Origin of the sequence: Leifsonia sp., assembly GCF_051955155.1 — a bacterium.
Taxonomy (GTDB): Bacteria; Actinomycetota; Actinomycetes; order Actinomycetales; family Microbacteriaceae; genus Leifsonia.
In genome coordinates this window covers 1-46,961 of sequence record NZ_JBQCGZ010000156.1, presented here as the reverse complement: position 1 = coordinate 46,961, position 46,961 = coordinate 1, and the positions used below count along the sequence as shown (strand labels likewise).

General features: G+C 68.6%; 48 protein-coding genes, 3 tRNA genes and 2 pseudogenes. 30 read left to right on the top strand and 23 right to left on the bottom strand.

Features of this window, described 5'->3' with window-relative positions:
• From ACTHMF_RS16990 to ACTHMF_RS16950, 9 genes and pseudogenes are all read left to right on the top strand, one after another.
• Positions 1 to 267, top strand: a pseudogene (locus ACTHMF_RS16990) (DNA polymerase III subunit beta); the annotation flags it as partial.
• 39 nt (positions 268 to 306) lie between these two features.
• Positions 307 to 1,194: a phosphogluconate dehydrogenase (NAD(+)-dependent, decarboxylating) gene (gene gnd / locus ACTHMF_RS16985; RefSeq protein WP_440319223.1), complete on the top strand. Its 888-nt coding sequence runs from the start codon at positions 307 to 309 to the stop codon at positions 1,192 to 1,194.
• Between the two features lie 6 nt (positions 1,195 to 1,200).
• Entirely contained in the window at positions 1,201 to 2,358 is a 1,158-nt protein-coding gene (gene recF, locus ACTHMF_RS16980) for a DNA replication/repair protein RecF (RefSeq protein WP_440319221.1), read from the top strand.
• Positions 2,355 to 2,831, top strand: a complete 477-nt coding sequence (locus tag ACTHMF_RS16975) for a DUF721 domain-containing protein (RefSeq protein ID WP_314146169.1) — start codon at positions 2,355 to 2,357, stop codon at positions 2,829 to 2,831. Before recF ends, ACTHMF_RS16975 begins: the two co-directional genes overlap by 4 nt.
• Before the next feature lie 123 nt (positions 2,832 to 2,954).
• Positions 2,955 to 4,964 carry a DNA topoisomerase (ATP-hydrolyzing) subunit B gene (gene gyrB, locus ACTHMF_RS16970; RefSeq protein ID WP_440319218.1) on the top strand — a complete coding sequence of 670 codons (2,010 nt, stop codon included), beginning with the start codon at positions 2,955 to 2,957 and terminating at the stop codon, positions 4,962 to 4,964.
• A gap of 31 nt (positions 4,965 to 4,995) precedes the next feature.
• Complete coding sequence (gene gyrA / locus ACTHMF_RS16965; protein WP_440319217.1) at positions 4,996 to 7,554, top strand: DNA gyrase subunit A; 2,559 nt, start codon at positions 4,996 to 4,998, stop codon at positions 7,552 to 7,554.
• Positions 7,544 to 7,957 (top strand): DUF3566 domain-containing protein, encoded by a 414-nt coding sequence (locus ACTHMF_RS16960; protein WP_314146173.1) that lies wholly within the window; start codon positions 7,544 to 7,546, stop codon positions 7,955 to 7,957. The genes gyrA and ACTHMF_RS16960 overlap by 11 nt, the downstream gene beginning before the upstream one ends.
• Positions 7,958 to 8,012: 55 nt before the next feature.
• Positions 8,013 to 8,089: transfer RNA gene (locus ACTHMF_RS16955), tRNA-Ile, on the top strand.
• Positions 8,090 to 8,100: 11 nt separating this feature from the next.
• Positions 8,101 to 8,173, top strand: a tRNA-Ala gene (locus tag ACTHMF_RS16950).
• A 90-nt stretch (positions 8,174 to 8,263) separates the two neighbouring features.
• Here ACTHMF_RS16950 and ACTHMF_RS16945 read toward each other — a convergent pair.
• Together ACTHMF_RS16945 and ACTHMF_RS16940 are read right to left on the bottom strand one after the other, a co-directional pair.
• Entirely contained in the window at positions 8,264 to 8,992 is a 729-nt protein-coding gene (locus ACTHMF_RS16945) for a DUF3800 domain-containing protein (protein ID WP_440319215.1), read from the bottom strand.
• A 36-nt stretch (positions 8,993 to 9,028) separates the two neighbouring features.
• Positions 9,029 to 9,490 carry an Lrp/AsnC family transcriptional regulator gene (locus ACTHMF_RS16940; protein WP_440319213.1) on the bottom strand — a complete coding sequence of 154 codons (462 nt, stop codon included), beginning with the start codon at positions 9,488 to 9,490 and terminating at the stop codon, positions 9,029 to 9,031.
• Positions 9,491 to 9,583: 93 nt separating this feature from the next.
• Here ACTHMF_RS16940 and ACTHMF_RS16935 point away from each other — a divergent pair, with 93 nt between their 5' ends.
• Positions 9,584 to 10,018, top strand: coding sequence for a rhodanese-like domain-containing protein (locus ACTHMF_RS16935; protein WP_440319211.1), 435 nt, complete (start codon positions 9,584 to 9,586; stop codon positions 10,016 to 10,018).
• On the opposite strand, the gene ACTHMF_RS16930 is transcribed toward ACTHMF_RS16935, so the two are convergent.
• On the bottom strand, positions 10,019 to 10,882 hold the full coding sequence (locus ACTHMF_RS16930; protein WP_314146176.1) for an Fpg/Nei family DNA glycosylase: 864 nt from the start codon (positions 10,880 to 10,882) through the stop codon (positions 10,019 to 10,021).
• 48 nt (positions 10,883 to 10,930) lie between these two features.
• Here ACTHMF_RS16930 and ACTHMF_RS16925 point away from each other — a divergent pair, with 48 nt between their 5' ends.
• On the top strand, positions 10,931 to 11,347 hold the full coding sequence (locus ACTHMF_RS16925) for an NUDIX hydrolase (RefSeq protein WP_440319209.1): 417 nt from the start codon (positions 10,931 to 10,933) through the stop codon (positions 11,345 to 11,347).
• On the opposite strand, the gene ACTHMF_RS16920 is transcribed toward ACTHMF_RS16925, so the two are convergent.
• Complete coding sequence (locus ACTHMF_RS16920; protein WP_440319207.1) at positions 11,344 to 11,544, bottom strand: PspC domain-containing protein; 201 nt, start codon at positions 11,542 to 11,544, stop codon at positions 11,344 to 11,346. The two genes, ACTHMF_RS16925 and ACTHMF_RS16920, sit on opposite strands and share 4 nt — an antisense overlap.
• A 96-nt stretch (positions 11,545 to 11,640) precedes the next feature.
• The gene (locus tag ACTHMF_RS16915) at positions 11,641 to 12,195 is read right to left on the bottom strand and encodes a hypothetical protein (RefSeq protein WP_314146180.1); all 555 of its coding nucleotides are present in this window, start codon (positions 12,193 to 12,195) and stop codon (positions 11,641 to 11,643) included.
• Positions 12,196 to 12,320: 125 nt separating this feature from the next.
• Here ACTHMF_RS16915 and ACTHMF_RS16910 point away from each other — a divergent pair, with 125 nt between their 5' ends.
• Together ACTHMF_RS16910 and ACTHMF_RS16905 are read left to right on the top strand one after the other, a co-directional pair.
• Positions 12,321 to 12,860, top strand: a complete 540-nt coding sequence (locus ACTHMF_RS16910; RefSeq protein ID WP_314146181.1) for a peptidylprolyl isomerase — start codon at positions 12,321 to 12,323, stop codon at positions 12,858 to 12,860.
• Positions 12,861 to 12,882: 22 nt separating this feature from the next.
• Positions 12,883 to 13,743 carry a rhomboid family intramembrane serine protease gene (locus tag ACTHMF_RS16905; RefSeq protein ID WP_440319204.1) on the top strand — a complete coding sequence of 287 codons (861 nt, stop codon included), beginning with the start codon at positions 12,883 to 12,885 and terminating at the stop codon, positions 13,741 to 13,743.
• Positions 13,744 to 13,957: 214 nt separating this feature from the next.
• Here ACTHMF_RS16905 and ACTHMF_RS16900 read toward each other — a convergent pair whose 3' ends face one another.
• Positions 13,958 to 14,218 carry a cell division protein CrgA gene (locus tag ACTHMF_RS16900; RefSeq protein ID WP_440319202.1) on the bottom strand — a complete coding sequence of 87 codons (261 nt, stop codon included), beginning with the start codon at positions 14,216 to 14,218 and terminating at the stop codon, positions 13,958 to 13,960.
• Positions 14,219 to 14,326: 108 nt separating this feature from the next.
• Here ACTHMF_RS16900 and ACTHMF_RS16895 point away from each other — a divergent pair, with 108 nt between their 5' ends.
• The 3 genes from ACTHMF_RS16895 to ACTHMF_RS16885 are packed head-to-tail and all read left to right on the top strand — an operon-like array spanning position 14,327 to position 15,903.
• On the top strand, positions 14,327 to 15,106 hold the full coding sequence (locus ACTHMF_RS16895; protein ID WP_314146185.1) for a class E sortase: 780 nt from the start codon (positions 14,327 to 14,329) through the stop codon (positions 15,104 to 15,106).
• A 3-nt stretch (positions 15,107 to 15,109) separates the two neighbouring features.
• Positions 15,110 to 15,268, top strand: coding sequence for a hypothetical protein (locus ACTHMF_RS16890; protein ID WP_314146186.1), 159 nt, complete (start codon positions 15,110 to 15,112; stop codon positions 15,266 to 15,268).
• Positions 15,265 to 15,903, top strand: a complete 639-nt coding sequence (locus tag ACTHMF_RS16885) for an anthranilate synthase component II (protein ID WP_440319199.1) — start codon at positions 15,265 to 15,267, stop codon at positions 15,901 to 15,903. Before ACTHMF_RS16890 ends, ACTHMF_RS16885 begins: the two co-directional genes overlap by 4 nt.
• A 13-nt stretch (positions 15,904 to 15,916) precedes the next feature.
• Here the strand turns inward: ACTHMF_RS16885 and pknB are convergent, their stop codons facing one another.
• From pknB to ACTHMF_RS16850, 7 genes are all read right to left on the bottom strand, one after another.
• A complete protein-coding gene (gene pknB, locus ACTHMF_RS16880; protein ID WP_440301206.1) occupies positions 15,917 to 17,611 on the bottom strand; it encodes a Stk1 family PASTA domain-containing Ser/Thr kinase in 1,695 nt (564 codons plus the stop codon).
• Between the two features lie 78 nt (positions 17,612 to 17,689).
• A complete protein-coding gene (locus tag ACTHMF_RS16875; protein ID WP_440319197.1) occupies positions 17,690 to 19,405 on the bottom strand; it encodes a serine/threonine protein kinase in 1,716 nt (571 codons plus the stop codon).
• Positions 19,402 to 20,856 carry a peptidoglycan D,D-transpeptidase FtsI family protein gene (locus tag ACTHMF_RS16870; protein WP_314146190.1) on the bottom strand — a complete coding sequence of 485 codons (1,455 nt, stop codon included), beginning with the start codon at positions 20,854 to 20,856 and terminating at the stop codon, positions 19,402 to 19,404. The genes ACTHMF_RS16875 and ACTHMF_RS16870 overlap by 4 nt, the downstream gene beginning before the upstream one ends.
• A 1-nt stretch (position 20,857) precedes the next feature.
• On the bottom strand, positions 20,858 to 22,183 hold the full coding sequence (locus ACTHMF_RS16865; protein WP_440319195.1) for an FtsW/RodA/SpoVE family cell cycle protein: 1,326 nt from the start codon (positions 22,181 to 22,183) through the stop codon (positions 20,858 to 20,860).
• Positions 22,184 to 22,238: 55 nt separating this feature from the next.
• The gene (locus tag ACTHMF_RS16860) at positions 22,239 to 23,489 is read right to left on the bottom strand and encodes a PP2C family protein-serine/threonine phosphatase (protein WP_440319193.1); all 1,251 of its coding nucleotides are present in this window, start codon (positions 23,487 to 23,489) and stop codon (positions 22,239 to 22,241) included.
• Between the two features lie 2 nt (positions 23,490 to 23,491).
• The gene (locus ACTHMF_RS16855; RefSeq protein ID WP_314146193.1) at positions 23,492 to 24,070 is read right to left on the bottom strand and encodes an FHA domain-containing protein FhaB/FipA; all 579 of its coding nucleotides are present in this window, start codon (positions 24,068 to 24,070) and stop codon (positions 23,492 to 23,494) included.
• The gene (locus ACTHMF_RS16850) at positions 24,067 to 24,780 is read right to left on the bottom strand and encodes an FhaA domain-containing protein (protein ID WP_440319191.1); all 714 of its coding nucleotides are present in this window, start codon (positions 24,778 to 24,780) and stop codon (positions 24,067 to 24,069) included. Before ACTHMF_RS16850 ends, ACTHMF_RS16855 begins: the two co-directional genes overlap by 4 nt.
• 153 nt (positions 24,781 to 24,933) lie before the next feature.
• Between ACTHMF_RS16850 and ACTHMF_RS16845 the strand changes: the two genes are divergently transcribed.
• Positions 24,934 to 25,017, top strand: a tRNA-Leu gene (locus tag ACTHMF_RS16845).
• A 285-nt stretch (positions 25,018 to 25,302) separates the two neighbouring features.
• Here ACTHMF_RS16845 and ACTHMF_RS16840 read toward each other — a convergent pair.
• Both ACTHMF_RS16840 and ACTHMF_RS16835 read right to left on the bottom strand, forming a co-directional pair.
• On the bottom strand, positions 25,303 to 28,026 hold the full coding sequence (locus tag ACTHMF_RS16840; protein WP_440319189.1) for an FtsX-like permease family protein: 2,724 nt from the start codon (positions 28,024 to 28,026) through the stop codon (positions 25,303 to 25,305).
• On the bottom strand, positions 28,023 to 28,634 hold the full coding sequence (locus ACTHMF_RS16835) for an ABC transporter ATP-binding protein (protein WP_440319187.1): 612 nt from the start codon (positions 28,632 to 28,634) through the stop codon (positions 28,023 to 28,025). The genes ACTHMF_RS16840 and ACTHMF_RS16835 overlap by 4 nt, the downstream gene beginning before the upstream one ends.
• Before the next feature lie 434 nt (positions 28,635 to 29,068).
• On the opposite strand from ACTHMF_RS16835, the gene ACTHMF_RS16830 reads away from it, so the two are divergent.
• The 7 genes from ACTHMF_RS16830 to ACTHMF_RS16800 all read left to right on the top strand — a co-directional run bounded on the left by ACTHMF_RS16830 (position 29,069) and on the right by ACTHMF_RS16800 (position 36,592).
• Positions 29,069 to 29,473, top strand: coding sequence for a MerR family DNA-binding transcriptional regulator (locus ACTHMF_RS16830; protein ID WP_440319185.1), 405 nt, complete (start codon positions 29,069 to 29,071; stop codon positions 29,471 to 29,473).
• A gap of 168 nt (positions 29,474 to 29,641) precedes the next feature.
• Positions 29,642 to 31,879 (top strand): choice-of-anchor G family protein, encoded by a 2,238-nt coding sequence (locus tag ACTHMF_RS16825; protein WP_440319184.1) that lies wholly within the window; start codon positions 29,642 to 29,644, stop codon positions 31,877 to 31,879.
• Positions 31,880 to 31,960: 81 nt separating this feature from the next.
• Entirely contained in the window at positions 31,961 to 33,679 is a 1,719-nt protein-coding gene (locus ACTHMF_RS16820) for a SpaH/EbpB family LPXTG-anchored major pilin (RefSeq protein ID WP_440319183.1), read from the top strand.
• Between the two features lie 79 nt (positions 33,680 to 33,758).
• Positions 33,759 to 35,138 carry a class C sortase gene (locus ACTHMF_RS16815; protein ID WP_440319181.1) on the top strand — a complete coding sequence of 460 codons (1,380 nt, stop codon included), beginning with the start codon at positions 33,759 to 33,761 and terminating at the stop codon, positions 35,136 to 35,138.
• Positions 35,139 to 35,197: 59 nt separating this feature from the next.
• The gene (locus ACTHMF_RS16810; RefSeq protein ID WP_314146203.1) at positions 35,198 to 35,548 is read left to right on the top strand and encodes a VOC family protein; all 351 of its coding nucleotides are present in this window, start codon (positions 35,198 to 35,200) and stop codon (positions 35,546 to 35,548) included.
• On the top strand, positions 35,545 to 35,997 hold the full coding sequence (locus tag ACTHMF_RS16805; RefSeq protein ID WP_440319179.1) for a MarR family winged helix-turn-helix transcriptional regulator: 453 nt from the start codon (positions 35,545 to 35,547) through the stop codon (positions 35,995 to 35,997). The genes ACTHMF_RS16810 and ACTHMF_RS16805 overlap by 4 nt, the downstream gene beginning before the upstream one ends.
• Before the next feature lie 31 nt (positions 35,998 to 36,028).
• On the top strand, positions 36,029 to 36,592 hold the full coding sequence (locus tag ACTHMF_RS16800; RefSeq protein WP_314146205.1) for a hypothetical protein: 564 nt from the start codon (positions 36,029 to 36,031) through the stop codon (positions 36,590 to 36,592).
• Here the strand turns inward: ACTHMF_RS16800 and ACTHMF_RS16795 are convergent.
• Positions 36,573 to 37,136, bottom strand: coding sequence for a dihydrofolate reductase family protein (locus ACTHMF_RS16795; RefSeq protein WP_440319177.1), 564 nt, complete (start codon positions 37,134 to 37,136; stop codon positions 36,573 to 36,575). The genes ACTHMF_RS16800 and ACTHMF_RS16795 overlap by 20 nt on opposite strands.
• A gap of 46 nt (positions 37,137 to 37,182) precedes the next feature.
• Positions 37,183 to 37,410: a hypothetical protein gene (locus ACTHMF_RS16790; RefSeq protein ID WP_440319175.1), complete on the bottom strand. Its 228-nt coding sequence runs from the start codon at positions 37,408 to 37,410 to the stop codon at positions 37,183 to 37,185.
• A gap of 117 nt (positions 37,411 to 37,527) precedes the next feature.
• On the opposite strand from ACTHMF_RS16790, the gene ACTHMF_RS16785 reads away from it, so the two are divergent.
• Positions 37,528 to 38,568 (top strand): hypothetical protein, encoded by a 1,041-nt coding sequence (locus tag ACTHMF_RS16785; RefSeq protein ID WP_440319173.1) that lies wholly within the window; start codon positions 37,528 to 37,530, stop codon positions 38,566 to 38,568.
• Here ACTHMF_RS16785 and ACTHMF_RS16780 read toward each other — a convergent pair.
• On the bottom strand, positions 38,546 to 38,956 hold the full coding sequence (locus tag ACTHMF_RS16780; protein WP_440319171.1) for a MerR family transcriptional regulator: 411 nt from the start codon (positions 38,954 to 38,956) through the stop codon (positions 38,546 to 38,548). The two genes, ACTHMF_RS16785 and ACTHMF_RS16780, sit on opposite strands and share 23 nt — an antisense overlap.
• A gap of 93 nt (positions 38,957 to 39,049) precedes the next feature.
• Between ACTHMF_RS16780 and ACTHMF_RS16775 the strand changes: the two genes are divergently transcribed.
• Positions 39,050 to 39,277 (top strand): hypothetical protein, encoded by a 228-nt coding sequence (locus ACTHMF_RS16775; RefSeq protein WP_314146210.1) that lies wholly within the window; start codon positions 39,050 to 39,052, stop codon positions 39,275 to 39,277.
• A 3-nt stretch (positions 39,278 to 39,280) separates the two neighbouring features.
• Here ACTHMF_RS16775 and ACTHMF_RS16770 read toward each other — a convergent pair whose 3' ends face one another.
• The 5 genes from ACTHMF_RS16770 to ACTHMF_RS16750 form a co-directional block, all read right to left on the bottom strand.
• A complete protein-coding gene (locus ACTHMF_RS16770; protein WP_440319168.1) occupies positions 39,281 to 39,718 on the bottom strand; it encodes a MarR family winged helix-turn-helix transcriptional regulator in 438 nt (145 codons plus the stop codon).
• A 26-nt stretch (positions 39,719 to 39,744) separates the two neighbouring features.
• The gene (locus ACTHMF_RS16765; RefSeq protein ID WP_314146212.1) at positions 39,745 to 39,990 is read right to left on the bottom strand and encodes a DUF6458 family protein; all 246 of its coding nucleotides are present in this window, start codon (positions 39,988 to 39,990) and stop codon (positions 39,745 to 39,747) included.
• A 70-nt stretch (positions 39,991 to 40,060) separates the two neighbouring features.
• Positions 40,061 to 40,876: a shikimate 5-dehydrogenase gene (locus tag ACTHMF_RS16760; RefSeq protein WP_440319166.1), complete on the bottom strand. Its 816-nt coding sequence runs from the start codon at positions 40,874 to 40,876 to the stop codon at positions 40,061 to 40,063.
• Between the two features lie 31 nt (positions 40,877 to 40,907).
• A complete protein-coding gene (locus ACTHMF_RS16755; protein ID WP_440319164.1) occupies positions 40,908 to 41,546 on the bottom strand; it encodes a LysE family translocator in 639 nt (212 codons plus the stop codon).
• A gap of 19 nt (positions 41,547 to 41,565) precedes the next feature.
• Entirely contained in the window at positions 41,566 to 42,309 is a 744-nt protein-coding gene (locus tag ACTHMF_RS16750) for an SseB family protein (RefSeq protein ID WP_440319162.1), read from the bottom strand.
• A 73-nt stretch (positions 42,310 to 42,382) separates the two neighbouring features.
• On the opposite strand from ACTHMF_RS16750, the gene ACTHMF_RS16745 reads away from it, so the two are divergent.
• The 4 genes and pseudogenes from ACTHMF_RS16745 to ACTHMF_RS16730 form a co-directional block, all read left to right on the top strand.
• Positions 42,383 to 43,573, top strand: a complete 1,191-nt coding sequence (locus ACTHMF_RS16745) for an ROK family transcriptional regulator (protein ID WP_440319161.1) — start codon at positions 42,383 to 42,385, stop codon at positions 43,571 to 43,573.
• A 153-nt stretch (positions 43,574 to 43,726) separates the two neighbouring features.
• A complete protein-coding gene (gene mmsA / locus ACTHMF_RS16740) occupies positions 43,727 to 45,274 on the top strand; it encodes a multiple monosaccharide ABC transporter ATP-binding protein (protein WP_440319159.1) in 1,548 nt (515 codons plus the stop codon).
• Positions 45,274 to 46,623, top strand: a complete 1,350-nt coding sequence (mmsB, locus tag ACTHMF_RS16735) for a multiple monosaccharide ABC transporter permease (RefSeq protein WP_440319158.1) — start codon at positions 45,274 to 45,276, stop codon at positions 46,621 to 46,623. Before mmsA ends, mmsB begins: the two co-directional genes overlap by 1 nt.
• A 45-nt stretch (positions 46,624 to 46,668) precedes the next feature.
• A pseudogene (locus ACTHMF_RS16730) lies at positions 46,669 to 46,961 on the top strand (sugar ABC transporter substrate-binding protein); the annotation flags it as partial.

Sequence of the window (46,961 nt, the reverse complement as noted above, 5' to 3'; positions counted from 1 at the left end):
CTCGAAGCGATCGGCTCGGAGCAGGCGCAAGCATCCGAGAGCATCGACGCTCTCCTCACTGGCCAGGAGACGGTGGTTTCATTGAAGCCGCAGTTCCTGCTCGATGGTCTCGGTGCCGTGCACTCGGAATTCGTGCGCATCTCGTTCACCAAGACCGAGAACCCCAACAAGCCGGGCCCTGTGCTCATCACGAGCCAGACATCCAAGGACCAGGCAGGCGCGGACTCCTACAAGTACCTCCTGCAGCCCAACCTGCTCCTGCGCTAGGACGGCCCGGTCCAGCTCCACGAGAGAAGAAGGACAATCATGCACATCGGCCTCATCGGTCTCGGACGCATGGGCAACAACATGCGCGCCCGCCTCGAGAAGAACGGAATCGAGGTCACCGGGTACGACACGAACCCCGAGGTCTCGGATGTGGCGACGCTCGCCGACCTGGTCGCCGCCCTCCCCGCCCCCCGCACCGTCTGGGTCATGGTGCCGGCCGGCCAGATCACCGACTCGGTGATCACCGACCTCGAGCCGCTGCTCGAGAAGGGCGACCTGGTGATCGATGGGGGCAACTCCAAGTTCACCGAGGACTTCAAGCACGCCGAGCTGCTCGCCCCGAAGGGCGTCGACTTCATGGACGCCGGCGTCTCCGGCGGCATCTGGGGCCTCGAGAACGGCTACGGTCTGATGGTCGGCGGCTCCAAGGAGCAGGTCGAGCGCGTCATGCCGGTCTTCGACGCGCTCCGTCCGGACGGCCCGCGGGACGAGGGCTTCGTCCACGTCGGCGAGGTCGGCGCCGGTCACTACGCGAAGATGGTGCACAACGGCATCGAGTACGCGCTGATGCAGGCCTACGCCGAAGGCTACGAGCTCCTGGACACCCGCAAGGACATCATCAAGGACGTCACCGGCACGTTCAAGGCGTGGCAGCGCGGAACGGTCGTCCGCTCCTGGCTGCTCGACCTCCTCGTGCGCGCTCTCGAGCAGGACCCCGAGTTCGAGCACATCGAGGGCTACGTGCAGGACTCCGGCGAGGGTCGCTGGACCGTCGAGGAGGGCCTCAACAACGCCGTCCCGCTGCCGACGATCAGCGCGTCGATCTTCGCGCGCTTCGTCTCCCGCCAGGAGGACTCGCCCGCGATGAAGGCCGTGGCCGCGCTGCGCAACCAGTTCGGTGGTCACGCCGTGAAGGCCGTGGACTAACCCTCCTTGAGAGTTACACATCTTTCCCTGACCGACTTCCGCAACTACCGCACCGCGGAGGTGCCGTTCGCGGCCGGCGCGAATCTCTTCGTCGGCCGCAACCGCCAGGGCAACACCAATCTGGTCGAGTCGCTGGGCTACGGGACACCCTGGGGGTCGCGGGGGGTGGCCCCCGACGCGGCCATGATCCGCAAGGACGCGGAGTCCGCGGTGGTGCGGGCGCGCATCCAGCACGAGGGGCGCGAGCTCCTCGTGGAGGTGCAGCTCAACCGCGGCTCCGCGAACCGGGCACAGGTCAACCGCGCGGCGATCAAGCCGCGCGAACTGCCCCGCTACTTCTCCAGCGTGCTGTTCGCGCCGGAGGATCTCGCGCTGGTCCGCGGCGAGCCCGGCATCCGCCGGCGCTTCCTGGACCAGCTGCTCATCCAGCGCAGCCCGCGCTTCTCGGCGGTGATCGCCGACTACGAGCGCGTGCTCAAGCAGCGCAACACTCTTCTGAAGTCGGCGCGGGCCACGCGGGTCCGCCCCGACCAGCTGGGGACGCTCGACATCTGGGACGACCGGCTCATCGCCCTCGGCTCGGAGCTGATCGACGCCAGGCTCGACCTCGTCGCCCGGCTCTCCGAGCCCGTCGTCTCGGCCTACCGTTCGGTGGCCGGCGACGACCACCACCCGCGTCTGCTCCCGCAGCTCACCATCCGCGGCGCGCACGTGGAGGACGAGGACGAGGACGCCGGCGCCGATGTAACCGCGTCAGCCGGTGACACCACCGAGACCTTCCGCCAGGCGCTCGTCGCTGTGCGGCCCAAGGAGCTGGAGCGCGGGCTCACGCTGATCGGACCGCACCGAGACGACGTGCTGTTCGAGCTCAACGGGCTCCCGGCCAAGGGCTATGCCAGCCACGGCGAGTCCTGGTCGTTCGCGCTCGCCCTGAAACTCGCATCCGCCGAGCTGCTCCGTCGCGAGTCCTCCACCGGCGACCCCGTCCTCATCCTCGACGACGTCTTCGCCGAGCTCGACCAGGCCAGGCGCCGGATGCTTGCAACCGCCGTAGCCGGTTACGAGCAGGTGCTGATCACCGCGGCCGTCTACGACGACGTGCCCGACGAGCTCACCGCGCACACCGTCCGGATCGAGGCCGGGACGATCGTGGAGCCGGCATGAGCGAGGCATCCGCGGTCTACCTCCGGATGAAGGAGCTGTTCGCCGGCACCGCGACGCGCAGCCGGCGCGCCAAGAAGACGGTGGAGGACCGCGCGGCCAGCCAGCCGTTCGGTTCCGGTCGCGACCCGCGAGGCATCGCGGACGTCATGGATGCGCTCACCGCTCAGATGGGATGGACCGGCGCTCTCGCCAAGTCGGACCTCCTGGACGGCTGGCTGGAGCTGGCCGGAGAGGAGACCGCGAAGCACGCCGTGCCCGACCAGATCGCCGACGGCGTGCTCGTCGTCCGGTGCGAGTCGACGGCCTGGGCGACGCAGCTGCGGATGATGCGCTCGGAGCTGCTCGCGCGGATCGCGGAGCGGTTCCCGGACGCGGACATCGTCTCGATCCGTTTCCAGGGGCCAGACGCCCCCTCCTGGAAACGGGGCCCCAGGTCGATTCCAGGGCGTGGCCCGCGCGATACTTACGGCTGAGTGCACAAATTAGGTCGCCCGCTCCAAGAAAACGCGTCAGAAGGGCGAATTCCGGCATTTCGGCTTCCCGCGCTTGGTAGAATGGAACCTCACTAGTGAGTGCGGTCAGGAGCCTAATTTCATATGACGATGGAACCGAACAAGGCCGAAGCGGAACACGACTACGGCGCGAATGAGATCCAGATCCTCGAGGGTCTCGAAGCCGTCCGCAAGCGACCCGGAATGTACATCGGTTCCACCGGCCCGCGCGGTCTGCACCACCTGGTCTACGAGATCGTCGACAACTCCGTCGACGAGGCGCTCGCCGGTGCTGCGGACAACATCGAGGTGACCATCCTCGCCGACGGCGCCGTCCGCGTCGCGGACAACGGCCGTGGAATCCCCGTCGACGAGCACCCCACCGAGAAGAAGTCGACGGTGGAGGTCGTGCTCACGATCCTGCACGCCGGCGGAAAGTTCGGCGGCGGCGGATACGCCGTCTCCGGCGGTCTGCACGGCGTCGGCAGCTCGGTCGTCAACGCGCTCTCCAGCCGGCTGGACGTCGAGGTCCGCCGCCAGGGCTTCTCCTGGACGCAGAGCTACCGCAACGGCGTGCCGCAGGCCCCGCTCGAGAAGGGCGCAGCGACGGAGGAGACCGGGACGATCATCACGTTCTGGCCGAGCCCTGACACGTTCGAGACCGTCGTCTTCGACTACGACACCCTCCGCACCCGGTTCCAGCAGATGGCGTTCCTCAACAAGGGACTGCGCATCGCGATCACCGACGAGCGCGCCCCGCAGGTCGAGCCCGTCGAGGGCGAGGGCGAGGTCGAGGTCGAGGAGTTCACCGCGCGCAGCGACGTCTTCCTCTACGAGCGCGGCCTGACCGACTACGTCCACTACCTCAACGCCGCGAAGAAGGCGGAGGTCGTGCACGACGAGATCATCTCGTTCGAGTCGGAGGACACCGAGCGCAAGATCGCGCTCGAGGTCGCCATGCAGTGGACCACGAGCTACAACGAGTCGGTGTTCACCTATGCGAACACGATCAACACGCACGAGGGCGGAACCCACGAGGAGGGCTTCCGCGCCGCGCTCACCACGCTGGTGAACCGCTACGCGCGTGCGCAGAACATCCTCACGGAGAAGGACGACAACCTCTCCGGCGAGGACGTGCGCGAGGGCCTGACCGCTGTCGTCTCGGTGAAGCTGGCCGAGCCGCAGTTCGAGGGTCAGACGAAGACCAAGCTCGGCAACACCGAGGCGAAGGCGTTCGTGCAGAAGGTCGTCGGCGATCAGCTCGGCGACTGGTTCGACCGCAACCCGAACCAGGCCAAGGAGATCATCCGCAAGGCGATCCAGGCCGCCACCGCGCGCATCGCCGCCCGCAAGGCGCGCGAGACCGCGCGACGCAAGGGGCTGCTGGAGAGCGGCGGGATGCCGGGCAAGCTCAAGGACTGCCAGTCCAAGGACCCGACGATCTCCGAGATCTTCATCGTCGAGGGCGACTCGGCAGGCGGCTCCGCCGTGCAGGGCCGCAACCCGGAGACGCAGGCGATCCTCCCGCTGCGCGGCAAGATCCTGAACGTCGAGAAGGCCAGGCTCGACCGCGCGCTCGCGAACAACGAGGTCCAGGCGATGATCACGGCGTTCGGCGCCGGCATCGGCGAGGACTTCAACCCGGAGAAGGCTCGCTACCACAAGATCGTGCTGATGGCCGATGCCGACGTGGACGGCCAGCACATCACGACGCTGCTGCTGACCCTGCTGTTCCGCTACATGCGGCCGATGATCGAGCTGGGCTACGTGTACCTCGCGCAGCCGCCGCTCTACCGCCTGAAGTGGTCGAACGCCGAGCACGAGTACGTCTACTCCGACCGGGAGCGCGACGCGTTCCTCGCGGAGGGCCTCGCGGCAGGCAAGCGCATCCCGAAGGACAACGGCGTGCAGCGCTACAAGGGTCTGGGCGAGATGGACTACAAGGAGCTGTGGGAGACCACGATGAACCCGGAGACCCGCACGCTGCTGCAGGTCACGCTGGACGACGCGGCCGCCGCGGACGAGATCTTCGCCACGCTGATGGGCGAGGACGTGGAGTCGCGCCGATCGTTCATCCAGAAGAACGCGAAGGACGTGCGTTTCCTTGACATCTGATGACACCGGAATCGGCGGGGAAGAGAACACTGTGACGGACGAAGAGACCACGGGAGCCGGTTTCGGCATCCACGGCAGGATCGACCAGGTCGACCTGCAGTCGGAGATGCAGCGGTCGTACCTCGACTACGCGATGAGCGTGATCATCGGTCGCGCCCTGCCCGAGGTCCGCGACGGCCTGAAGCCCGTGCACCGACGCGTGATCTACGCGATGTTCGACGGCGGCTACCGCCCGGACAAGGCATTCTCGAAGTGCGCCCGCGTCGTCGGCGACGTGATGGGGCAGTTCCACCCGCACGGCGACTCGGCGATCTACGACGCGCTGGTCCGCCTCGTCCAGCCGTGGAGCCTGCGCTACCCGCTGGCGCTCGGTCAGGGCAACTTCGGTTCCCCCGGCAACGACGGCGCGGCCGCCCCTCGATACACCGAGACCAAGATGGCGCCGCTCGCGCTGGAGATGGTCAGGGACATCGACGAGGAGACCGTCGACTTCCAGGACAACTACGACGGCCGCACGCAGGAGCCGGCCGTGCTGCCCAGCCGGTTCCCGAACCTGCTGGTCAACGGCTCCGTCGGCAGCGCGGTCGGCATGGCCACGAACATCCCGCCGCACAACCTCCGCGAGGTCGCCGACGGTGCGCTGTGGCACCTGGCCCACCCGGAGGCGTCGCGCGAGGAGCTCCTGGAGGAGCTGATCCGCCGGATCAAGGGACCGGACTTCCCGACCGGCGCCCAGATCCTCGGCGTCAAGGGCATCCAGGACACCTACCGCACCGGCCGCGGCTCGATCACGATGCGCGCCGTCGTGAACATCGAGGAGATCCAGGGCCGGGTGTGCCTGGTCGTCACCGAGCTGCCCTACCAGGTCAACCCGGACAACCTGGCGATCAAGATCGCCGAGCTGGTGAAGGACGGCCGCATCGGCGGCATCGCGGACATCCGCGACGAGACCTCCGGCCGCACCGGCCAGCGCCTGGTCATCGTGCTCAAGCGCGACGCCGTCGCGAAGGTCGTGCTGAACAATCTCTACAAGCACACCCAGCTGCAGGAGAACTTCGGCGCCAACATGCTCGCGATCGTGGACAACGTTCCGCGCACGCTTGCGCTCGACGGCTTCATCACCGCCTGGGTCGACCACCAGATCGACGTCATCGTGCGCCGCTCGCAGTTCCGGCTGCGGAAGAAGGAGGAGCGGGCGCACATCCTGCGCGGCTACCTCAAGGCGCTGGACATGCTGGACGAGGTCATCGCCCTCATCCGGCGTTCGCCCACGGTCGAGGACGCGCGCGAGGGACTGAAGACCCTGCTCGACGTCGACGACGTGCAGGCCGACGCGATCCTCACGATGCAGCTGCGCCGCCTCGCCGCGCTCGAGCGTCAGAAGATCATCGAGGAGCACGACCAGATCGAGCTGGAGATCGCCGAGCTGAAGGCGATCCTGGCCGACCCGGCGCGCCAGCGCGCGATCGTCAGCGAGGAGCTGACCGAGATCGTCGATCGCTTCGGCGACGACCGACGCACCGAGATCATGTTCGGCTTCGACGGCGACATGAGCGTCGAAGACCTCATCCCCGAAGAGGAGATGGTGGTCACCGTCACCCGCGGCGGCTACATCAAGCGCACCCGCAGCGACAACTACCGCAGCCAGCACCGCGGCGGTAAGGGTGTCAAGGGCGCCCAGCTGCGCGGCGAGGACGTTGTCGACCACTTCTTCGTGACCACCACGCACCACTGGCTGCTGTTCTTCACGAACAAGGGCCGCGTCTACCGTGCCAAGGCCTATGAGGTGCAGGAGGCCGGCCGCGACGCGAAGGGTCAGCACGTCGCCAACCTGCTCGCCATGCAGCCGGATGAGGAGATCGCCGAGATCCTCGACATCCGCGACTACGAGGCGGCCAAGTACCTGGTGCTCGCGACCCGCGACGGGCTCATCAAGAAGACCGCGCTCGAGGAGTACGACACCAACCGTTCCGGCGGGATCATCGCGATCAAGCTGCGCGAGGACGACGAGCTCGTCTCCGCGCTGCTGGTCGAGGAGGACTCCGATCTGCTCCTGGTCTCCCGCAAGGGCATGTCCATCCGGTTCACCGCGAGCGACGAGGCGCTGCGCCCGATGGGCCGCTCGACCTCGGGCGTCATCGGGATGCACTTCCGCGGCGACGACAAGCTGCTGGATGCGTCCGTCGTCTCCGACGAGGGCTACGTCTTCGTGGTGACGGAGGGCGGCTACGCCAAGCGCACCTCCGCGGACCAGTACCGTCTGCAGAACCGCGGCGGCCTCGGCATCAAGGTGGCGAAGCTGAGCGACGACCGCGGGGATCTGGTGGGTGCTCTCATCGTCGAGGAGGACGACGAGGTCCTTGTGGTTCTTGCCAGCGGCAAGGTGGTACGCTCTGCCGTGGCCGAGGTACCCGCCAAGGGCCGTGACACCATGGGTGTCGTCTTTGCACGTTTCGCCGAGTCCGACAAGATCATCGCTCTGGCGAAGAACACCGAACGTAACCTCGATTCCCAGGCAGCTGATGCAGAATCGGACGCCGAGGAGACGACGGGGGACGTCGGGAAGGAAGAAACCGTAGATGAGCAGTAGCGTCGCCGAGAAACTCGCGAAGAAGTCGTCCCGACGGCCCGCATCCTCGAAGCAGGTGCGCCTGAAGCTCGTGTACATCGACTTCTGGTCGACGGTGAAGCTCGCGTTCCTGGCCGGGATCTGCCTGGCGATCATCGCGATCGTCGGCACTTTCCTGATCTGGACCGTGCTCGACCGCACCGGCATCTTCGACCAGCTGAACGGCCTGGTCAAGGACGTGGCCGGCGCCGGCGGGGGAGACCTCCGCTCGGTGCTGGGCCTGGGGCAGGTGATGGGCTTCTCGCTCATCGTGGCGATCCTCGACATCGTCGTGGTCACCGCCCTCGGCGCCGTGTTCGCGCTGCTGTACAACCTGTCCGTGAAGATCACCGGCGGCCTGCTGGTCGGCTTCACCAACAACTGAATCGGTCGATTCGCTAATTGTGGAGCAGATCAGGTAGGCTCTTATCTGCCCATTCGGGGATATAGCTCAGGCGGTTAGAGCGCTTCGCTGATAACGAAGAGGTCCGAGGTTCAAGTCCTCGTATCCCCACCATTCCCTCTCCCGGGGCCTTAGCTCAGTTGGTAGAGCGCCTGCTTTGCAAGCAGGATGTCAGGAGTTCGAATCTCCTAGGCTCCACCCCTTCGCCTCGCTGGCTTTTCATCAGCCCGATCCGATATCCTGCTCATGCAGGACGCCTCGTGCCTCCCGCATCCGCCAATGCCCCGCTCAACGCGGGGCATTGTGTTTTAACGGGAACCAGACGTATTCGCTGACCGTGATGCTCCTGATGTTCCCGACGATCTTGTCCAAAGCACGCTTGGCACGCGGGTCGCCCTCCCGAATCGTTCGGTGACGATTGAGGAAGTAGGTTGCGACATCCGCGGCCTGGAGAAGTCTGCTCTCGCGCGACGGCCCGAAGTAGATCGTGTCGGCGATGCAGTGAAGGGGACGGCTCGTGAATCCCGGCGCCGCGCTCGCCTTGAAGTTGCGGAGGTCGCGCCTCGCATGGTCCGCCATGTGGTGCTCGTCGGCCAGCACCAGCCCGAATCCGTCATCGTCGAGGGTGGCGAGTTGTCGATGGACCTCGGCCAGAGTGTGACCCAGCGCGAGTCGATGGGCCGGGTGCGGATGTCGATAGCGCGCACGTAGCGACGGCAGATGGATGCCGCGGAACACGAAGGAGGCACTGGACCGCGCAAGCACCTTGGCGACCAGATCGCAGGCTTTCACGCGCCAGGCGATGGGGACGCCATGCCAGGCGCCGCGGCCGTGGAAGACGTCCACCGCGTGGATTTCGGCAGACGGAGCGAGCCCGTCGACGTGCCGGGCGACCAAGCCGATGATGTCGTCGATGCTGCGATCGATCGATCGCACGGCCTCGGCATCCGTGATCAGGGCTCCGAAGAAGTAGAACTCGTCGTTGCGAGCAGATTCGTCAAGGTACACGAGCTGCATCTCGGCAGCCTAATACATTTCATATTTCTCCGCCGTCTACTCCGGCGCCGTCACCGTCCGCGCCGGGAACGGGCTCGAGTACGCGATGCTCGTGGTCACGCTGCCGAGCGTCCCGACCGTTCCGGCGACGCGCTCGAGGTGTCCCATCGAGGTCGCCACGACCTTCAGGATGAAGCAGTCGTCGCCCGTCACGTGGTGCGCCTCCACGACCTCCGGGGTCTCCGCGAACAGATCGTGCAGTGGTCCGTACTGGCTGCTCGGGTAGCGCAACCGCAGGAACGCGAGGATGCCGTAGCCGAGCCGCTCGGGGTCGACGACGGCGCGGTAGCCCGTGATCACGCCCGACTCCTCCAGCCTGCGGACCCGCTCGGCGACGGCGCTGCTGGACATGTGCACCGTCCTCGCGAGCTCGGCGACAGAGACCCGGCCGTCGCGCTGGAGCTCCGCCAGGATCGCGCGATCGACGGTGTCTGCTTCGAATGGGGGATTCACGGCCATGCTGCGATTCTTCCAGCGATCCGCCGGTTCTGAGCGCCGAACGGCGTGGATCGTCTGTTCAGTTCGCGTCATCGCATCCGTAATCTCGTTCTCATGACAGCAACCCGCTCCGAGGCCACCGCCCACTTCGCCGCCAAGCTCCGCTATGAGACCGACCCGTCCGACGTGCGGACGGCGCTCGACGCCGGCGAGCGGTTCGTCCTCGTCGACACGCGCGGCGAGGCAGCGTGGCAGCAGGGCAGGGCCGTTGGCGCGATCCACTTGCCGACCGCGGAGATCACCGAGCGTGCGGCCGAGACCATCCCGGTTGACATGCCGGTCGTCGTCTACTGCTGGGGGCCGGGGTGCAACGGGTCGACGAAGGCGGCGCTGGCGTTCAGCCTGCTCGGCTACGAGGTCCGGGAGATGATCGGCGGGTTCGAGTACTGGGCGCGCGAGGGCCTGCCCGTCGAGGACGGCACCGGCCCGGTGACCAGGACCGCAGACCCCCTGACGGCGCCGGTCGACGCTGTGTCCTGCGCCTGCTGACTACTTGAGCAGCCGGGAGAGCACCCGGTCCGCCAGCGGCTTGCCTCCGGTCTGGCAGGTGGGGCAGTACTGCAGCGTCGAGTCGTGGAAGATGACCTGGCGGATCGTGTCGCCGCAGACCGGACACGGCTGGCCGGTGCGCCCGTGCACGCGCATGCCGGACTTCTTCTCGCCCTTCAGCTCGGAGGCCGCGAGGCCGTCCGCCCTGGCGAGCGCCTCCCGGAGCGTGGACTCGAGAGCGTCGTAGAGGCGGTCGATCTCCTCGTCGCTCATGGCGGCCGGCTTGAACGGAGACATCTTCGCCACGTGCAGGATCTCGTCCGAGTAGGCGTTGCCGATCCCGGCGATGAGCGACTGGTTGCGCAGAACACCCTTGATCTGGGCGCGACCCTGACCGGCGAGGATGTCCGCGAACGCGTCGCGCGTGAAGGCCGCGTCGAGCGGGTCGGGCCCCAGCCGAGCGATGCCGGGCACCTCCGCAGGGTCGCGCACGATCGAGATGGCGAGGCTCTTCTTGGTCCCGGCCTCCGTGATGTCCAGTCCGGAGCCGTCGTCGAGGACGAGCCGCGCGGCCAGCGGCCCCTTGCTCGGCCTTCCGGTCGGCGGGGGAGGCGGGGCATCCCGCCAGCGGATCCAGCCCGCGCGGGCGAGGTGGATGATGATGTGCAGGTCGTCCGCGGCGATGTCGAGGAACTTCCCGTGGCGTGAGACGCCGGAGATCGTCGCGCCGTGCAGAGCCTCCGGCGACGGGTCGAACGTCTTGAGCGCCGAGAACGCGACGACGCTCAGGCGGTCGATGACACGCCCGGTGAGCCGCCCGCCGAGGTCGGCGGCGAGGGCGGTGACTTCCGGAAGTTCGGGCACCACCCCATCCTGCCCCTCGCACCCGACATCGCGCAGTAGGGTGACGGAATGGACATCAGGATCGCCGCGTACGGGGTGATCCTCGACGGCGACCGCATGCTGCTCGCGCACTGGAACGAGGGCGGCCGCTCCGGGTGGACGCTGCCCGGCGGCGGGATCGACCCCGGCGAGGATCCCGCCGACGCTGTGGTCCGCGAGATCGCCGAGGAGACCGGCTATCGCGCCGGTGCCGGCGATCTCCTCGGGATCGACTCCAAGGTGATCCCCGCGGATGCCCGCTTCGTTCCGGATGCCGGTCCGCTGCACGCGCTGCGGATCGTCTACCGCGCGACCGTCCTGGGCGGCACGCTCACGAACGAACGCGACGGCTCGACGGACGAGGCGCGCTGGTTCCCGCTCGCCGCGCTTCCGAACCGCAGGGTGGAGCTGGTCGACATCGCCCTGCGGATGGCCGGACTGGCCTAGACGGTGACCGTTCCCGGCCGCTCGGCCGGGATGATGATCCACATCGCGAGGTAGGCGACGAACTGCGGACCGGGCAGAAGGCAGGAGATCAGGAAGAGCAAGCGCACGGTGAGCGGCTGGACGCCGAAGCGGCGCGCGAGTCCGGCGCAGACACCACCGAGGATGCGGCCATCACGGGGACGTTCGAGGCTGTTCATATCATCAGCCTCGCGCACGGCCGCGACCGGCGGTATCGGGGAAACCCCCGAACGGACCCGGAGGTGCGCCCTCCGGGTCCGTTCGGATGAAGACGGTTACTCGGCCGGGGGAGTGGTGGGCTCCTCGTCGGCGACCCACAGCTCGTCGTCGGCGCGGAAGGTCTGCCACACCGCGTAGAGCAGGCCGGCGGCGGCGATGACACCGAGGCCGACGGCGATGACGGTGCCGGCGCCCGGCCCCGACTTCTCCTTGACGGCGGCGGTGCGGCGGGTCAGCTCCTTGCCGGCCTTCTTGAACTCGCCGGCGAACGCGGCCGCACGAGCGGCGCGGGCGTGATCGACGACCGAGAGCGCCGTGCCCACTGCGGTCCCGACAGCCGGGATCACGTCGCCGACCAGACGGTCGCGGGCGACACCGGCATACTTGCCGGCGGTGTCCCGCGCCGACTGCGCCGCCGGGCGGACGTAGGAGTCGTAGCCCTCACGGACGCGGGGCGCGATCTCCTCGCGCGTGTAGTAGGCGGCCTGCTTGCGAGCCTCGGCAGCGAGGGCGTTCGCGTTGCTCAGTACATCCTGCTGCTGCCCCCACAGCTCCTCGGCGCTACTGCGCAGTCGCTTCAGCTCCTTCTGGCGCTTCCGTGTCAGGCTCATTCGGGACCTCCATTGCGTCGGAAAAGCGAACTCACTCCATCTTGCCACCGAAAGGCCTGGGGATGACCCGTGAGCCGAATCGACCCTCGGAGTTCCCTGGACCCCGCTGTGCAAGAATTGGTGCCATGTCTAAGCACACCGCTGTCGCCACGCTCCACACTAACTACGGAGACATCAAGGTCAACCTCTTCGGCAACCACGCTCCGAAGACGGTCAGGAACTTCGTCGGCCTGGCGACCGGTGAGATCGAGTGGACGCACCCGGCGACGGGGGAGAAGACCAACGACCGCCTGTACGACGGCGTCATCTTCCACCGCATCATCCCGGGCTTCATGATCCAGGGCGGCGACCCGCTCGGTCAGGGCATCGGCGGCCCCGGCTACCAGTTCGACGACGAGATCAACCCGGAGCTCGACTTCACCCAGCCGTACGTGCTCGCCATGGCGAACGCGGGCATTCAGGGCGGCCGCGGCACCAACGGGTCGCAGTTCTTCATCACGGTGGGACCGACCACCTGGCTGCAGGGCAAGCACACCATCTTCGGCGAGGTCGCTGACGACGCGTCGCGCAAGGTCGTGGACAAGCTGGCCGAGGTGCCGACGGACGCCCGCGACCGGCCGCTCGACGACGTGGTCATCGAGTCGGTCGAGATCGAGCAGGTCTGAGAGAGGACGGGCGAGAGGAACCATGTCTCAGCCCGTCGACGCGCCACCGAGCGTCTGCTATCGCCACCCGGATCGGGTGAGCTATGTGCTGTGCCAGCGCTGCGGCCGCACCATCTGCGGTGAATGCCAGACGCCGGCCGCGGTCGGCGTCGTGTGCCCGGAGTGCATGTCGCAGCAGCGCGCCACCGCTCCGCGCACCCGGCCCGCGTGGCTCAGCAGGCTGACCGGCCCCGGCGCACCCGTCGTCACCTACGGGATCATCGCGCTGTGCGTCGTGGTGTTCATCCTGCAGAACGTGCCGTTCGTCGGCGGCCAGGTGACGAACGCACTGATCTACGCCGGCGCATACTCGTACCCGAGCGGGTCGCTGTCGCCGCTGATCGCGTTCGAGCCGTGGCGCATGATCACGTCGATCTTCGCGCACGCGAACCTCATCCACCTGGCGCTGAACATGTACACGCTGTGGATCTTCGGGATCGCGCTGGAGCCGCTGCTCGGACGCCTGCGCTACTTCGCGTTGTTCCTGATCAGCGGTTTCGCCGGCTCCGTGGCCGTGCTGCTGATCACGCCGGCCGGGCAGCCGGTGCTGGGCGCGTCCGGGGCGATCTTCGGCATGTTCGGCGCGTTCTTCATCATCCAGCGCAGGCTCGGCGGCAACGCCACGCAGATCCTCGTGCTGGTGGCGCTCAACCTCGCCATCGGGTTCATCCCGGGATTCAACATCTCCTGGCAGGCGCACGTCGGCGGTTTCATCGGCGGCCTGCTGGTGGGCCTCATCTACGTGGAGACGCGGAAGCCGTCTTGGCGGCGCTGGCAGCTGCCGCTGATCATCGCGCTGTGCGTCATCCTCATCGCGGTGAGCCTGCTGCACTTCTTCGTGTGATTTCCCCACAGTGCGTGGATAAGTTATCCACAGCCTTAACAGTGGGGATAATTACACGGGTGTAACTCTCCACAGGCTTATTAACACTGGGGAGAACGGTCGCCAGGCTCACTGTGGACTGTGGATCGATCCTGTGGATAAGACCCCTCGGACGCAGAAGAGCCCGGGTCGGCCGAAGCCGGACCCGGGCTCGTGCGCGCAGCGGACGCGGGCGTCAGCGCCAGCGTGTTGTCATGAGGAAGCCGATGAAGGCGATGCCGAAGCCGACCAGGATGTTCCAGGCGCCGAGGGCGGGAATGGGGTACTGGTTCTGGCTGACGTAGAAGACGATGATCCAGATCAGACCCAGCAGCATGAAGCCGAACATCACCGGCTTGAACCAGACGGGGTTGGGGGCTTCCTCTCCGGACGCGGCGGAGTTGCGCTCGGCGCGGACGCTGCGCTCGGGCTTGGTCTTGGACTTGCTGCGGGCCATAGCTGACAAGTGTAGCGGGACCGGTCTGAAGGTTCGCATCCCACAGGCTCGCCGGTTCCCGGGAAACACCAGGGTTATCGCTGAGGGAGGCGCTCTAGAATCCGTCATATGACCCAACCGATGGACACCGGCGCGCGCCGGCCGCGCCGGCGGCGACCCGCCCGCCGCGTGACGTTCCTCGGGGTCGTCGGCGAGCTGCTCATCACGGCCGGCGTGCTGGTGGGGCTGTTCCTCGGCTGGCAGGTCTGGTGGAACAACCTGGTCATGGCCGGCCAGCAGAACTCCGCGGCCGCCGAGCAGAGCCAGAAGTGGCTCGACGACGCGATGAAGGTGCCGAAGCCGGTGGAGACATCGTCGAGCACCGCAGCGGTCGATCCGCCGGTGATGGCGCAGCCAGCGGACTACGAGGCGTTCGCCGTCATCTACATCCCGCGCCTCGGCGCCGACTGGAAGCGCACGATCCGGCAGACGGTCGACGTCGAGCAGGTGCTCAACAGCTACACGGCGGGCGTCGGGCACTACCCGGACACGCAGATGCCGGGACAGGTCGGCAACTTCGCCGTCGCCGGGCACGACTCCGGCTGGGGCAACACGTTCATCGACCTCTCGAAGCTGCACATCGGCGACAAGATCTACGTGCAGACGAAGGACGGCTGGTACACGTACACGTTCCGCAACTTCGAGTACGTGCAGCCCGCGGCCATCCAGGTCGTCGCCGCGGTGCCCCGGCATCCCGACGTCAAGCCGGTCGACCGGCTCATGACGATCACCACCTGCAACCCGCCGTTCCACGCGGGCGAGCGGCTGATCGCCTACAACGTGTTCGAGAGCTACGCGGCGCCGCAGGACGTGCCCGCCGCGCTCGCCTCCGTCGTGAAGGGAGGCTGAGGGATGTACGGAGCGTTGTGGCGCATCCTGCCGGGCCCGGTCTGGGTCCGCATCCTGATCCTGCTCGTGCTGCTCGCGGCCGTGCTGTTCGTGCTCGTGACCTGGGTCTTCCCCTGGGTGGATTCGCTCTTGGGACCCCAGGAAGGTACCGTGGGCCCGTGACCCGCGTACTCGTCATCGACAACTACGACTCGTTCGTCTACACGCTGAACGGCTACCTCCGTGAGCTCGGCGCCGAGACCGACGTGGTGCGCAACGACGACATCCCCGTCGAGGAGCTGCCGGCGAGGCTGGCCGAGTACGACGCGGTGCTCATCTCGCCAGGGCCGGGCAAGCCGGCCGACGCCGGCGTCTCGATCCCGGTCGTGGAGCGTGCCCTCGAGACCGGGCAGCCGCTGCTGGGCGTGTGCCTCGGGCACCAGGCGATCGCCGAGGCGTTCGGTGGCGTGGTCACCAACGCCGAGGAGCTGATGCACGGCCAGACGTCGCAGGTCGTGCACGACGACCGCGTCTTGTTCGACGGGGTCCCGCAGCCGTTCACCGCGACCCGCTACCACTCGCTCGCCGTGGTGGACGGCACCATGCCGGACGAGCTGCTCGTCACGGCGCGCACCGGCGGTGGCGTGATCATGGCGCTGCAGCACCGCACGGCGCCGATCTATGGCGTGCAGTTCCACCCGGAGTCCGTGCTCACCGAGGGCGGCTACCGGATGCTCGGCAACTGGCTGGAGGCCGCCGGCCTCGCCGGTGCTGCCGAGGCGTCGCGCGCGCTGAACCCGCTGGTCAAGCTCGGCTGAGCGGCCTCGGCCGTCAGCCCGAGCAGTAGGTCAGCTCGACTGTCGTCCCCTGCGGGACGTCGCCGGGATCGACGGACTGGGTGTGCACCAGCGGTGCGCCCTTGTCCTGCGGGCACGACGGATCCGCCTTCGGCGCGGCCGTGAGGCCGAGCTGCGAGAGGATGCCGGAGGCCGCCTGGATGGACTGGCCGGTCAGGTCGGACAGCGTCACCTTGCCGCTCGACACGGTGAGGCCGATCGCGTCGCCCTCGTGCGCGTTCTGCCCGGCGGCAGGACTCGACGAGATGACGACATTCGCGGCGACGCTCGGGGAGTTCTCGGTCGTCGTCGGCCCGACCGTGAGCCCGACGGCCTGCAAGGCCTGTTTGGCGGCGTCGGCCGTCATGTTGGTCAGATCGGGGACGGCCACCGCCTTCTTGCCGGTGGACACGATCAGGGTGACGGTCTCGCCCTTCGCCATGACGATGCCGGCGGCGGGGTCGGTCCTGATCACCTCACCAGACGGATAGGTGGAGCTGGCCTCCTGCGTCTGCGTCCATTTGAGGCTGAGGTCCTCGAGCTTCTTGCTCGCCGCATCCACCGTCTGCCCGGACAGGTTCGGGACGGGCCGAGAGGTCTCGGGCATGGTCGTGCTCGGCGCGAGACGCAGCACCCAGGCCAGGACCGCGACGATGACGACGGCCATCACCGCGACGCCCGCCCAGATCCAGATGACCGGTGGGCGTCGCTGCGTGCGGACCATCGTCTGGTCCTCCGCCAGCTGACGGAACGCCGCCTCCGGGCCCGAGGACGTGGTCGGAGGGGCCCCGAAGAGGGTCTCCGCGAAGTCGTCCTCCTTCTTGTGGACGGGGACGCGTCCCGCGGCGGCCTCGTCGAGGTCGTGGCGGAAGTCGGCGACCGTCTGGTAACGCTCGAAGCGGTCCTTGGCGAGTGCGTGCGCGACGACAGCGTCCATCGCCGGAGAGACCTTGGGGTTGATCGAGCTCGGCGCTACCGCCGTCTCGCTCACGTGCTGGTAGGCGACCGCGACCGGGGTGTCGCCGCGGAACGGCGGCCGGCCGGCCAGCATCTCGAACAGGACGACGCCCGTCGAGTAGAGGTCGGTGCGCGCATCCACCGTCTCGCCCTTGGCCTGCTCCGGCGAGAAGTAGCTCGCCGTGCCGAGGATGGCCGTGGTCTGGGCGACGGTGGCGGAGGAGTCGCTGATGGCGCGCGCGATCCCGAAGTCCATCACCTTGACCTGGCCGGTCTTGGTGATCATCACGTTGCCGGGCTTGATGTCGCGGTGCACGACCCCGGCGCGGTGGCTGTACTCGAGCGCGGTGAGGATGCCCTCGGTGATGCGGACCGCCTCGGACATCTCGAGCGGCCCCTGCTTGATGAGGTCCTTCAGCAGCACGCCGTCGACGTACTCCATGACGATGAAGGGCAGCTGCGCCTCGTGCCCGTTGGGCTCGCGCACCGTCTCCTCGCCCGCGTCGAACACCCGGACGATCGTGGGGTGCGCCATCCGCGCCGCGGCCTGGGCCTCCTGCCGGAACCGGGTGCGGAAGGCGGGGTCGGTGGCGAGCGACGGCTTGAGGAGCTTGATGGCGACCGTGCGTCCGAGGCGGGTGTCCTGTCCGCGGTGCACGTCGGACATCCCGCCACGCCCGATGAGTTCGCCCACCTGATATCGGCCTGCGAGCAGGCGGCTATCTGGGCTCAATGCGGACTCCTTCTCGGGTGGGGCTCCGGCTAGTGTAGCGGGCCGATTCTGGAGATCTCCCTCGTGAGGGAGCCAGCGTCAGGGCGCCGTCGGTGTCGGCGAGGGCCCCTCCGCGGGGAGCACCTTGTAGTCCGCTGCCGGGCTCTGCCCCGACTCGATCGACTCGCCCTGGTTGCAGAAGATCGTGTAGGTCAGCGAGTAGTCCCCTCCGGAGCTCGGCGACCAGGTGAACTTCGTGTCGTTGACGGGTGCCTGCGGCTGGCCGTTGATGTAGAGTCGCCGGCCGGTGAGGTCCTGGCCTGCCGGGCAGGTGGCGGAACCGAACGAGACGGTGATCTGCGAGTTCGCCGTGCCCTGACCCGACGGCGGGTTGGCCGAGACGGTGTCGGTCGGGGTCGGGACGGCGGTGACATCGGAGTACACCTTGACCGTCACCTGGGTGCCGATCGGGACGGGGCCGGTCGGGTTCACGGAGTAGACCGTGTTCACCTGCTTCTTCGACGTCGCGGCGGTGCCCTGCTGGACGTTCGCGACCATCCCGAGACCCTGCAGCTTGGCGCGCGCCTCGTCGGCGCTCAGACCGATGAAGTCGCTCTCGGTGATCTGCGCCGTGTTGCTCGTCGGCGTCGGCGTCGGCGTCGGGCTCGTCGGCTTCGGCGGCGCCGAAGTGGTCGCGGCGGTGCTCGGCGAGGTGGGTGCCGACTTCGGCTGCGCGAGCAGTGCGATGAGCGTGCCGATGAGCACGAGCGCGAGGAGGGCGATGAGCGCGATCAGCGGCCACGTCCAGGGGCTGCGCTTCTTCTCCTCGACCGGCGCCTCCTCGGTCTCCTCCTCGACCGTCTGCGCGGCGGTGGCGGGGAGCACCGTTGTGGCCTGGGTCGGCACACCGTTCGGCGTCGTCATCAGCACCGTGGCCGCATCCGTCGCGGCCGCGGCGCCGAGGACGGCGGGGACCGCCGCAGCAGCGGCGCGCACGTCGCCCCGGCGGAGCGCCTGAGCGGCGCGCGCGAGGTGCGCGGCGGACGCGGGACGGTCCGCGGGGTTCTTGGCGATGCAGGCGAAGACCAGGTTGCGCACCGGCTCCGCGACGGTGGCGGGAAGCTCGGGCGGCGCCTCGTTGATCTGCGCCATCGCGATGGCCACCTGCGACTCGCCGGTGAACGGGCGACGGCCGGCGAGGCACTCGTACGCGACGATGCCGAGCGAGTAGATGTCCGTGGTGGGCGACGCGGGGTGGCCGGACGCCTGCTCCGGCGAGAGGTACTGCACGGTGCCCATGACCTGGCCGGTGGCGGTGAGCGGGACCTGGTCGGCGATGCGGGCGATGCCGAAGTCCGTGATCTTGACCCGGCCGTCCGGCGTGATCAGCAGGTTGCCCGGCTTGATGTCGCGTTGGACGAGCCCGGCGGCGTGGGCGGCGTGCAGCGCGGCGGCGGTCTGCGCGACGATGTCGAGGGTGCGGTCGGTGCTGAGGACGTGCTCGCGCTCGAGGATGCTGGAGAGCGCCTCGCCGGGGACCAGCTCCATGACGAGGTAGGCGCTGCCCTCCTCCTCGCCGTAGTCGTAGACGTTCGCGATGCCTTCGTGGTTGACCAGGGCGGCGTGGCGGGCCTCGGCGCGGAAGCGCTCGAGGAAGCCGGGGTCGCCGAGGTACTCGTCCTTGAGGATCTTGATGGCGACCGTGCGCCCGATCACGAGATCGGTGGCCTGCCAGACCTCGCCCATCCCGCCGATCGCGATGCGCGACTGCAGCTCGTAACGTCCTCCGAAGGTGAGCCCTGCTGTGGGTCTCATTTATTCAGCACCGCCTCTAGTACTTTTCTCGCGATCGGAGCGGCGATCGAGTTGCCCGTGCCGCTCTGACCCTGTCCACCGCCATTTTCAACAACAACTGCAACAGCGAACTGAGGGTCGTTCGCCGGAGCGAACCCGGTGAACCACAGCGTGTAGGGGTCGTTCTCCCCGTTCTGCGCCGTCCCCGTCTTACCGCCGACTTCGACCCCGTCTATTCTTGCATTGCTCGCCACGCCGTGATCGACGCCGTCGACCATCATCTGCTTGATGGTGTCGGCGTTCGCCGTGCTCACCGGCTGCGAGAACTCCTTGGGCTGGAAGGTCTCGATCGGCTGCAGGTCCGACGACCGGATGGACTCCACCAGGTTCGGGGTCATCAGCGTGCCGCCGTTCGCGATCGCGGCGGAGACCATCGCCATCTGCAGCGGAGTCGCCTTGTCGTTCATCTGCCCGAACGAGCCGAGCGCGCGCTCGGCGGGGATGTCGTAGAGCGGGTACACGCTCTTCTCGACCGGGATCGGGATGCTCAGCGGCTGGTTGAAGCCGAACTTGTCCGCCTGATCCTTGATCACCTCGGGCTTGAGCCGCATGCCGAGCTCGGCGAACGGGATGTTGCAGGAGAGGATCTGGGCCGTCGCGATCGACACCGTTGCCCCAGGGCCGCAGGTGGTCAGCGAGTCGTTCTTGACCACGGTGGGCGAGCCGGGGAGCGGCAGCGACGACGGGTTCGGCAGCTGGCTGTCCTTGGTGTACTGGCCGGTGCCGAACGCGGCAGAGCTCATCACCGGCTTGAACGTGGAGCCAGGCGGGTTGAGGTCGCCGCCGATGGTGCGGTTGATGAGCGGGTCGCCCGGTGCGTCGAGCAGCTGCTGGTACGCAGCGTTCACGGCCTCGGTGTCGTGCGAGGCGAGGGTGTTCGGGTCGTAGTTGGGCTTGGAGACCATCGCGAGGATGCGCCCGGTCTTCGGCTCCATCAGGACGACCGCGCCCTGGTAGTCGCCCAGAGCATCCCACGCCGCCTGCTGCGCGACGGGATCGATGGTCGTCTCGACGGTCGCGCCCTGCGGGTTCTTGCCGGTGAGGATGGAGTTGATCCTGTCGAAGAACTGCGAGTTGGACGACCCGCTGAGCTTGTCGTTCAGCGCGCCCTCGAGTCCGGTCGCCTCGCCGTCGATGGGATAGAAGCCGGTGACCGCGGAGTAGAGCGGCCCGTTGCTGTAGACCCGCTGCCACTTGTAGACGTCCTTCGACGGCACCGACTGCGCCACCGGCTTGCCTGCGACCAGGATGGCGCCGCGCTGCGCCGAGTAGCTGTCGTTGCGCGCACGGGTGTTGCGGGCGTCCGCGGAGAGGGTGTCCGCCTGGAACACCTGCAGGATCGACGTGGAGACGAGCAGGGCGAGGAACATCGCCAGCACGATCGTGCTGACGCGCTTGATCTCGCGGTTCATATCAGTTCACCACCAGCCGTGGTTGGTTGCGGACGGTGTCGGAGAGCCGCAGCAGCAGCGCGACGATGATCCAGTTGGCGACGAGCGAGGAGCCGCCCGCCGCGAGGAACGGCGTCGTCAGGCCGGTCAGCGGGATGACCCGTGTCACGCCGCCGATCACGATGAAGCACTGCAGCGCCACGGTGAAGGAGAGGCCGACGGCGAGCAGCTTGCCGAAGTCGTCCTGCCCGGCGAAGCCGATGCGCAGGCCGCGGGCCACGAAGATCAGGTAGAGCGCGAAGATGGCGAACAGCCCGGCGAGACCGAGCTCCTCGCCCAGGCTCGCGATGATGTAGTCGCTGCGGGCGACCGGCGTCACCCAGGGCTGTCCCTGGCCGAGTCCGGTGCCGATCAGGCCGCCGTGCGCGAGCCCGAACAGGCCCTGGACCAGCTGGAAGCTGCCGCCCTGCGCGTCGTAGACCTTCTGCGCGAACGGGTCCAGCCAGTTCTCGAACCGGTCGTGGACGTAGACCAGCAACTGGCTGGCCACCACGGCGCCGCCGACGATGAGCAGGACGCCGAGGATGACCCAGCTGATCCGTGCCGTCGCCACGTACAGCATCACCAGGAACAGGCCGAAGATGAGCAGACCGGTTCCGAGGTCCCGCTGGAAGACGATCACGGCCATCGACATCAGCCAGACGATGAGGATCGGGCCGAGGTCCCGCGCCCGCGGGAAGCGGATCCCGAGGAACTTCTTGCCGACCGCCGACAGCGAGTCGCGGGCCTGCACCAGGTAGCCGGCGAAGAAGACGGCCAGGCAGAGCTTCGCGATCTCGCCGGGCTGGAAGCTGAACGGGCCGATGCGGATCCAGACCCGGGCCCCGAAGATCTCCTGACCGATGCCGGGCAGCATCGGGAGCAGCAGGAGCACGAGCGCCGCGAGGCCGAAGATGTACGTGTATCGCTGCAGCACCCGGTGGTTGCGGATCACGATGATGACGGTGATGGCGCAGACGATCGCGATCGCCGCCCAGACGATCTGCTTGATCCCGTCCGACTCCCAGCCGGTCACCTTGTAGTGGATGTCGATGCGGTAGATCTCGGCGATCCCGATCCCGGTGAGGACCGTCGCGATGGGCAGCAGGAACGGGTCGGCCTGCGGTGCAACGAACCGGAGCGCGATGTGCATCCCGATCACGAGCGCCGAGAGGCACGCGCCGTAGTAGACGAGGGTGAGATCGACGTGCCCCTCCGCGCCGAGCTGGACGAGCACGACGGCGGCGGCGTTGATGCCGCACGCGATGATCAGCAGGAACAGCTCGAGGTTGCGGAGCTTCGCGGGCATGCGCAGCCGTTTGACCGGACCGGTCTCCGGCCGGGCCTGACGGCGCTCTGTCACATCACTTCTGGACGGCATCGCTCAACTGATCCACGATCGCTTGGGCCGCGGCGAGGTCGTCCGCGTTGATGGTCCCCTGCACGAGCTGCTTGTCGTACGCGGGAAGGCTCTTGACCGTCACATCCGATTCCTCGTAGACGTGGGAGAGGACGATCGGGCCGAGATTCTGCTGCACGCCCTGGAAGATGGCGACCTTTCCGGCGGGCGACTCGCCGACGAAGAAGCGGGACTGCGTCCACTGGTAGCCGAACAGCACCGCGAGCACGATGGCGACGACGACGACGGCCAGTCCGATCATCCAGGTCAGGCGGCGACGGCGCGCACGGCGCTCGTCCTCTTCGATCAGCTCGTCGAGGTAGTCCTCCGACTGCGGCTCGAAGTGGGTCGGGCCGGTCGCCGGCCGGATCGGATGCAGGCGCAGGGTGGGCAGTCGCGAGGCGCGCGTCGCGGGCTTCGGCTCGCCGAACTGCAGCGGCGCGGCGGCCGAGCCCACGGTGAGCGGCTCCTTCAGCACGTCGCCGCGCGAGACGTCGCCGATGTCGAGGATGACGGCCGTGACGTTGTCGGGGGCGCCGGCGTCCAGGCTCTGCTTGAGCAGCCGGTCCGCCACCTGCTTCGGCCCGTCCTTCGCGGCGAGGGCGTTCTTGAGGTCGTCGTTCTTGACGACGCCGCTCAGCCCGTCCGAGCAGATCAGCCAGCGGTCGCCCGGCTGCGTCTCCAGGATCCAGGTGTCGATCTCGGGGGAGGCGTCCACGTCGCCGAGCACGCGCATCAGCACGGAGCGGCGCGGGTGGACCATCGCCTCCTCCTCGGTGATGCGGCCGCTGTCGACGAGGCGCTGGACGAAGGTGTGGTCCGTGGAGACCTGCTTGAGCTCGCCGTCGCGGTAGAGATAGATGCGCGAGTCGCCGATGTGCGCGAGCGCGATCTGGTCGCCGACGCGGATGAGGGCGCTCACGGTGGTGCCCATCCCGGTGAGCTCCGGGTGCTCGAACACGGTCTCGGCGAGCAGCGAGTTCGCGGCGATCAGCGCGGACTGCAGCGCGAACTCGGCCTCGGACGCGGTCTCGTACTCGCGGTCCGCCTCCCGGATCCTGGTCACGGCGATGGCGCTGGCGACGTCGCCGCCCGCGTGGCCGCCCATCCCGTCGGCGACGACGAACAGGTCCCGGCCGGCATAGCCCGAGTCCTGATTGTTCGAACGGATCTTCCCGATGTGGGAGACGGCCGCCGCGCGATTCGCTGCTGCCACGGCTACCGTCGCAGCTCGAATGTGGTCGTGCCGATCTTGATCGGGGTGTCGAGCGGGACCTGGGTCGGGACTGTCACGCGCCGGCCGTCGAGGAACGTGCCGTTGGTGGAGTCGAGATCCTGGATCATCCACTCGTCGTTCCACAGGAGCAGGCGGGCGTGGTGGGTCGATGTGTAGTCGTCGCGGATGACCAGCCCCGACTCGCTGGATCGTCCGATGGTGATGGGGTCGCGGCCGAGCGCGAGCTCGGTCCCCGCGCGCGGACCGGAGGTGAGCACCAGGCGGCGCGCGGTCTGGACGCTGGCGTTCGAGCCGCCGGAGACGGTGTTCGCCCCGGAGGGGAGGGACGACACCGGGGCGTGCTGCATCACGGGGGCGGTGGGGCCGGCGCCTGCGGCTGCGGCGGGCGCCGGCGCCGCAGCCGGGAACGGCGAGGCCGGGGCCTGCGACTCCGGCAGCTTGCGCACGCGCTGGCCGAACAGGTCGGTGCGGAGCGCATAGATGATGCCGAAGACGAAGAGCCAGAGGAGCAGCAGGAAGCCGAACCTCAGGACCAGGAGCGTGAGTTCGCTGGGGTTCATGCGGGACCCCAGAAGTTGTCGCCCGCGGACGCGCGGGGGGCGGCAGAGGCCTGGGGGAGGACGCGGAAGACGATGCGGGTGCGGCCGATGGTGATGACGGAGTCGGGGTCGAGGATGGCCTTCTTGACCGGTTCCCCGTTGAGCTTCGAGCCGTTGGTGGAGCCGAGATCCTCCACCTGGGCGCGGGCGCCGTCCCAGGTGATCATGACGTGCCGGCGCGAGATGCCGGTGTCGTCCACGGTGATGTCGGCGTCGCTGCCGCGGCCGATGACGGTCCGCGAGCGCGAGAGCGGGTAGTGGCGGCCGTCGATGTCGAGGACGGGGGTCCAGGCGACGTCGCCCTTTACGTTCTCCGAGTCGACCTGCAGCATGCCGACGGACAGGTCGCCGTCCTCCTGCAGCTCGATCGAGATGCCGCCCGCGAACTGGTAGTGCTGGCCGGCGGCGTGCTTCTGCACGAAGGTGACGAGCTCGTCGGTCAGCGCTGCGCCCATCGAGCGCATCCGCTGGTAGTCGGCGCCCGACATCCGCAGCACGAAACGGTTGGGCGCGAGCACCCGGTCGCGCGAGACGACGGCGGCCTTGGTGTCCATCTCCTTGCGGAGCGCGCTCGTGAGCTCGACAGGCTGCAGCCCGGAACGGAAGGTCTTCGCGAACGCGCCGTTGACGGCGCGCTCGAGCCCCCGCTCGAAGTTGTCCAGTATGCCCACAGTCTCCCGCTCCCGGCTTGCCAGCTACATGCATGTTAGTCGGATCACTTGGAAAGGCACCCACGGCCCCTGCGTATCGGGTGAAGATCCGACGCGGGGATGACGCCGCCGATTCGTGAACCGCGCCGCCGTCGTGTTACTCTTCCTTGGTTCGCGCGAGTGGCGGAATTGGCAGACGCGCTGGCTTCAGGTGCCAGTGCCCGCAAGGGCGTGGGGGTTCAAGTCCCCCCTCGCGCACGAGAACAGACATCGACCCCTGACCCCTGGGAATCCTCGCGGGTCAGGGGTCGATGTGCGTTGTTGCGCATCGTGGTGGTTCCCGGGCTTATAGGCCAAGAGGAATGGACGGGTCGGGTGTGTCAGGGGTGTCCTGCCCAGCCGCATCTGTGCCAGAGGCCTTCGTCGGCGCTGAGGCCGGTGTCGTAGAGGGCTGGGCCGAGGGGTTCTTGCGGTGCGTCGACGGGTGCTGGTGACGCGCTTGTGAGCGCGGTCGATGGGGATCTCGTGCACGAGCAGGCGTCGCTACTCTGCGGCGAGCATGCGGGAGACGGGGAGCCGGCGAAGCAGTACAGCAGGGAACAGAGCGGCAAGGCTGCACGCGAGTGTGGCAATGGCTATTGCAGCAACTGCGGTAGCTAAGCCAGCACCGATCGGCGCACCGATCACTGCCCCGATTGTGACGATGGCCGAGACTGCGCCCACGGCAGCACCGATCGCACCGATGAGAGCGTTCTGCACGGTGAGGCTGAGGGCCAGCTTCTTGTCGTGCCAGCCGATGGCGCGCAGGGTGGCGAAAGAGGCTTTGTCGTCCATCACCGCCAGCGTGGTGACGGTTACGACGGCGGTGAGACCGAGCAGCGAGAGGATGACGATGGCTGCGATGTCTGGTCCGCGTACGTGAAGTGCAACGGCGTCGCCGAGGAACGACCCGACGACGGCGCCGTTGAAGGACTGCACGATCATGCTCATGGCGACGGCGCATGCTGTCGCCAGCCCAACCGCGATCGCTGCCACCGTCGCCCGCCCGCGCCGTCGTGCACCGAGCAGCAAGGCGAGCGATGCGACGCCGCGAAGCCGAACGGTGCCCCGGAACGCGTGCCGAGTCGGGCGGGGGCGGAACGCGTCTGCTGGGGCGATGCGGCCTACAGCTGCCGCGGCGATGATGCCAGGAAGGAGAGCAAGCGCCACACCCAACGGCACGGCGAGGAGGACCTGCCACCAGGTGAGGACGATCCCGAGTGCCATCGCAATGGGAACGGCAACGAGTGCGCCCAGTACGCCGGCAGCGAAGCCCACCACAATCAGTTCGAGGCTGAGGAGCCGGCTGATCTGCGATGTGGTCCAGCCGATCGCGGAGAGTGTCCCCAGCTGTGTTCTCCGGGCGGCGACGGAAGCCGCCGAGATGAGCGCGATCGTGAGCGCGGAGGACACGAGGATGAGAATAAAGAGGACGAGGCTCTTGATGTCGAGGGCGTCGCTGATGGTGACGGCCACACCCTTTTTCGTCCACAGCTCGGTGACGTGCAGTGTGGGTGTGCCTGCCGCCGAGGCGGGCAGATCGAGGGTGCGGTTCTCCAGAGAAGCCCCGATAGTGATATCGACATCCAACCCGGTTTTTCCTTGGATCCTCTCCGCTGTCAGCCGGATCTTCTCGCGGGCGACAGCGTCGAGTCCGTGAATGCCACCGACTCGGACGCGGACGCTGGAAACCGGGGCGTCATGGTCGAGGCCGCTGAACGACTTCCACAACGCGGGCAGCGCCTTCATCGGGACCAGGAGCGCGGGAGGGGACTGAAGGTACCCGGTGGGGTTCAGGTCCGAGCGCAACGGCTTGCCACCGAGGACGGTCTTCGAGGCGCTGTCTGCACCACTCACCGTTGGGGCCCGGTAGGTCTCCAGGGGGACTTCGTTGTAGCTGGAGGACTGCGAGACCTTTGCTGGATCGTATGACCCCACCACGTTGAATGCGATGAACGTGCTTTGATCGGTGCGCACCTTCGAGGCCAGATTCCGGTAGCCGGTGTCGACGATGCTCGACGGGGCGGGGAGAAAGGCTCCACTGTGGCTGCGCCACGCATCGGCATCGAACGGGACCGGCTTCGGTTGTAACGGGGCTGAGCCGGAGTAGGTAACGTCGCCGGGTTGAAGGATTTGTTCAAGGAGCAAGCTCTGGTCGACGCCGGCGCCCGCGGTCTCGGCCGCTGTCTGCTGGTAAAGATCGGCCGCGTCGTGCGTTGTTTGGGCCACTGATCGAGAAGGTGCTGCGTCAAGCACGAGCTGGGCTCGCTTTCCGGGATCGGTGGTGGCGAGCACCTGGTCGGCGGTGGCGTCGGAAAGTTCGTCCACTCGCACTGTCGCCTGGTAGTCCATCGGCAGCTGGGAGGCCATGACCGCAGTGACGGCCGTGACAGGCGCAGGGCCGGACTGGTCGAGAGCGGAGCCGTCGGCTTCAGCGAGCATCCGTCCCGACACCATCGCTGAACTCAACCCTGTGAGTGCTTCCTCCGCTGCCGGGTCGACTGCCTCGACGGTCAGGGGGATATCGATGGACACCTCGACCCGAGGTGGTTGGTCCCCGGCCCCTACGGCGCTCCAGCATCGCTCTTGGAAGGCAGTGGCAGGGCTTGTGGCTGGACCGCCGGCGTCGGAGGCCAGGCATGCTGTCACGTTCGTCCCGCCACGGTTCTCCGCCAGTTCGGCGCTGTCGGGCTGGGTGGGTGCTCTGGGGTTGTCGACCGTGGTGAGCGGTTGCCGGGTGAGGTAGAGGTATCCGTTCTGGTTGGTGGTGGTGGCGCTGCCGTTGCGGGCGGCTCCGGTCACACCGAATCGGATCATGGCGTGATCGCGATTGCCGAGGACCTGCGAGACATCGACCGGGACCAGGATGTTGCGCATCACCTGGCCGACCACCGCGACCGGTGCGGCCACCTGGACGCCCGGCAGCTGAGCGATCTGCTTGACCTGGTTGTCGGTGATGCCGCCGTACTCGGTCGCGAGGAAGTTCGGGCGGACCGACCCGTCCGACTGCTCCTCGGCTGTCTGAGCGCCGTGTGGTCGCACCAGGATGTCGTAGGTGGACCGGTAGTTGTCGTTGACGGTTTCGGTCACCGTTAACTGCTGGGTCGAGACGGTGCCTGTCAAGACGAGGAAGCTTCCGACAGCGACGAGGACCGCTGCTGCCGCGGCCAAGGTCCGCGGCCAGGCCACCCGCAGTTGAACCAAGGCCAGCCTGAGCAGGCCGCTCATTGACCGAACCCTGCGAGGACCGCTTCTACCCGGCCGTCTTGGACCTCGACCACACGGCCGCAATGGGCGGCGACTCGCATGTCGTGGGTGGCGATAATGAGCGTGGCCGCGAACGCTCGCTGGACTTCGGTGAGAAGCTCCAGAATCTCCGCGGCTGACGCGGAGTCCAGATTCCCGGTGGGTTCATCGGCCAGAATCAGGGTCGGCTCGACGACCAGGGCACGTGCGATCGCAACCCGCTGCTGTTGTCCGCCGGAAAGCTGCTCGGGCCGGGCGTCGGCGCGGTCAGCTAAGCCGACAGCAGCAAGCATGTGCATTGCCCGCTTTGTGCGCTCACGCGCGTTGGCGTGGAACACCAGGGGGGCGGCCACATTGTCCACGGCGGACAGCGCCGGCAGCAGGTGGAACTTCTGGAATACGAATCCGACTCGGGCGCGATAGTCGGCCAACTGCTTACGTCCATACGCGGTGATCGTCTCGCCACCGACGGTGATCGTTCCTTGGTCCGGGACGTCGATCGCGCCAAGCAGGTGCAGCAGAGTCGACTTTCCCGATCCGGAGGCTCCGACCACCGCGGTAAGTGAGCCGGCTTCAAACTCGAACGTCACATCATTGACGGCTCGTAGCTCTGAACCATCCCCCAACCGGTACCGCTTTGTCACGCCCTCTAGCCGTGCACCGACCGCCACAACCAAGCCCCCTCGCTTCGTGGTCATTCCATCCGCGGCACAGGTCCAGTATGGACCAGGCGGTGTATTGAATGCAAGATCCATCACTTCACTCGTGCGGGCCTCGGGCGATGGGGCACTCCGTGCGATTCCGGAACACAGACCTTTGGTTGCGTCATTGAGTTGGCCCGCCGCGCATCACTCCCCGCGCGGCTCCATCACTGCAATCAACACCGACCCCACGCCGCCAAGGTCCCGCCAGTCAATCGCTTATCGAAACAACCTGCCTGGGCACTACATCTAGCTGTGGTTCCCGAGGAGGTTGTGAACGTTCTGGTTGACCCTCCTCCTAGGGGAGAGGGGAAGCTGGTCTCATGTTGAAGATCGGCGAGTTCGCAGGGTTGACCGGGTTGAGCGTGAAGGCTCTTCGTCACTACGACGAGATTGGCGCGCTTGTCCCTGCGGACGTGGATGACCGTTCCGCCTACCGACTGTATGGCGAGAGTCAGGTGCGGGCCGGTGTGGTGATTCGCGCTCTCCGGGATGCCGAGGTGCCGTTGCCTGCGGTATCCGCTGCAATCTCGGGCGGGGAGGCCGCTCAAGCGCTCGAGACTCATCGGGTCCGCGTCCTCGAACAACGGGAACGAGAGGATCCGCGTTCCTCGAGGCCGGATCCGCCTCATACGCACTTGCAGCTCAAAAGCCCAAAGCGTAGACGCTGCTGGACTGTACGCATGAGGCCCGTTTTAAAAACGTACGCAATCCGATGCTGCTACTGAACTCGCCACCCGCGGGGACTGGTTCCCGCGCAAACCCACCGAAACCGCCCATATCCGCTGGAACGCTGTTCCTGGTCTTTCCGAACGAGTGGATTGGGGCGGTGCATGGGCGCGGGTCGTCGGAGCTGGGCGCGGTGGCGGAGGAACAGCGCGCGCAGTGCTGCCGCCGTGATCGCAGGCGCGCTGGTGTGGCTGCTGGTCGCGGTGACCGGGCCGGTTCCGCCCGCGCAAGCCGCGCCCGGCGACTTCTCGGTCGACGACGACGCCGCGGCAAGCGGGGAGATCTTCCAGCTGCGCGGGCTCGAGAGCCTCCTCGAGGGCGGCCTGATCGACTACGGGAAGACCTTCGCCAGCTTCCCCGGTCACCCGGGACCGGACTGGTTCCAGAACAACCTCGACGGATTCTGGGAGAACCCGGACGACGCCCCCATCCTCCAGCTTCCCAACCTCAGCCTGCCGCTGCTGCAGCTGCTGAACCTCGGCGACGCCTCCGGGCTCGGCAGCTACGCATCGGCGCAGACCTGCGACTATGCCAGGGCCTCCTCCGGTTTCGTGCTCGAGAACGGCGGTATCGACTTCGGCGCCGTCGGCACGGCCGAGGGTGCGGAGAACGCCTACATCGACTTCGCCAACCTCTGGGACTTCGTCGGCCCTCTGTCACCGGGACTCGACGCGCTGCTGAGCGAGTTCCGGATCGAGTTCGGTGCGCTCGCCGCCGACGCGATCGCCGAGGACGGCCAGTTCAGCTCCGACTACACGGTCGGCGACCTCATCATCGACCTGAAGAGCCCCGCGGTCGGCGGAGTCACGCAACTGCTGGGCGGCGCCGTCGACGGCCTCGCCGGGCCCGCGCTCGACGGTCTGATCGGCAGCGGAGGCGCCCTCGAGAGCCTCGCCAAGGCGCTGGCCGGCGCCCTGGAGCTGGGGATCATCGGGCTCTCGGTCGGGACGCTGGGCGGGAGCAGTATCGACGTCAACGCCCTCGCCATCAACGGTCTCGACTCCTTCGGGACGGATCTCGTCCAGACCCTCCTGACCGAGCCGCTCTCCAACGCGGACGGATCGGTCACGATCACGCTGAGGGACGGGTCTCTGCACTTCGACTTGGCCGGCCTGCTCGTGGAAGCCGGCTACGCGAACGGCCTCAACGATCTGCCGCCGAACTTCGACGTCCTCTCCCCGGCGATGATCACCGCGATCCAGGCCGGCATCACGGACGCGCTCGTCGGAACCAGCCCGAACAGCCTGTTCTCCAAGCTGAACGCGGTGATCGAGAGCGCGCTGCTCGACCTGGAGGTCGTCATCGACCTGCACGCGCTCCTCAAGCCGCCGGTGCTGCCCTGGCCGAGCGCAGAAGGCGCCATCGTGATTCGCGGAACCCTGGGTCAGTTCCTCGACCCCGGCAGCCACGGCGAGCCGACGATCGATACCGATCTCGACGTGCTGGGCGTGAACCTGAGCGTGCTCACCGACATCCTCGCCGATGTGCTGGCCAGTGTCGTCGCGAGTTCCGGCACCGCCGTCCTCGCCGCCATCGCCGCCATCACGAACGGGCTGCAACCGGCGCTGAACGCGATCACGGCCACGGTCGCCGGGACACTGGCGCCCGTGCTCAGCGTGCTCAACTGGCTCGTGAACATCCGCATCAACGAGCAGCCCACCGAGCCGCTGTTTGTGCCGGGCAACCCGCCGATCGACCCCCAGCACGGAGACCTCGGACCCGGCAGCTTCACGGTGCGGGCGCTGTCGTTCACGCTGCTCCCGCTGGTCTTCGACCTGCTCAAGCTGGACTTCGCCTCCGCGTCGGTCAAGGGCACCGCGGAGTGCGAACCGGTCGACATTTTCCTGCAGAAGCTCGGGCTCAACGTCGATGACGAGTGGGGCGGTATGAACGGCTCCTCGTGGGAGCTGCGCAGCAACGTGGTCACGGACGGCGTCGACGCCCCCGGCGACGTCGTCGTGCGCTCCGGCGACACGGGAGCGGGCGGGGCGCCCGCCTGGCAGCCGGTCCCCGGCCAGGCCGGCGTCTCGCACCTCTCCGGTCTCGAGCCCGGCACCTACTGGCTCACCGAGACATCGGCGCCGGACGGCTTCAGCCTGCTCGCCGAGCCCGTGCGCATCCTCGTCACGAGCGACGGCGCGGTGCGACTGGGCGTCGACCAGGGCTCCGGCGGGACGGTGACCGCCGGCTGGGGACGCGACCTCGCCCACCTCGGGATCGACGACGGCTCGCCGCTCTGGGACAGCGCGGTCGTCCAGGTGCGCGACGTTCCGGCGGTCCAGCTGCCGGCGAGCGGCGGGAGCGGTCTCGCCGCGGTCTGGTGGGCCTCAGCCGCGCTCGTCGCGCTGGCGGCCGCGTCCTGGCTGCTCTGGAACAGGCGCTCGAGAAGGGAGACGGCCATGTAGCCGCTCCGCTGCCGGGGCCGCACGCCGCCGCCGGCAGAACCACCCGCAACGAATCCCGCACACCCACTCGAAAGGAACACCATGAGTGAACTGACCACCCACGCGGCCGACGACCGCGTCACGACACGAAGAGGACGGTGGCTGGCGGCGACCGCGCTCGCCGCGACCGCGCTGCTCGGCTTCGGGACGGCGCCGGCGCTCGCCGCGACGACCGTGGACGGCGACACCCCGGTCTCGCTGACCGTTCACAAGTTCATCAGCGACCGTCAGGGCGCAGACGGAGGCGACGGCACCCTCATCCCGGACACCTCGGGCATGGGGACACCGGCCCCCGGTGTCGAGTTCAGTGTCCAGAAGGTGACCGCCGCCGACCTGCTCGACCTCACGACGAACGACGGCTGGCAGTACGCCCAGGAGCTCTCGGGAGCCTTCAACGGCACGCCAGGCGGCGTCGGCGCGCTGACCAGCACGCCGATCGGCCCGAACGCCGATCTCGCCTCTCTCGGCGCTGCGGTGACCGGGACGACCGGCGCCGACGGCACGGTGACCTTCCCGGACGGCCAGCTCGACGGCGTCGGCCTCTACCTGGTGACGGAAAACCCGGCCACCGCGCCCCAGGGCGCCGTGCCCGCTGCGCCGTTCCTGGTCACCCTGCCGATCACGACGAAGGCGAGCGAGTGGCTTTACGACGTGCACGTGTATCCCAAGAACCTCAAGCAGACCTTCGAGAAGGAGGTGTCGAGCGAGCTGCCCGCCGTCGGCGATGAGGTGGTCTACACGCTTTCCGGCGGCATCAGCACGAGCGCGGGCGACTACGAGTACTACCGGATCGTGGACGGCCTGCACCCGCTGCTGACCTACGCGGGCGACAACGGCGTCGGTGTGCGGGTCGTCGACCCGGCCACCGGCAGCACCATCGCCACGCTGCAGCCCGGCCAGGACTACGCGATCAGCCACCTGACCGACGCGGAGGCCGCCCAGGGTGGCCTCTCGGCCGCCGCCGGCACCGACTGGATCGCGATCGACCTGACCGCGTCCGGACTGGCGATCCTGAACGCCAACGACGGCATGCGGCTCGAGCTGACCCTGACCGCCGAGGTGAACGCCCTCGACCCGGAGCTCGAGATCGACGGCATCCCGCAGGAGGCGACCCTGTTCCCGAACGAGGACGCCTGGGACGGCCAGAACGGCACCCCCAGCGAGACCAACCCGACCCTGAAGTTCGGTGACATCACCCTGCTCAAGGCCGACAGCACCAGCGACACGATCACGCTCGCCGGCGCGACCTTCCAGATCTACGAGGTCGACCCGTCGCAGCCGGGCGCCCAGCCGCTGGTCTGGAACAACGACCCCGACTCGACCGACAACTCGAACCTGGTGGACTCGGTCACCTCCGACGCCGACGGCATCGTCGACATCAGCGGTCTCGCGTTGAGCAACTGGGACCCGAACGCGGGCGCCGAGGGCGACTGGATCGCCGACTCGTCGGAGTGGAAGGAATACTGGCTCGTGGAGACGGTCGCTCCGGACGACTACAGCCTGCTGGCCGAGCCGATCCGGTTCTTCGTGACCGGTGACGACGGCGTGCTGATCGACTTCACCACCGGTGACCTCGGCGGCGACCCGGACATGACGGTGAAGAACGTCAAGTTCAACGCCGGCTTCGCCCTGCCGCTCACGGGTGGGACCGGCCTGGCGCTCATCGTCGGCCTCGGTACTCTCCTCGTCGCGACCGGAGCTGTGCTGGTCATCGCGCGACGCCGCAAGGCCCGGCTCGATGAGGCGGCAGCCACCCTGTAACAGCGGACAGGGTCGGGCGGCCCTGGGATCCTGCACTGCGGGAGCCCAGGGCCGTTGCCGAGCCCGGACCGGAGAAGCGATGGTGGGCAGAACAGGCGAGCGGCGGGGGCCGTCGGCGCGGTTGTGGCGGCGCGCGATCGGCCGCTGGAGCTGGTCGCGGCTGCTCGTCGTTCTCGTCATCGTGGCGGCGCCGGCCGTGCTCAGCTACCCGGCGGCGGCAGAGTACTTCGACGCCCTACGCCGCGAGAATGCGGTCTCCGGCTACGTGGAGACCGCTGAAGGGCTGGGGGGAGCGCGCCGCAATGAGGAGCTCGAGGCCGCGCGAACGTACAACGAGAACCTCCCCAACGGCCCGCTGCGCGATCCGTACACCATCGACGCGAACGGCGACCCGGTGCCCATCGGCCTGGGCCGGCCGGTCTACGAGTCGACCCTCGCCGTGGGCGAGCGGGGCGTCATGGGCCGCCTCATCATCCCGGCTATCGACGTCGACCTTCCCATCTACCACGGCACAGACGACGCGACGCTCGACGCCGGGGTCGGCCACCTCTACGGCTCGGGACTTCCCGTCGGCGGCCCCGGTGTGCACTCGGTCCTGACCGCGCACTCCGGGGTGGTGGGCTCGCGGCTGTTCACGGACCTGCTGAAGGTCTCGATCGGGCAGACGTTCCAGCTCTCCGTCCTCGGCGAGCGGCTCAGCTACCGGGTCGAGACGATCGAGACCGTCGAACCGGACCAGCTGGATTCCCTTCGCCAGGTGCCGGACCGCGACCTGGTGACACTGGTGACCTGCACACCGATCGGCGTCAACACCCACCGACTCCTTGTCACCGGCAGCCGCATCCCCACCCCGGAGAGCGCGGACGACGCGGAGAGCCCGGAACTGGCCGGCGTCGCCGGGCCCGGGTTCCCCTGGTGGCCGTTCCCGACCCTGGGCGCGGGTCTGCTCGGGCTGGCGGTGACCCGTCCCCGTGCCCACCGGCCGGACGCTCGCGCCGCGCAGCAGCCGTTCATCGAGGTGACCTTCCGACGCCGCCGCACAGCGGAGTTCCGGATCTGGATGTCGCGCTGCCGCCGTGCTCTCGGCGCAGCGCCGCTCCTGCCGGCCGGGCATGATCGGGTCGGCGGTGTCTTCACGTGGTCGCTGCGCGACGAGCATGCGCACTCGCTCGCAGCGTCGGCGCGTGCCTTCCTCTCCTGGCAGGAGGCGGAGGCGCACGCGCTGCACTGCGTCCGGCTCGCCGAGACGATGGAGTACCGGACGGCCCTGGTCAACCGTCGCCGGGGCGTGTGGTTCGCGGGCGAGGACGCAGCGGACCCCGACCTGTTCCAGAGCGCTCCCGGCCCCGCCGGCGACTCAGGGACGAGCGCGCTGGCCGCGCTGTCGCGGTTGCGACGCGCGTCCGCCCCGCTTCCGCCACCCCGCCGGTCGCTGCGCGGGGGACGCGGGCGGGGCTGATCGGGCGAGCGCGAGCGAGCGATATTGACAGGCGCCTGTCAATTCGGCAGCATGGCGGCATGACTACCGCAGCTCTGCATCGCGTGATCGTCTCGGCGTCCGACCTGGGCGCGTCGCTGGCGCTCTACGCGGGGGTGCTCGGCCTTCCGGTCGAGCGCAGGACGGACGGATTCGCCTGGTTGCGGACCGCGGACGGGATCGAGCTCATGCTGCACGAGCGTCCCTCCACCTCCTCCGACGCGGCCGTCGCGGTGGCCTTCGCCGTTCCCGGCCTCGACGATGTCGTCGCCCGCTGGGTCGCGGCCGGCGGGACGGTGATCGACGCTCCCGAGTCTCAGCCGTGGGGCGAGCGGATGGCCGTGGTGCGCGACGCCGACGGGCACGTCGTCTGCCTGAGCGAGGCGTCGTGATCGAGCGGACCGACGAGGCGGGGGACCGGCTCACCGAGCTCGTCGACGAGGTGTTCCGGCTCTCCGACGCCCTCGCCAGGGCCGGCGACGCCATCGTGGCGGAAGAGGGGCTGAGCGCTTCCCGCTGGCGCACCCTCGGAGCCATCACCGCCGGCCCGCTGAGCGTCGCCGAGATTGCCAGAAGGCGCGGGATGCGCCGGCAGTCGGCGAGCGAGAGCGTCGCCCAGCTGGAGGCGGCAGGGCTCGTGATCCGCACGCCCGACCCGCGCGACGCCCGGGCGCCGCGGGTGTCGCTCACGGCCGCAGGACGAGAGACGCTGCGGCGCATCCGCCCGCGGCGGAAAGCCTGGGCGGCGCACACGGCGCGGATCGCGACCGTGGAGGAGCTGACGGCGGCGGTCGGGCTCGCCAGGCGGCTGCGCGCGGAACTGGAGGCCGCGGAACGCTGACCGGCACGCGGCGGGACCGTAGACTCGAGGCGTGTCCGAGGACGTCCCGGTGCTGAGCGACGCGCTCTTCGATGTCTTCGCGGGCGGCAGCTGGGTCTTCCTGCCCGCCCTTCCCGCGCGCGGTCTGGCGACGGAGCTGGAGGCGGACATCCTCGACGAGCAGTTCTCCTGGTGCGAGAACCCGCACCTCGGTCAGGGCGCCGGACTGCTGGTGCTCACGTCCGCCATGAACGGGTGGATGCTGCTGCACGGCGCGAGCGAGACCGTCGGCGGCGCGGCCGCGCTGCTCAGCGAGGAGCGCGACGTCTACCGGGCGATGATCGACGTGCGCCTGCCCGCGATGAGCTGGGCGTTCCTGGAGCGCGGCGCGCCGACCAGGAGCGTCTCGCTGGAGCTGGGCGACGACGGCGGACTCGTCTCACGGACGTCCGGGCACCCGCTGCCGTTCGAGGTGGATGGGATGCAGGCGCCGCGCACGTCGTCCGGACTCGACTCCTTCTTCTATCCCGTCGCGATCCTCGGCGAGCACGGCGTGACGATCGACGACCTGGAGCGCGCGCTCGACCGGCCGAGCGTCACGCTGCAGGTGGGCTGACGTCGTAGCGCAGGTACACGGTGCCGTTCTCGAAGACGCGCTGATCGCGCAGGGCCAGCTCGAGCCGCACGCCGAGGGGCAGCGCAGGGAGGCCGCCGCCGACCGACACCGGCGAGACGAACAGCTCCACCTGGGCGACGAGCCCGGCCCGGAACGCGGCGGCCGCGATCGTGGGGCCGCCGACCGCGACATCCGCATCGGACGCGTCCACCAACGAGCGCACCGCATCGGGCTCGAACACCCTCTCGAGCCGGGTCCGCGGCGTCCCGACCTCGGGGAGCGTCGCAGAATAGACCACCTTGTCGGCCGCCTGCCAGATGCCGGCGTAGTCGGCCACCACCTCGGAGTCGCGGTCGCCGGGGAGCTCCTGCCAGACCCGCATCGTCTCGTACATCCTGCGCCCGTACAGGTAGGTCCCGATGGGCCGCTGCCGGTCGTTGATGAACGCGTGTACCTCCTCGGAGGGCACCGTGAAGTCGAACGATCCGGAGGAGTCGACCGTGTAACCGTCCAACGAGGTGTTCGCCGTGTAGAGCAGAGCCATGGCTGGACTCTAGGACCGCGATCGGCCCGCGGCTAGTCCCGCGGGATCAGCCGTGGGGGAGGAGCGCGGCCAGCGCGTGCAGCTCGTTGCCGAAGATCATCGGGACGATGACGTCGAGCGCCAGTCCGATGCCGACGGTGAGCAGCGCGGCGCCGGCCGCGATGACGACGAGCACAGCGACCAGCCTCAGATAGGCGTTCCCCGCGAGCGACGCGAAAACCCCCCGGTTCCGCGCGACCCCCCGCAGCGGGATGCGGTGCTCCAGTGTCGTCATGTCCTTCCCCTTCTCTGGCCGATGCATCCAGTCAATCCCGCCGGGCCGGCCGGCACATCAACCCGTGGTCGGGAGCGGGTCATCCGTCGGTATGATTCGTCAGTCGAAGGGGGAACGATGAGACGACCGCTGTGGATCGCGCTGGTGGCCGGGGGGACGGCGCTGCTGCTCGCGCTCGGGGTCACCTCGTTCGTCCTGATGCTGCAGGCTAAGGCGGCCGCGGACCCGGCGCGGCTGGTGTCCGCCTATCTCACGCAGGTCCGCGACGGGCACATCGAGGCGGCCATGCGGATGGAGGGCAGGAAGCCGGACGCGAGCGAGCCGCTGCTCACCGACGCGGTCTACGCGAAGGCGACCGAGCGCCTCAGCGCCTTCCGCATCCTGCGCGTCCGCACGAGCGGCGACCGCGCGCTGGTCGACGTGCAGACGACGGCGGGCGGCGCGAGCGCGCGGTCGAGCCTGGAGCTGGCGAGCGAGGGCTGGACGCCGGGCGCCCTGCTCGGCGTCGTCGCGTGGCGGCTGAAGCCCGTCGAGCTGTCGATGATCGACCTGCACGTCGGCGCGCCCGGCAGCATCGCGGCGACGGTCGCCGGAGCGAAGGTCGACCCGGCACGGCATCCCGCGCTGCTGGCGTTCCCCGGGCGCTACGCCCTCGACGTGCCGACGGCGAGCCCCTTCTTCACGGTGAAGGGAGCGAGCGTCTCGGTCGCCGGCTTCCAGCAGCGCGAGGAGCTGAAGACGAGCGCGGAGCTCACGCAGAAGGGCAAGGACGCCGCTGTCGCCGCCGCGAACGCGTGGGTGCAGGCGTGCATGCAGGGCGGTCCGAAGCCGACGGGATGCTCGTTCGGGCTCACCGACGGCGCGACCGACGGCGAGGTCTGGACGAACCAGAAGTGGACGCTGTCGACGCAGCCGCAGGTCACCGTCCTGCCGTGGAGCGACGGCTGCGGTCTGCCGGGCCAGCGGGACGGCACCGGCTGCTGGCCGGTGAAGACCGCCTCGGCCGGAGCGGCGGACTTCTCAGCGGACTACAGCATCCCGGCGACGGGCGAGACCGGGACGATCACCTCGACGGCGCCGATCGAGGTCGACATCGAGGGCGGGGTCACCGGCTTCCGCGCCGACGGCGCGTTCTTCATCTCGGTGTTGTGGCACTGAGCGCGAGCGCGCACAGCGGTTCCGGCGCGGCCGGGATGCGGCCCTCGGTATCCGCGAGGCGCCGGGAGAGCTGCTGCCGCCGTCGCTCGAGCGTCGCGATCGCGGCATCCAGCTCCGCGATGCCGTCGCGGTAGGCCTCGACGGAGGCCGGGCACTCGTCGCTGCGCTCGTGGCCGGAGTGCAGGCATGCGATGAACGGTGCCGCCTTTCCCGGCGGGATGCCGGTCGCGGCGAGCTCCCGGATCTCGCGCACCGCGCGCAGCTCCTCCGCGCCGTAGTCGCGGTAGCCGTTCGCGAGGCGCTGCGGCAGGAGCAGGCCGAGCCGCTCGTAATAGCGCACCGCCTTGACCGTCACGCCCGCGCGCGCGGCCAGCTCGCTGATCTGCATACGGATCCTCCGCCGACAGCGTAAACCTTCCCCTGCGGGTCAGGGTCAACGCGCGCTACACTATTAGTTAGTGCCCTAATGAATCGAGGAGAGATGTCCGGACGCTTCGCGAGCTGGTACTCGCGCTGGAACGAGAAGCTCATCCGTGTCGCCGGTCCCGCGCAGCTCGGCGCCGGCCACCCGGAGGGACCCGATGTGCGCTCCGCGGCGTCCCCGTGCCCGATGTGCGGCCGGCCGATGACCGAGCACACCGTGCTGCGGCCCGGCGGTCAGCGCGACGCGACCCGCCTCGTGTGCCCGGAGGACGCGCGGGTCGCCTGAGTCCTACTCCGCGCGAACCGCAGCCGCGATGACCGCGCGCAGGCTCTCGCGCAGGCTGACCAGCTCGCTCGCGGGCAGCCCGAGCCGCTCGACGATACGCGGCGGGATGCTCTCCGCCTCGGCACGCAGCGCGTGGCCGGCATCGGTCAGCGTGACCTCCAGCGCCCGCTCGTCGGTGGTGCTGCGCCTGCGCTCGATGTAGCCGGTGGCCTCCAGCCGCTTCAGCAGCGGGGACAGCGTCGCCGGCTCCAGCTGGAGCGCGTCGCTCAGGTTCTTGACCGAGCGCGGCTCCGACTCCCAGAGCGCGAGCATCACCAGGTACTGCGGATGTGTCAGCTGCAGCGGTTCGAGCACCGGCCGGTACAGCGCGATGACGCTGCGCGCGGCCACGGCGAGGCCGAAGCAGACCTGATTCTCCAGGGCGAGCAGATCATCGGACACGATGGTCATTCTAGGCGCGGCCATCGTCAGTGATCGTCGGTCCTGCGCTGCTCGATCCGCTCGCCGGTGGCCGGGTCGATCGTGTCCCGCGTCGTCACGGTCCTGGTGCGCTTGCGGAACGCCAGGATCAGCGACAGGACGAAGACGACGAGCCCCGCGCCCATCAGGATGTAACCGGTGATCTTGAGGTCGATCCAGCTGACCTCGACGTTCAGAGCGAACGCCAGGATCAGCCCGACCACGAAGATGAAGATCCCGCTTCCGATGCCCATCGCGCCCCTCCCCGTCCGGTGGCGCTCAGGCTACCCCGCGCACCCATCGGATGGCACGGGGCAATTCGGCTCACTCGGCGCGGGAGAACTCCGACGCGCGTGCCACCTGGTCGGCGGTCAGGGCGACGCCGGTGTAGCGCTCGAACTGGCGCGCGGCCTGCAGGGCGATCACCTCGGCGCCGGTGATGAGCGTCTTGCCCGCGGCGCGGCCGGCGGCGACGAGCGGGGTCTCCGCCGGGAAGGCGACGACGTCGAAGACCGTGTCGGCGCGTGCGATGTGCGCGTCGGAGAACGCCTGCGTCCGCTCCTCGGAGCCGCGCATCCCGAGCGGTGTCACGTTGACGATCACGTCGTGCGCGGGCGCGGGCTCGTCGGCCAGCCAGCGGTAGCCGTACTTCTCGGCGAGGGCAGGACCGGCGTGCTCGTTGCGGGCGAGCACGGTGACGTCCTCGAAGCCGGTGCCGCGGAAGGCGGCGACGACGGCCTTGGCCATCCCGCCGGAGCCGCGCACGAGGACGCTCTTCCCGGTGTCGACGCTGTGCTCGGTCAGCAGCTGGGCGACCGCCTCGTAGTCGGTGTTCGAGGCGGTCAGCAGGCCGTCCTCGTTGACGACGGTGTTGACCGACTCGATCGCGAGCGCGGACGGCTCCAGGTTGTCGACCAGCGGGATGATGGCCTCCTTGAACGGCATGGAGACGGAGCAGCCGCGGAAGCCGAGCGCCCGGATACCGCGCACGGCGCCCTCCAGGTCGTCCGTGGTGAAGGCCTTGTAGACGAAGTTCAGGCCGAGCTCGTCGTAGAGGAAGTTGTGGAAGCGCGTGCCGATGTTGCTCGGGCGACCGGCGAGGGAGATGCAGACCTGCATGTCCTTGTTCAGGATGGGCATGCGTCCATTCTCGCCCGGACCGGCCGCGGGATCAGCCCTCGGCGCCGGCCACGACCGTCCCGATGCCGAGCGCGGCGAGCACGCCGGCCGAGACCCGCTCCAGCGTCCGGGTCACGCGCGGGCGGCGGAGCCAGGCGACCAGGCGCGACGCGAGCACCGTGACGACGACGAGGTAGAGCCCGCCGACCACCGCATCCACCGCCCCGAGCAGCATCGTCTCGCCGAAGCCGGCGTGCGCGGACACGAACTGCGGAACGACGGCGAGGAAGAACAGGCCGACCTTGGGGTTGAGCATCGTGGAGAGCAGGCCGGCGACCAGGCTCGACGAGGAACGCCTGCGCGGCTCGGGGACCGCCGCCTCGCCCTGCTGCTCGCGGCGCGCGCTGCGCCGGGTCGCGAGGAACGCCATGACGCCGAGGTAGAGCAAGTAGAGGCCGCCGACGATCTTGACGATCCGGAACAGCTCCGCCGACTGCTCGAGCAGCGCGGCGAGGCCGACGGCGACGAGCGCCGCCCACACCAGCGAGCCGATCGCGCAGCCCGCGGCGGCGGCGAAACCGTCTCGCGCCCTGCCCATGCTGTACCGCAGCACGAGGAACGTGTCCGGGCCCGGCGTGAGCGCCAGCACCAGGCACAGTCCGGCGAACGCCAGGATCGAGAGGGCCGTCATGCGACGATCCTAGGTGCGCTCAGTCCAACTCGTCCAAGCGGACGGAGGCGGAGGGGCCGGCCGGGTCGACGAGCAGGCCGGCGTAACCGTCCTCCGCGGCGACCTGGGCGACCTGGGCGACGCTCGTCCCGCGCGCGGTCAGCTCGGGCGACCAGGCGAAGACCTCGGCGGGGGAGGTGAAGACGGGATGCAGGAGCGTCCCGTCGTCGCCGACGGCCGAGGGGACGGCGCCCTGGGCCGCATCGACGCCGACGTAGACGACCGAGCTCCCGGCCAGGAGGGCGAGGAACTCCGGCCACGGCAGGTCCCGGTCGACGAGCGCGTTCTTGAGGGCGGCGTTGCGGCCGGGCTCGTCGGTTACCTGGCCGCGCAGCTCGTCGCTGTACGCGATGAGCAGCGCGTCGTCGCCGGGGTCGAGCGCCAGGCCGTCCGCGCGGGACATCGCCTCGGCCAGCACCGACCAGGCGGGCTGGGCGAGGGACAGGAAGCGCTCGCCGCGGCGGTAGGCCGCGAGGCGCTCGTTGCTCGTGAACGCGACGAGCAGCTCCTTGCCTGCGGCATCCACCTGCTTGCCGAGCGCCAGCGTGTCGCCCTGCTGGAAGCCGGCGTCCGGGTCGGCGAAGGTGGAGGCGCTGATGTCCAGCAGCAGCTCGCCGGCGACGCACTGGCGCAGCACATTGGAGAACGTGCGCGCGTCCTTGCCCGCCGCCCACGCCTCCAGCGCGGTCTGGACGGGCAGGTTTCGCACGAGTCGTTCGCTCATGCGATCAGTATGCCCGCGCACGGTTACGTTCACAGCTTGACGCCATGCGGCCCGATCGTTCACTCTTGTCGCTATGACCGCCACCGTGGGACCCCACTCCCGTGGCGCACGCAATCCCGGGTCTCAGGGCGCCCTCCGGCACCTGAACCAGGAGCGGATCGTCGAGTTCCTGCTCGCCAACGGCTCCTCGACCCAGGCCGAGCTGGCGCGCGGAACGGGCCTGTCCACCGCCACCGTCTCGAACATCGTCCGGGACCTGGCGGCGAAGGGCGTCGTGGCGACGAGCCCGGTGACCTCGAGCGGCCGCCGGGCCCTGCTCGTGCAGCTCACGGACACCGGGGATGTCGCGGTCGGCGTCGACTTCGGCCGCAGGCACGTCCGCATCGTGCTCTGCACCCTCGGCTACGAGGTGATCGCGGAGGACGAGATGCCGCTCGCGCTCGGCTACGACGTGGGCGGGGCGGTCCGGGAGGCGTCGGCGCTGCTGGACAGGATGCTCGCGGCGGGCAACCACGACCGGCAGTCGGTGCTCGCGGTGGGCATCGGCATCCCCGGCCCGATCGACAGGAGGACGGGGACGGTCCTGCAGGGCGCGATCCTGCCGGAGTGGGTCGGCGTCAACCTGCGCGACCTCGAGAACGCGTTCCGGTTCCCGGTGCTGGTGGACAACGACGCGAACCTCGGCGCGCTCGCCGAGGTGACCTGGGGCGCGAACCGCGGGGTCAGGAACCTGATCTTCGTGAAGATCGGCACGGGCATCGGCTCCGGTCTGATCCTGAACGGGCTGCCCTATTACGGCTCGCTCGGGATCACGGGCGAACTCGGCCACACTCCGGTCGCGGAGCACGGCGTGATCTGCCGCTGTGGCAACCGCGGCTGCCTGGAGACGATCGCGTCGACCACCGTCATGATCGACTCGCTGTCGCACGGGACGAGCACGCCGGTGAGCACGGCCGACATCCTGCGCAGGGGGATCGAACGCGACCCCGCCGTGCTGCGGGTGGTCGGCGACGCCGGGACGGCGATCGGCCAGGCGATCGGCAACATCGCCAACATCATCAACCCCGAGCTGGTGCTGATCGGCGGCCCGCTGGTGGGGCTGGGGGAGTCGCTGCTCGGGCCGATCCGGAACGGCATCCAGCACAACGCCATCCCGGTGATCGCCGAGACGACGGCCGTGCGCATCTCCTCGCTCGGCGATCGGGCGGAGTCGCTGGGGGCCGCTGCCCTCGTCATCCAGGGCGCCCTCGCGGGCCGGGAGTAGCGCTTCCCGCAACCGCGCGTACCATCGCGGTCGTTTGTTATCGTTCCGTTGTCTTCAACATTTGACGCCAAGACGGAATTTAGCGTTTACTACTTAGGCGCATAACGCGCAGCAGTGCAACACAGCCCGATTCCAGCACACCAAGGAGCGACGATGTCGTCGAATGCAGTCATCCTGCAGATGCGCACGATCACCAAGGAGTTCCCGGGGGTCAAGGCGCTCGAGGATGTCTCCCTCACCGTCCACGCCAACGAGATCCACGCGATCTGCGGCGAGAACGGCGCAGGCAAGTCCACCCTCATGAAGGTCCTCTCGGGGGTCTACCCCTACGGGACGTACAGCGGGGACATCGTCTACCAGGGCGAGGTCATGCGCTTCAGGGACATCAAGTCCTCCGAGCAGCAGGGCATCGTGATCATCCACCAGGAGCTCGCCCTCATCCCCGAGCTGTCGATCACCGAGAACATCTTCCTCGGCAACGAGCCGGGACGCGGCGGCGTCATCAACTGGAGCGAGGCCAAGCGCCGCGCGGTCGAGCTGCTCGCGCGCGTCGGCCTCTCCGACGATCCGGACACCCAGATCAAGAACATCGGCGTCGGCAAGCAGCAGCTCGTCGAGATCGCCAAGGCGCTCAACAAGGACGTCAAGCTGCTCATCCTCGACGAGCCCACCGCGGCGCTCAACGAGGCGGAGTCCGCCCACCTGCTCGACCTCATCGTCGGCCTCAAGCACAAGGGCGTCAGCTCGATCATCATCAGCCACAAGCTCAACGAGATCGAGCGCGTCGCCGACGAGATCACGATCATCCGCGACGGCCGCACGATCGAGACCCTCGACGTGAAGGCCGACGGCGTGGACGAGGACCGCATCATCCGCGGGATGGTCGGCCGCACCCTGGAGAGCCGCTTCCCGGAGCGCACGCCCAACATCGGCGAGGTCTTCTTCGAGGTGCGCAACTGGGTCGTCCAGCACCCCCAGGTGCCGGAGCGCCTCGTCGTCAAGGACTCCAGCTTCTCCGTGCGCCGCGGCGAGATCGTCGGCTTCGCCGGCCTCATGGGCGCCGGCCGCACCGAGCTCGCGATGAGCGTCTTCGGCCGCTCCTACGGCACCTACGTCTCCGGCGAGATCTACAAGGACGGCCGGCAGATCCAGGTGCGCACCGTCTCCGAGGCGATCGACAACGGGCTGGCCTACGTGAGCGAGGACCGCAAGGTGCTCGGCCTCAACCTGCTCGACGACATCAAGCAGTCGATCGTCGCCGCCAAGCTCACCAAGATCTCCTCCCGCGGCGTCGTCAACGACCTCAAGGAGCACGCGGTCGCGGAGGAGTACCGGAAGAACCTGCGCATCAAGACCCCGGACGTCGACCGCGGTGTCAGCACGCTGTCCGGCGGCAACCAGCAGAAGGTCGTCCTGGCGAAGTGGATGTTCACCGACCCGGACATCCTGATCCTCGACGAGCCGACGCGCGGCATCGACGTCGGCGCGAAGTTCGAGATCTACGGGATCATCCAGCAGCTCGCCGCGCAGGGCAAGGGCGTCATCGTCATCTCGTCCGAGCTGCCGGAGCTGCTCGGCATCTCCGACCGGATCTACACCATCTTCGAGGGGCAGATCACCAACGAGCTTCCGATCGCGGAGGCCACCCCCGAGACCCTCCTGAAAAGCATGACATCGGCCAAGAAGAAGGCAACCCACTGATGACCACACAGATCGAAGAGAAGAAGAAGTCGGGCGGCATCCGCGACCTCGGCAAGATGTTCGGCGGCGGCCAGTCCACGGGACGCCAGTTCGGCATCCTCGGTGCGCTCGTCGTCATCGTCCTGCTGTTCGAGGCCCTCACCGGCGGCACGACCCTCCAGCCCGTCAACCTGATCAACCTCGTCAACCAGAACGCCTACGTGCTGGTGCTGGCGATCGGCATGGTCATGGTCATCATCGCCGGGCACATCGACCTGTCCGTCGGATCGGTCGCGGCCGTCGTCGGCATCATCGTCGCCCAGGCCATGAACGTCTGGAACCTGCCCTGGCCGCTCGCCATCGTGCTCGGCCTCGTCGTCGGCGCGGTCATCGGCGCCTGGCAGGGCTGGTGGGTCGCCTACGTCGGCGTCCCCGCGTTCATCGTGACGCTGGCCGGCATGCTCATCTTCCGCGGCCTGAACCAGCTGATCGGAAACGCGAACACCATCCCGGTGCCGGACGGCTTCACCTTCATCGGCGGTGGCTTCCTGCCCGAGTGGGGCCCGAACACGGGCTACAACAACTCCACGCTGCTCCTCGGCCTGATCATCGCGGTCGTCATCGCTCTGCTCGAGGTCCGCACCCGCCGCAACCAGACCACGATGGGGTCCGAGAAGGCGCCGCTCTGGGTGAGCGTGTTCAAGGTCGTCGTCCTCGACGCGATCGTGATCTACTTCACGTTCCTGTTCGCGGGCGGCCGCGTCGGCACCTCGTTCCCCGTCGCCGGCATCATCCTCGGCGTGCTGATCATCCTCTACTCGTTCATCACCCGCAGCACGATCTTCGGCCGCCACATCTACGCGGTCGGCGGCAACTCGCACGCGGCCGAGCTGTCCGGCGTGAAGATCAAGCGCGTCAACTTCTTCGTGATGATGAACATGTCCGTGCTCGCGGCGCTGGCCGGCATGATCGCGGTTGCCCGCTCGGTCTCCTCCGGTCCGCAGGACGGCCTCGGCTGGGAGCTGGACGCGATCGCCGCCGTCTTCATCGGTGGCGCGGCGGTCTCCGGCGGTATCGGAACCGTCGCCGGCTCGATCGTCGGTGGTCTGGTCATCGCCGTGCTGAACAACGGCCTCCAGCTGCTCGGCGTCACCAGCGACTGGGTGCAGATCATCAAGGGCCTCGTGCTGCTGGTGGCCGTCGGCGTCGACGTCTACTCGCACCGCCGCGGCGGTCCGTCCCTGATCGGCCGGCTCCTCGGCGGCGGACGCAAGCGCGAGACGGCGGCCGACGCCGCCGGCGCTGAGCAGCCCGCCGTCGTCCCCACCGCCGACCCCGCCGAGGACTCCTCGCGGTCGCTGACCAACTGAACTCCACATCCCCCTGCACCATCCACAGAGAAGAAAGAGATAAGAATGCGCAAGATCGCACTCGCGACAGTGGCTGTCGCAGCTGCCGCCGCGCTCGCCCTGTCGGGCTGCTCGAGCCGTGACGGCTCGTCCGGCTCCTCGACGGCGTCCGGCTTCGCCAAGGACGCGTCGATCGGCGTCGCCCTCCCGACCAAGACGTCGGAGAACTGGGTGCTCGCCGGTGGCCTGTTCGAGAACGGGCTGAAGGAGGCGGGCTTCAAGGGCGACGTCCAGTACGCCGGTGGCTCGGGCGTCTCCGACCAGCAGTCGCAGATCCAGTCGATGATCACCAACGGCGC

Excerpts from the sequence above, each read along its gene's own strand:
- ACTHMF_RS16925 (WP_440319209.1), top strand. The coding sequence starts at position 10,931 with ATGGACATCAGGATCGCCGCGTACGGGGTGATCCTCGACGGCGACCGC.
- ACTHMF_RS16975 (WP_314146169.1), top strand. The coding sequence starts at position 2,355 with ATGAGCGAGGCATCCGCGGTCTACCTCCGGATGAAGGAGCTGTTCGCC.
- gyrB (WP_440319218.1), top strand. The coding sequence starts at position 2,955 with ATGACGATGGAACCGAACAAGGCCGAAGCGGAACACGACTACGGCGCG.
- ACTHMF_RS16935 (WP_440319211.1), top strand. The coding sequence starts at position 9,584 with ATGACAGCAACCCGCTCCGAGGCCACCGCCCACTTCGCCGCCAAGCTC.
- ACTHMF_RS16895 (WP_314146185.1), top strand. The coding sequence starts at position 14,327 with ATGACCCAACCGATGGACACCGGCGCGCGCCGGCCGCGCCGGCGGCGA.
- ACTHMF_RS16940 (WP_440319213.1), bottom strand. The coding sequence starts at position 9,490 with ATGGCCGTGAATCCCCCATTCGAAGCAGACACCGTCGATCGCGCGATC.
- ACTHMF_RS16830 (WP_440319185.1), top strand. The coding sequence starts at position 29,069 with ATGTTGAAGATCGGCGAGTTCGCAGGGTTGACCGGGTTGAGCGTGAAG.
- mmsB (WP_440319158.1), top strand. The coding sequence starts at position 45,274 with ATGACCACACAGATCGAAGAGAAGAAGAAGTCGGGCGGCATCCGCGAC.
- ACTHMF_RS16855 (WP_314146193.1), bottom strand. The coding sequence starts at position 24,070 with ATGAACCCCAGCGAACTCACGCTCCTGGTCCTGAGGTTCGGCTTCCTG.
- ACTHMF_RS16840 (WP_440319189.1), bottom strand. The coding sequence starts at position 28,026 with ATGAGCGGCCTGCTCAGGCTGGCCTTGGTTCAACTGCGGGTGGCCTGG.
- ACTHMF_RS16945 (WP_440319215.1), bottom strand. The coding sequence starts at position 8,992 with ATGCAGCTCGTGTACCTTGACGAATCTGCTCGCAACGACGAGTTCTAC.
- ACTHMF_RS16760 (WP_440319166.1), bottom strand. The coding sequence starts at position 40,876 with ATGCCCATCCTGAACAAGGACATGCAGGTCTGCATCTCCCTCGCCGGT.
- ACTHMF_RS16790 (WP_440319175.1), bottom strand. The coding sequence starts at position 37,410 with ATGACGACACTGGAGCACCGCATCCCGCTGCGGGGGGTCGCGCGGAAC.
- gnd (WP_440319223.1), top strand. The coding sequence starts at position 307 with ATGCACATCGGCCTCATCGGTCTCGGACGCATGGGCAACAACATGCGC.
- ACTHMF_RS16890 (WP_314146186.1), top strand. The coding sequence starts at position 15,110 with ATGTACGGAGCGTTGTGGCGCATCCTGCCGGGCCCGGTCTGGGTCCGC.
- ACTHMF_RS16780 (WP_440319171.1), bottom strand. The coding sequence starts at position 38,956 with ATGCAGATCAGCGAGCTGGCCGCGCGCGCGGGCGTGACGGTCAAGGCG.
- ACTHMF_RS16785 (WP_440319173.1), top strand. The coding sequence starts at position 37,528 with ATGAGACGACCGCTGTGGATCGCGCTGGTGGCCGGGGGGACGGCGCTG.
- ACTHMF_RS16960 (WP_314146173.1), top strand. The coding sequence starts at position 7,544 with ATGAGCAGTAGCGTCGCCGAGAAACTCGCGAAGAAGTCGTCCCGACGG.
- ACTHMF_RS16750 (WP_440319162.1), bottom strand. The coding sequence starts at position 42,309 with ATGAGCGAACGACTCGTGCGAAACCTGCCCGTCCAGACCGCGCTGGAG.
- ACTHMF_RS16910 (WP_314146181.1), top strand. The coding sequence starts at position 12,321 with ATGTCTAAGCACACCGCTGTCGCCACGCTCCACACTAACTACGGAGAC.
- ACTHMF_RS16915 (WP_314146180.1), bottom strand. The coding sequence starts at position 12,195 with ATGAGCCTGACACGGAAGCGCCAGAAGGAGCTGAAGCGACTGCGCAGT.
- ACTHMF_RS16810 (WP_314146203.1), top strand. The coding sequence starts at position 35,198 with ATGACTACCGCAGCTCTGCATCGCGTGATCGTCTCGGCGTCCGACCTG.
- ACTHMF_RS16815 (WP_440319181.1), top strand. The coding sequence starts at position 33,759 with ATGGTGGGCAGAACAGGCGAGCGGCGGGGGCCGTCGGCGCGGTTGTGG.
- ACTHMF_RS16875 (WP_440319197.1), bottom strand. The coding sequence starts at position 19,405 with ATGAGACCCACAGCAGGGCTCACCTTCGGAGGACGTTACGAGCTGCAG.
- ACTHMF_RS16920 (WP_440319207.1), bottom strand. The coding sequence starts at position 11,544 with ATGAACAGCCTCGAACGTCCCCGTGATGGCCGCATCCTCGGTGGTGTC.
- ACTHMF_RS16820 (WP_440319183.1), top strand. The coding sequence starts at position 31,961 with ATGAGTGAACTGACCACCCACGCGGCCGACGACCGCGTCACGACACGA.
- ACTHMF_RS16795 (WP_440319177.1), bottom strand. The coding sequence starts at position 37,136 with ATGGCTCTGCTCTACACGGCGAACACCTCGTTGGACGGTTACACGGTC.
- ACTHMF_RS16865 (WP_440319195.1), bottom strand. The coding sequence starts at position 22,183 with ATGCCCGCGAAGCTCCGCAACCTCGAGCTGTTCCTGCTGATCATCGCG.
- ACTHMF_RS16775 (WP_314146210.1), top strand. The coding sequence starts at position 39,050 with ATGTCCGGACGCTTCGCGAGCTGGTACTCGCGCTGGAACGAGAAGCTC.
- ACTHMF_RS16905 (WP_440319204.1), top strand. The coding sequence starts at position 12,883 with ATGTCTCAGCCCGTCGACGCGCCACCGAGCGTCTGCTATCGCCACCCG.
- ACTHMF_RS16900 (WP_440319202.1), bottom strand. The coding sequence starts at position 14,218 with ATGGCCCGCAGCAAGTCCAAGACCAAGCCCGAGCGCAGCGTCCGCGCC.
- ACTHMF_RS16755 (WP_440319164.1), bottom strand. The coding sequence starts at position 41,546 with ATGACGGCCCTCTCGATCCTGGCGTTCGCCGGACTGTGCCTGGTGCTG.
- mmsA (WP_440319159.1), top strand. The coding sequence starts at position 43,727 with ATGTCGTCGAATGCAGTCATCCTGCAGATGCGCACGATCACCAAGGAG.
- ACTHMF_RS16745 (WP_440319161.1), top strand. The coding sequence starts at position 42,383 with ATGACCGCCACCGTGGGACCCCACTCCCGTGGCGCACGCAATCCCGGG.
- ACTHMF_RS16870 (WP_314146190.1), bottom strand. The coding sequence starts at position 20,856 with ATGAACCGCGAGATCAAGCGCGTCAGCACGATCGTGCTGGCGATGTTC.
- ACTHMF_RS16765 (WP_314146212.1), bottom strand. The coding sequence starts at position 39,990 with ATGGGCATCGGAAGCGGGATCTTCATCTTCGTGGTCGGGCTGATCCTG.